Source organism: Bacteroides sp. MSK.20.82 (genome assembly GCF_019052485.1).
GTDB classification, from domain to species: domain Bacteria; phylum Bacteroidota; class Bacteroidia; order Bacteroidales; family Bacteroidaceae; genus Bacteroides; species Bacteroides thetaiotaomicron.
This window is the reverse complement of sequence record NZ_JAHQUN010000010.1, coordinates 1-57,671: the sequence shown is the minus strand read 5'-3', so window position 1 is coordinate 57,671 and position 57,671 is coordinate 1. Positions and strand designations below refer to the sequence as shown.

Here is a 57,671-nt window from a genome sequence, read left to right as displayed (position 1 = left end):
AATCGCAGATAAGAAGAACTTCTCCATACTGACGGATGTTTTCACTTTTGAGATGGACAAAAGAGAGATGAGGGAGTTTGCGGAATCTTACGATAGCGGACGTAACTAAAAAAGAATGAAACCATGAAAAGAATTCTATTTATATTGTTAGTCGTGACTGCCAGTACCACTGTAATGGCGGGAATGAGTACCAGCAAGGTACGTAAGGAGACACGTTTCCTTACTGATAAGATGGCATACGAACTGGACCTGAATAATCCCCAATATAATGACGTGTATGAGATTAACTATGATTTCATTTATTCGCTTCGTAATATTATGGATTATGTAGTACGGGGTGATGAGTGGGCATTGGATGATTACTATGAAGCGCTGGATATTCGCAACGATGATCTTCGTTGGGTGTTGAGCGATGTGCAATACCGCAGATTCCTGGGAGCTGAGTATTTCTATCGTCCGATTTATGTCACCGGAGGAAGATGGAATTTCCGGATTTATATCAATTATCCAAATCGTAGTTTATTCTATTTTGGTGTCCCTTATCATTATCGGACTTACTGTGGTGCACATTATCGTCCGCATATTCATCATGTGAGTTATTATCGGGGAAGATATAATAATCTTGTGCACTATCCTACGCCATATCGGGTAAGAGATCAGCGGGTATTCCATTCTTATCGTCGTTCAGACTTCGGTTCTGTACGTTTCCGTCCGAACACTTCCGTTCGTCCGCATAATGCACCTACCCGACCGGGGACTTCGGGACGTCCGGGCGCAACGTCACGACCTAATACTTCGGGACGTCCGGGAAATACTTCCCGTCCTCGTCCAGAAACGAACCATAGACCGTCCACTTCAGGCAGACCATCTACATCGGGCAGGCCGTCCACTTCCGGAAGACCTTCCAACTCTGAAAGACCTTCGGTCAATGAACGACCGTCTACTCCAAGCAGACCGTCCACTCCGGGCAGACCATCTACTCCGTCCAAAGATGATAAACCGAATAAGGAAGTAACTCCGGGCAGAGACCACAACAGAGGTGAAGGAGATCGTCATTCAGGAAGTCGTCCGGGAACGAGTACAGGGTCTTCGAATTCCAGTCGCCGTCCGACAAGTAGTGGTACGAGCACAAACCGTGGCAGCAGCTCCGGTAGGAAGAGCAATTCCGGCAGTAGTTCCAGCAGAGGGAACGTATCCGGCAGATCAACAGAAAGAAGCTCATCTTCAGAAAGTTCGAGAAGCAACAGCAACCGAGGTTCTTCTTCCCGTTCTTCAGAAAGAGGAAGCAGCTCAAGAAGATAAAACCTATTCCTTTATTAATAAATTATTGCTCCTCAGCGGTAGGAGAACTGGACTCCGGCGTTTCGCCGACTAGACTATTCAGGGCGTCGCCCGTAACTTGGATATCGGGGCGGATACTATCCGCCTCGATTTCACTTATTAACCCTTTCTTGGCGAGGCGTCCGGCAATCAGCTTATAATAGCCTTCCATATTCTCTTTCAACCGTCCGTTTTCCGCAAAGGAACTGCGGAAGTGTTTAGGCTTCGGGATAATAGAAGCTAGAAAAATACTTTCTTCGGTCGTGAGTTGCGAAGGGCGTTTGCCGAAATAATAGGCAGAGGCTTCCTGAATACCATAAACCAGCGGTCCCCATTCGGCTATGTTCAGATAAACTTCATACATACGTTCTTTAGAAGTCAGCCTTTCTGTCTCTATCAGCCATACGATGAGCGCTTCTTCCAATTTGCGGGCAAAGTTCTTGTTCCGGTTGAGAAATACGTTTTTTACCAGCTGCATGGTAATTGTGCTGCCTCCTCTGGCGAAACGTTCGACTTGCAGGTCATAAATCAAAGCTTCACGCATTGCATCAGGCAAAAAGCCCTTGTGGTAGAAAAAAGCTCCGTCCTCACTTTGCATGACAGACATCCGCAGCAATGGAGAAATGCTGTCCAAAGGAGTAAAATGTTCCCATGAAGGTCCGACAGGAAATGTTTTGACCGGTATTCCGTTTTCATAGGCGGTATAGACAAACTCTTCACTCATTTTTGAAAGAGATGTTGCACCATATTCTATTATCCGAAAATCTTTTTCTTTCAATTCGGACTCAAACTTAATGCTGTCTAGTCGGGCAAAATCGATATCTAACAGAAAATGATAAGCCAGCTCACCACTTGTTTTTATACCTTCCAGATTGCTGAATAAGCCTTTGGGCAAAGAACTGAATAGTTCGTCGGCCGGAAACCATGATTTATCTGTGGCAGCAGTGAAGTGCCATTGATTTTCATTCTTTTCTGCCCGCAGATAAGGATGAAATTTTATTTGGTTGAATAATACCGTCGTCGTACTGTCTAGTTCCAGCGTTTGCTTGCCGATATTCATCTGATACGTGAGTTGTCCGCGATCCAGATGGATCACTTCGGGAGAGAGTGCTTTATGAAATACATCAAGTCCGCTTACTTTCGCCGTACCGTCAAGTTGCAGTTGGTTTTCGGTACGATTTTCTTTAGTCATACTATAATATAAGGTATCGAAAGTAACTTCTGCTCCAAAACGGCGGTTGATATACGGTAGTGAAACTTTCTTTTTTTCTGTGGCAAAAAGTTCTGCCTGCAGGGTATGTACCTTTCTGTTCAACTCTCCTGCTGCTTTCCATTGTTGAGTCAGCGTATCTTCTTTTATCTTGATGGTGGACTGAAAGCGATTGTTTTCGATTGTAAAGGTGGGGATATTGACTGTTACGAAATTGCTGTCTTTCCGTTCGGTTATATTAAGTTGAGTCAGTTGACCGTTTTCGGGGAAGAAACCATATATTAAGTTTAATATTCGGTTGATGCGATGGGCGTAATTGGTTTCTATGACCGGCTCTGTAGTTGCTTCCGGGTGGTGTCCGGAGAATAGAAAATCATAGTTGGCTGCACTGTCCCGTTTGATAAAAGCGATTGCCAGTCCATTCATGTGGACGTTGCGGACTTCAATATTTCCTTTCAGCAGTTTCCAAAAATTCAGTCTGACATTGACAGATTGTAGTGTAAGAAGGGTATCCCGTTGGTCGGGAACGATGGAAAGCCCTTGCAGGGTAATTTCGCTACATCCCTTCATCTGTAGATTCTGATAATGAATTTGCAGTCCGTATGTTTGTTCGATATGAGTCGTACGCTTGTTAGTTATGCTTTGCAGAAGCATATTGCGGCTCAAATAGATACTGATAAGGCAGATAAACAAGCCTCCTCCGATTGATAGAAGAAGAATACTTTTTTTGCTGTTCTTTTTCATCTTTTGCCTTTAATAAGTTATTGGCTGCAAAGGTAGATAATATTCTGTTCAACAAGATATAAGCAGTCTTTTTTTATTAGTGTGTCCGCTTATGAGCGTACAACTGTTCATTTTCGTACATCTCAATTTTTCTTCTTTCCGCTGACTATTAAGTATTTATCTTTTTGGCATGCCCATTGCATTTATATATTCGAAGGCGGGCAACAAAAGAAATGAAAAAAAGTTCAGATAGTTGCAACCATTCCATATAGACGTTCCGTCTAATAAACAGAAGAACAAAAAAAGAAAGTTGAACTAATAAAAAATATACAATTATGAAAACTACAGTATTATTCAGAATGATGGTTTTAGTGGCAATGGTAGTTGCCGGTATCGCCAATACAGAGTTGAAAGCACAGGACAATAACTTCATTACTAATGAAGAGAAAGTAGATGATCTTGTTGTTTCGAAGGTGATTTACAGACTGGATGGTTCTCTCTATCGTCACATGAAATATGATTTTACTTATGATGATCAAAAGAGAGTAACAGCTAAAGAAGCTTTCAAGTGGGATTCATCCACTGAAAAATGGATTCCGTATTTCAAGATCGATTATACTTATTCTTCTAATGAAATCACATTGGTATATGCACGTTGGAATAATTCTCACAGAGCTTATGATGATTCTGTAGAAAAGAGTGTTTATGAACTGAATGATGCTAATATGCCGATCGCGTATATGAACTACAAGTGGAATGACTATAAATGGATTGAAGAATCAGCCGGCAACTGGGCTATGAATATACAGATTCCGGTAACAGATGAAGCAGACTTGCTGCTTGCCGGAAGATAACAATACCGGGGATTGTGAAATTCTCTTTCTCTCTTAAGGTTTTAACAAACGAAAACGGTGGATTACCCAAACGAGGGAATCCGCCGTTTTTATTGTATCTGTCTGAAACCGGTGCTGTTTACTAGGTTGTTCTATTTAATGAGCGGCAGATATTCTCCATATCCTTCTTCTTTCATTTTTTCTTTCGGGATAAAACGCAGCGAAGCACTATTGATACAATACCGCAATCCGCCTTTGTCCTTTGGCCCGTCTGTAAATACATGTCCTAAATGCGCATCTCCTGTCTTGCTGCGTACTTCTGTCCGTATCATTCCGTGAGTAGTATCTTTCTTCTCTGCGATCAGCTCTTTCTGAATCGGTTTGGAAAAACTGGGCCATCCACAACCGGAATCAAATTTGTCAGTGGAAACAAACAACGGTTCTCCGGTAGTGATATCTACATAAATGCCGGGGCGGTGTTCATTCCAGAACTCATTATGGAAAGCCGGCTCTGTGGCATTTTTCTGAGTCACTGCATACTGTTCGGCAGATAATTTCTTACGGAGAGTGGCATCATCCGGTTTTTGATAAGTTGCGGTCTTGGGAGCATTCGCTTTTCGTGCCATTTCAAATAAAGCCAGATTGATATGGCAATATCCGCCCGGATTCTTATCCAGATAATCCTGATGATAGACTTCTGCCGGATAAAAGTTTGTCAACGGTTCCACTTCAACGGCAATCGGTTTGTTGTATTGAGTGGCTAATGCCTGGATCGCCTGATTGATGGTGGAGAGATCGGCTTTATTGATATAATATATACCGGTTCTGTACTGTGTACCACGATCGTTCCCCTGTCGGTTGAGGCTGGTCGGATCGATTGTCTGAAAATAGAGGTTGAGCAATAAACTCAGATTTACTTCTTCCGGATCATAAACAACCTTCACTGTTTCGGCAGCATTTGTCTTGCCCGAACACACCTGTTCATAACTGGGATTGGCAACGGTGCTGTTGGCATATCCCACCTGAGTACTTTCTACTCCTCTGATTTGTTTCAGGAAGTGTTCGGTTCCCCAAAAACATCCTCCTGCAAAATAAATTTCCGCTTGACTTTTCATTGGTTTTGCAATTCCTAAAAATACATTACTAATTGTTAGAATCACTGCGATGATTATATGTTTCATAACTGTTGGTTCTTTCTATAGTAACGGATGAACCGGTGGATATGTTTTAGAAATCTCTTACATAAATAACAAGTGCTTTTGGGGAAGTTTGAAAACATGAGTAAATCCTTAAAAATAGAATACGTTTCCGATGTATTCTATTTTTAAGGATTTTGATAAATAGCTGGAAATCTGTTCTATTCTATGATTTCTCCTTTGTAGAAATCCAGTATTTTAGTACGGAATAGATAATCGTATTTAGCTTGCAGTTTATCCGACAGTGCTTTGGTCAGGTTTAGTTTCGCTTCATTGTATTCCACAAAAGTAGCTTTACCGTTATTGAATTTTTCGCTCATCAACCGAAAAGATTCTTCGTTGGCTTTCACTGCAACTTCGCTGGAGGTATATTTACTTTCTGCAGCTACTGCATTATACCAGGCTTGCTGGATTTCTTTATAAAGTACTTTCTTGGCGTTATCCAGCTGCAGACTCATATTAAGATGTCTCAGACGTGCAGTGCGGACACGATTTCGGGTAGTAAATCTGTTAAATATAGGAACACTAAGACTGAGACCTAAGCTCTTGTTACGATTGTCTTTCATTTGCTGTCCGAAAGTGGGGGTTAGAGCCGAAGAATAACTTGTGCCCCAGTTGCCTCCTAAATTGAGTTGTGGGTAAAAACCGCTTTGTGCAATGCGAATACTTTTTTCGCTTCCGGACAATCGGTACTGAGCAGCTTGAATTTCCGGTTTTGAAGTAAGTGCATACTGGTAAATTTCGTCTGGCGGTGTCAATGGATTAAGAATAAATGTCGTATCAGCATTTTGGATGGAGAATAGCCGGGGAGTTTCTAATTCTAGCAACTGGCTTAAATCAAGGAGTGCTATCTGATAATTATTATCAGCTTGGGTTGCATATAACTTGTCTTGGGCAACACGTGCCATACCTTCTGCCACTTCCGCAGGAGATGCTTTCCCTACCTCTTGCAGACGGGCAATCCGATCTGCCTGTTCTTTGCTTAGCTTGGTCTGGTTGATAGCGACTTGTCTCAACTCTTGGTTCAATAGTACTTGCAGATAGGCGGAAGCGACTTGGATAGCGATATCATCTTTGGCTTTATTCAAATCAGCTACGGCTGCCTTGAAATTTAGTTTGGCAAGCGCATATTGATTAGGTAATTCGAAACCTGTAAACAATGGGATGCTGGCGGAGAGTGATACGTTTGTACCGTAATTGTATGTATTTTTATATACCTGAAATTCTTTTCCATCAGCGTCTTTTTCGGTAACTCCACTACGTCCCCATGCCCAATTCTCTCCAGCGGAACCGTTGAGGGACGGTAGCCGTGCCCACTTTGCCGAGCTAACTTCAACAGCGCTTTGTTCTACTTCATTGGCAGATTGTCGTACAGTGATATTATGTTCAATGGCGTAATCGATACATTGGCGTAATGTATAATTTTTTAATAGTACTTCGGATTCCTGTGCAGAAACTATCATAGTTCCGGTCAAAAGTATGAATGCTAATTTTATTCTCATTGTTATAGTCGAAGTTTAGTTATTTATCTTTTTTCTCAGCACCGCGTAACTTGGTCTTAGCGGTTACACCTTTTTTTATCTCAATCTTGATACCGTCACTCATTCCGGTAGTCACCTGTGTACGTTCGAATTTCTGTTGTGGTACGGAGTCCGTCATGATATATACAAACGTAGAGTCACCGCTGAACTCAATCGTACTTTCGGGTACTGCCAGTACTTTGCTGGCACGCTGGAGCACAATCTCTGCATTGGCAGAATAGCCGGAACGAATCTGCACGGTATCCGGAACTGTGATAGCAGCTTTGATTTCAAATTGATTGGCTCCGTTGGTTTCTACTCCTTTCGGTGAAATATATTCGAGAATAGCATCAAAAGTCAGATTCTGTAAAGCTCCGATCGTCAGTTTAATCGGCATTCCCTCATGGATGCGACCCACTTCGGTTTCGTCAATATTTCCCCTGAAAATCAGATCGTTCATGTTTGCTACCGTAGCAATGGTAGTACCGTCGTTGAATGTATTACTCATGATTACGGAGTTACCGGCTTTCACTGGTACGTCCAGAATTAATCCGTCAATAGTAGAGCGGATCATGGTGCTACTGAATGAAGCACTGTTTTTAGTGATTCCTTCTTTTATAATTTCCAGATTATCTTTGGCAGTCTGATTCTCTTCCCGTGCCTGCTTTACCGCTACTTCTCCTTTTTCGTAATCTTCACGACTGATAAGCTGATCTTCATATAACTTCTTGATACGGGTAAAGTCTGTTTCGGCCTGCTTTGCATTGATCTCTGCCAGGCGGACACGACTTTCTGCGGAGTTCAGTTGTCCGAGTTCGGGAATTACTTTGACTTTGGCGATTACTTCCCCCTTTTTTACGCTCTGTCCCGCTTCTTTGAATACCTCGTCTACAATACCGGAGATCTGAGGCTTGATTAAAATTTCATCTCTTGGTTCTACCTTTCCGGTGGCTACTGTAGTCTTTTCAAGGTCTGTGACTTCTGCTGCCAGTGTTTCATATACGATCACTTTAGGCTTGGATTTCTGATAAAGAAATACGAACGTTCCGACAAGGATTATGGCAATAATTACCAATAATGTGATTTTCAGATACTTTTTCATCTTGAATATATATGTTTAATTTTTAATTCTTCATTTAACTCTCAACTCTCCCTTCTCAACTCTCCACTTCTACTCATCTCTGATCGCTTCAATCGGTTTGATAGCCATTGCACGGTAAGCAGGTGCCAGTCCTGCCAACATTCCTAATGCGATCAGCAGGGCGCAGGTTCCGACTGCTAGTCCGAAGCTGACCTGGAAATGGGCATCTCCTCCGTCGGAGTTCGCTCCCATCTCAACCAGTTGCAGCACCATGACAGCAAAAGAAATTCCGAACATACCGGCGATGGTTGTCAAAACCATGCTTTCAGATAAGATTTGCTGCAGGATGTCTTTGGGGCGTGCACCGATGGCACGGCGTATGCCGATTTCTGTAGTGCGTTCTTTCACTGTCACCATCATGATATTCGATACACCGATGGCGCCTGCCAGCAAGGTACCCAAACCTACCATCCAGATCAGAATATGGATACCGGTGAATAAGTTGTCCACCATGGAAAACATTGCTTCAGCATTCAGATACATAAGCGCCTGCTTGTCATTAGGGGCAATGTAGTGTGCTGCCTTGATGATTCCTTCCATCTGGGGTTGTACATCGGATACCTTTACGCCACGTTTGACGGTGAAGCAGATTACATCAATTTGTCCGCCCAGATTATAAGTTTGCTGCATGGTGGTGAATGGAAGGGTGACAGCTTCCGAGGCACGTCCCTGTATGTTCATATCTCCTTCGGAAGAAGACATGCCGATGACTTGATAATAGATGCCGTCTACCCGTACATATTTACCACACGGGTCTTCTCCCGGTTTGAACAGGCTTTCGTAAACACGCTTGCCAATAACGCAGACCTTACGCGCTTCACGGATATCTACGTCGTTGATAAAACGCCCGTATGCCATTTCCTGTGATTCGATATGGAGATAGTCGGGATATAATCCTTTCACACTGCAATCGTATTTCTTGTCTCCATAAATAGCGTTGGATCCCCAACGGGCAACGGAAGGGGTGATGACTTCCACATCCTTTACCTGCGAGCGGAGGCGTTCGATGTCGATGGCTTCCAGATCCCACCAGCGTCCTTTACGAAATCCTTTGTAGGCTTCTCCCGTTTTTTGGGCGGCAAGGAAGCCGGAGTTGGTGGCGAATCCCTCAAAGTTCTTTTGCATCATATCCTGCAATCCCTGTCCGCCGCCGATAAGCGCCACGAGCATGAAGATTCCCCAGAATACACCGAATGCCGTCAGCAGGCTTCTCGTTTTATTTCTTGTGATGGTGATGAGGATTTCCTCACAAGTATCTATGTCTATTCTCATAATCTTTAATCGGCTCTAAGTGCTTCGATCGGTCGGATGCTGACTGCCTTGCGGGCAGGGAACAATCCGGCTAATGTTCCGGCTATTACTAATGTGAGTGTAGCTTGGATGGCAATTCCTATGTCAACCGTTGGATTCAGGAATACCGTTTCGGACCATATACCGTTATCCATAGTCTGGTTTCCGAAGGCATTGTTCATCCATTCGGTGGCTCCGATACCTGCAACCATACCTATATATCCGAATATGGTGGTAATCGTGACGCTCTCTACGATAATCAGCCAAAGGATAGAAAGCGGTTTGGCTCCGAGCGCTTTGCGGATGCCAAATTCTCGGGTACGCTCTTTAACGGTAATCAGCATAATGTTCGAAACTCCGACAATTCCGCTTAATAAGGTGAAAATGCCAATCACCCAAATGGCAATACGAAGCATCGCCGATCCTTGCTGTTGCTGCAGATAATTGGTGAAACGGTTCCATATCCAGATGGCGCTATGGTCGGTCGGGTCAAAACGCTGGTTGGCGCCGATCACTTTACGGTAGTGGGCTTCGAATTCCTCGTTAGACTCTATTGTTTCCAAATTCTTGGTGGTCATGATGAGGTTATTCAGCTTGTCTCCTTTATTATAAATCGTTTGCAGGGTTGTAAACGGAAGATAAGCATCGCTGTCTCCGCTGTCACCTTTGTCATTGTACAGTCCTACTACCTGATAGACAACATTGCCCGCATTCACGAATTGTCCGATGGGATCAGTATGTGTTTTGTCGAACAGGATTTCGGCAGTCTTTTTGTGGAGCACAATTACTTTCCGTCGTTCTTTAATGTCGATTTCGTTAATGAAACGCCCCTTGAAAAGTTTTACTACTTCCACTTCCGTATGGTTGGGATATACTCCGGAAAGATTCAGGTTGACATATTCCGGCCCGAAGCTAAGGTTCACACCTCCCTGATATACGGTTGCTCCGGCCTTGATGACATGATCCGGAAAATTCTTATTGGTCGTATTCAAGTCTTTGTTATCCAGTCGTATCCGCCTTCCTTCCTTCAGACCGTCGTATGATTTACTGGTCCATCCCGGAAAAATTTTGATGGAGTTCATGGCCCGTTCCGAAGCCGACTGTTCGAACGCGTGAATCAGCCCGTTGCCGGCACCCAGCAGGACGATGAGCATAAATATTCCCCATGCGACGGCAAATCCGGTGAGAAAAGTCCTCAACTTATTGCGTTTGATGGTACTATATATTTCTTGCCAAATATCAATCATATTTTAAGTAATAAGTTATAAGTAATAGGTAATAAGTATTAGGTATTAAGTATAAAGTATTAGGCTGCGCTGTGACCGCATGGAATTAATACTTAATACTTATTACCTATTACTTATTTCATAATTCCGTTTTGGCCGAATGGAGAGGCGTCGTGGTCGAGGTTCTCTTCAATCCGTTCGATAATACCATCTTTGATATGGATGATCTTGTCCGTTTGGTTGGCAACACCGCTTTCGTGGGTTACGACGACGATGGTCATTCCCATTCGATGCAAGTCTTTCAATATCTGCATTACTTCTACGGAAGTTTTGCTGTCCAGAGCACCTGTCGGTTCGTCGGCAAGGATGATCTGCGGCTGGGTGATTAATGCGCGGGCGATGGCTACACGTTGTTTCTGACCGCCACTCATTTCATTTGGCATGTGGTGTGCCCACTCCTTTAGTCCCAGCCGGTCGAGATATTCCAGAGCGAGTGCATTTCGCTTTTTGCGGCTTACACCTTGATAAAATAAGGGAAGTGCCACGTTTTCTACGGCATCCTTGAATGATATCAGGTTGAATGACTGGAAAATAAATCCGATCATACGGTTTCGATACTCGGCAGCTTTCGTTTCGCTCAAGTCCTTGATAAGTACGTTGTTCAGATAATAATCCCCGGTATCGTAGTTATCGAGTATTCCTAATATGTTTAGTAAAGTAGATTTGCCCGAACCCGAAGCTCCCATGATGGAAACGAACTCACCTCGCTGAATGTCGAGATTGATGCCCTTGAGTACATGGAGAGGTGCTCCGTTGTTGTAGGTCTTGTTAATGTCTGTTAGTTTTATCACAATTTCCCTTATTAAGTTTCTTTTTTCTTTTTATTTTTCACTATTAGACGCATGAAAGATACGAAAAGTTGCAAACAGAGTGAACTTTTTTGAAAAAACATTTTGTAGACTCAATCTTCTTTACGTAATTTGTGTGCAGTAAACTTTATAATTAACTAACCCTTTTAAATAAAGTATCATGAATTCAAACATGGAGAAACCCTACGTAGTAGGTATTGACATAGGCGGAACAAACACCGTCTTTGGGATTGTAGACGCACGCGGAACTATTATTGCCAGTAGCTCGATTAAAACAGCCGGCTATCCGACTGCTGCAGAATATGCTGACGAAGTATGCAAAAACTTGCTTCCGTTGATCATCGCTAATGGTGGTGTAGATAAGATCAGAGGTATCGGTGTCGGTGCTCCTAATGGTAACTATTATACCGGAACTATTGAATTTGCTCCGAACTTGCCTTGGAAAGGAATTCTTCCGTTGGCTGCTATGTTTGAAGAAAGACTGGGTATTCCTACTGCTTTGACCAATGATGCTAATGCTGCTGCTATCGGTGAAATGACTTACGGCGCTGCCCGTGGTATGAAAGATTTTATTATGATCACTCTGGGTACAGGTGTAGGTAGCGGTATCGTTATCAACGGTCAGATGGTTTATGGTCATGACGGTTTTGCCGGAGAATTGGGCCACGTAATTGCACGTCGTGACGGTCGTGTTTGTGGTTGCGGTCGTAAAGGCTGTCTGGAAACTTACTGTTCGGCTACCGGTGTAGCTCGTACAGCTCGTGAATTCCTGGCTGCTCGTACTGATGCAAGCTTGCTTCGTAATATTCCTGCTGAAAACATCACTTCAAAAGATGTATATGATGCAGCTGTACAAGGTGATAAACTGGCACAGGAAATCTTCGAATTTACAGGTAATATTTTAGGTGAGGCTTTGGCAGACGCTATTGCATTCTCCAGCCCTGAAGCAATTGTATTGTTCGGTGGTTTGGCTAAGTCGGGTGATTATATCATGAAGCCGATTCAGAAAGCAATCGATGATAATATCCTGAATATCTACAAAGGCAAGACTAAATTGCTTGTTTCCGAACTGAAAGATTCTGATGCTGCTGTACTGGGTGCCAGTGCTTTGGCTTGGGAATTGAAAGATCTGAAAGAATAATATCATTTTTTTAATAATAAAGGTAATTGGATCCCCGGGGGCGTTGAGTTTCCGGGGATTTTTGGTTTTACAGGCATGCTGAAAAATAACAAAGAATCTTATACCCCTAATACAATATTGACATCGATATTCAATTTTCTGCTAATTTCACGAGCTACTTTTAAGGTTGGTTCGCTTCTGCCAGTAAAATAAGCACTGATACGGGAAGGACTGACTCCAAGCAATTTTGATAATTTAGCCTGACTGAGTCCCATTTCATACATATGAAGTTTCATGATATCAACCAAAGAAGGAGTTTTTATTGGATAATACTCATCCTTGTATTCCTCTACAAGTGCTGACAATAAATCTAGTTCAATAAGATTTTTGTCAGATAAAGGAGTGTCATCATCAACTAATGGAAGAAGTTCTTCTATTCTTTCCATTGCAGCTTTATAAGCAGTCTCATTCTGAATCTTTGCCATATCTATACGTTTTTAACATCTCAATTATTTTACTTTTGGCTATACTCTCATGATTGCACTCTTTTATTCAAAAAAAATATTATGTATTGAAAAACAAAACAATGTACTATTTTTCAATATATAAAGTGGGGAGGTAGGTGGTGATAGGTACTTATATGGAAAAACGAATCTTTTCTTCGAAATAGACTTTAGAACATTTTATGCGTCTATGGTTGCTAAAAAAACATTAATTCCTGGTCCGCTCTATGAATAACCGATAAATTTTGTATCTATGGTTCTCTTTGTGCTTGTATATATCGTGTATTGCTGTTTATTTGATCTGTTTGCGCCCTTTCTAATAGTGTGTTGTTTGTGAATGTTGTTTTTAGGTAACAAAATGATATTTGTTGGATGTTGGGAACAGGAGTTGAAATAGAATTCAAATCGTCTGAAAGTAGATGAGTTTGTGATATTCGGTGGGTAAAATGAACTTGGTTTTAAAGAAAGATTCCGTTGGTTTAAAACCAACGCCTCGTTCCTTTAAAACCAAAAACTCTTTTTAATCCTTTAAAACTTGCATAATCCATGGATTTTATGCAGAAAAGCAGTTGTGTATTGCATATTTATAAGTCATTTTGTGCAATAATTCGTCTGGAACACAGGTTTCTCTCTGCTTTTTAATAATAGAAATCTTAAAGATGGGACATTGAACTCCACTTTCACTATTGTTGTCAATCGAACAATAGAGATTTTTGCGATGGTGACACTATCCTGATCGCATAGTGTCAGTATCCCGTAGGTATAGTGACACTATACCGGCAGGATGGTGTCACTATGTTCAAATGCTCGCTATGACAAAAGTATGGAAGAGAGATGGCTTGAAATAAAAAAGAGGAAATCCCGTTGCCGGAACTTCCTCTTTTTTATTTCGAATCTCAGAGTTCAGCTTAGTTGTTAACTCTTTTTTCTTTGATTCTAGCTTTCTTACCAGTAAGAGCGCGCAGGTAATACAATTTAGCGCGACGAACTTTACCTACCTTGTTCACTTCGATGCTATCGATAGCCGGTGATTCGATTGGGAAAATTCTTTCTACACCTACAGTACCTGACATTTTACGTACAGTAAAACGTTTCTTGTCTCCGTGACCGGCGATTTTGATAACAACACCACGGTACAACTGTACACGTTCTTTGTTACCCTCGATGATACGATATGCTACTGTTACAGTGTCTCCTGCTTTGAAGCTCGGGTGCTGTTTACCGGTAGCAAATGCTTCTTCTGCAATTTTAATTAAATCCATTGTTGTTATTATTAAATTGTTTTATCGTTACAACGCAACATACCAAGTATCTCTTCTCTTGACAGCGATTGCGCGAAAGCGGTGCAAAGTAACGAATTATTTATCAGATAGCCAAATGTTTTGGAGAAAATGATCGGCTGTGAGCTGGTATCGAATGTTTTTGGGGGTACATCAAACAAATGTGGCAATAGATTTGTATCTTTATGATTGGGAATAGGAAAAAAGGCACTGCCGGGGAATGTGGAGAAGGGTTCACTTCTCTTTTGCAGCAGCCTTTATTGATCATTTTAAACAGTAAAAAATGGGGAATTTAATTTCATTTATGAAGAAGGTAGCCGACGGGCTACGGGAAAGTGGGAATTATGGGACCGCCCATATTTACAGGAGTAGCATGAGTGCAATCCTTGCATTCAATGAAAGCGGGAATCTGCCTTTCCGAAAAGTGACTCCGGAGTTTTTGAAAAGTTTTGAAGCGTATCTGCGTGGAAGAAATTGTAGCTGGAATACGGTTTCTACTTATATGCGTACGCTGAGAGCTGTGTACAATCGAGCAGTAGACCGACGCATTGCACCTTATGTACCGCATCATTTCCGGTATGTCTATACGGGGACACGTGCTGATAAAAAGCGTGCATTGGAAAAAGAGGATATGGAACGTCTTATGAAAGATCTTCCGAAACAGCTGCACTCGGGAAACAGGGAATTGCAGCGTGCTCGTGGTTTTTTCATATTAATGTTTTTGCTGCGTGGTATGCCTTTCGTCGATCTTGCTTATCTGAAAAAACATGATATAGACGGAAATGTCCTTACTTATCGTCGGAGGAAAACAGGCAGAATGCTGACTGTGACTCTTTTGCCGGAAGCGGTGAAATTGATCAAACAGCATATGAATACCGATCCTGCTTCTCCTTATCTCTTTTCGTTGATTTCCAGCAAGGAAGGAACGGAGGAGGCATATAAGGAATACCAGTTGGCATTGCGCAACTTTAATTATCAGCTGATGATTCTGAAACAAGTGCTGGGACTGACTACGGATCTGAGTTCATATGCGGCGAAACATCATACAATCTCTATCTAATTGAAAATTAAACAGTTATTTCTGTTTAATTAATATCAGGTAACGATTTAGAAACGAGCGAATTACAATATTCTGTTTTCTTTTGCCTCTGTCAAAGAACGATTCTTTCAATGCAAATATACACTTTACTTGTGACAAAAGCAATCTTTTTCTACATTTAATCGACTTACAGTCAGCCTTAAAGAGGGTATCTGGTCTCATTCCATCTTCTTCCTCAAAAATAACATAGCAGTCTAAATTGGTTTATGTATGGGATAGGTCTTGTTCATTCGATCCGGTAGACTACTATACATAAAAGTATAAAGGCGAGATACGACAAGGAGATGCCATGCTTTTGTGTAAGGGGAATCTCTCTTAGCTTATCGCAGACCATGTATAGCTAAGTGTTTTGAGAATAAACAGTCTGTAAAAAACGGAAAGACACCGATTATGGGCCGTATCACCATCAATGGAACCCAAGCCGGTTTCAGTTGTAAGAAAGAAGTGTCCCTCGCTTTGTGGGACGTCAAAACCAACCGGGCCAAAGGCAAGTCCGAGGAGGCCCGTACACTCAATCAGGAGCTTGACAATATCAAGGCGCAAATCACCAGGCACTACTAGTACATCTGCGACCACGACAGTTTTGTTACAGCCAAGAAAGTCTATAACCGCTATGTCGGCTTCTCAGAGGAATGCCACACCCTTATGAACCTTTTCAGGGAACAGCTGGAACCGTATAAAAAGAAAATCGGCATAGAGAAAGCCGAAAGCACCTACTGCGGTCTGGTTGCCGATTACAAGAGTCTCCTGCTTTTCATGAAAAGCAAGAAGAATGCAGAGGATATTGTCATCGAAGAACTTGAGAAATCATTCATCGAGGATTACTACAACTGGATGCTCGGTACATGCGCTTTGGCAAACTCCACTGTCTTCGGGCGTGTCAATACCTTGAAGTGGCTGATGTATATCGCGCAGGAAAAAGGCTGGATACGGGTTCATCCGTTCGCATCATTCGAGTGTATGCCCGAATACAAGAGGCGTTCTTTCCTTTCCGAAGAGGAACTGCAAAGGATAATCCATATAGAACCGAGATACAAACGCCAGCGTGCCATGCGCGACATGTTCCTGTTCATGTGCTTCACCGGTCTTTCCTATGTGGACTTGAAAGCCATAACATACGATAATATCCATACCGACTCCGACGGCGGTACATGGCTGATGGGCAACCGTATAAAAACGGGAGTGGCGTATGTCGTAAAATTATTGCCCATTGCTATCGAACTGATTGAAAAATATAGGGGTACGGATGAAAAGAAAGACTCCCCGAATGTGTCTTTCCGGTAGGTGAATACAATGCCATGCGGCTCAGTCTTGGAATCATAGGCAGGAAATGCAACTCCGGGGCGAGGTCACCCCGCACATCGGACGCCACGCATTTGCCGTTCTGGCCATACTCAAGGGGATGCTGCTGGAAACTCTTCAGAAAGTGTTTGGGCATAAGTCCATCACATACGTCCTGCGCATCCATTCACTTGTCCGGCGCAGGCGGGGCAATCTTTTTCTGGAAGTCGCCCATCTGTACGACCAGCGTGCTGACCAGCTTTCTCAACTCCTAATACGCGCTTGTTTCAATAATTGTCAGTTCCATACTAAAATTCTTTTTAAGATTCTGAATATGCGACAAAGTAACGCACATCCTATATCCTTTCCAAACAGATAATATCAGAGTCTTCCGTTGGCGTGCATTGGCGTATCCAACGTTAAAAGAGAAGGTCCTTCACCTGCATCCATGCGGCAACGGAACTTCCATTCCCTTACTTGTTTTCCATAAATTTATAGGATTAATTTCTGGTGCATGATATTAATAGTCATTATTCTGTCTGCTTTTTTTGCTTGCATAATTGCAGCTAACAGTTATCTATTCCAGAACGCATTGTTATGGAAAATGGCAAGCTGTTTTGTTGGTTTATGGATATTGTGTATGATAATTACCGTCTTCGTTTGTCGTAAACTTGAATGCTCTAATTAAAACAGTACGGTTGTCATGCTTTGTGTGTTTTATTATAAATATTATGAATTATTTGGAATTGATATGTAATATAGATAATTTTGCAGTCGGGAAATGGTTTCGGGAGGTTTACGCCTTCCGAATGAAAAGGGAACCCGGTGAAAATCCGGGACAGTACCCGCTGCTGTGAGTCCACAAAAACGGACATCGAACTTTTGCCACTGGTGTAATACCGGGAAGGCACGATGACCGGGACGAGTCAGAAGACCTGCCATGACCGGAATGAGATTTACACCTGCGGGATATACGGGTCGTAATCAAATAAGGAATAGCTCATCGGCCATTCAATATTTGAAGACAGACATATTCCCGTTCGTGTAAGTCCGCACGAACGGGAATTTTTTGTGTTTGTTAATAATATGTTTTACATTAAAATGAGTGACCTATGAAAAGAAAATTACGCTTTCTGGCAGGTGCCTGTCTATTTACCGCAACCGCCTTGTTCTCTGGCTGTAGCTCGGACGATGACTTTTTGATGGACCCGGTTGATTCCGGAACTTCGCAAACCCGTGCTGTGACAAATCCGGACGGTACTTTAACTATCACTTTCGATGATTTCGATCCCGGCATGTTAGCAGGACCTACCTCGGCCGGAGAAAATCTTTATTCGTACCAAGGGTATCCTCAAGTAACCACCATTTACGACAATACTCCGGAAGAATATCTCTTCCTTTCAATGTTTAATACTGTAGGTGGAAGCACAGAGTATTCCAGCGGCGGCATCGCACTTTCCAACTGGAACATCCGCTCCAATCAGTCGGGAAATACCGGAGACTGGTGGTATTCTTATCTAAACCAATGTTCTGTCTATAACACTGCGGTGGAAGCGGAAGGACAGAATAAGGAAGCCGGGCACAGCGGTTCCAATTTCGGTGTCGTTTACGGATATGTGGATGCTTACAATCAGGCATGGATGGCTAAACCAGAATTTTATTTCAATGTTCCCCGGAAATTGGTCGGCCTGTGGATCTGCAACACCTCATACACTTATGGTGTCATTACTTATGGTAATCAGTTCGGTTCTACGGGGGTAGCGACTCCTCTGAAAGAGATGAAAGGGTATTTCCAAGTGAATCTGGAATGTTATGATGCGAATGGCGGTCTGATCCGCACTTACAAACGTCTTTTAGCCGATTATCGTAACGGCCAACAACAGGTTGATCCTATCACGATATGGGATTATTGGGAAATCAATGCCGAAGGGGTGCAAAGTGTGAAATTCAACTTCGAGGGTTCGGATTCGGGAGCATACGGTTTGAATACTCCGGCTTATATCTGTATTGATGATATCACCATACAATAAAAAGAATACAAGGATATCCCTTCTGTCGGGGGTATCCCTGTTATTTTTCTAAAATCCACACATCATGCATCGTTTTCACTATTTTATTATTTCTGCCTGTATGCTGTTCACCTCCTGCAACAAGGATGAAGTCATTACCGAAGAAGTAGGAGGACAACCTATAATAGAACTTGACAGCGAGACCGGTATTTACACTGTCAAGGTCGATCACGAATTGACTATCGCCCCGACATACCAGAATGTTGAAGATGCTCTTTTTGCTTGGACGATAGACGGTACGCTGGTTTCTTCGGGTCCGTCTCTTCAACGTACATGGAATGAATGCGGGGATTTTTATGTCAAACTAAGAGTAGACAATGCGGAAGGCTATGCCGAAGAGGAACTGAAAGTAGAAGTGAAAGAACTCACCCCTCCGGTCATCTCACTGGCACTACCTTCGCAGGGGCTAAAAGTCGTCCGGAATACCGATTACACATTTACTCCCGATATTCAGCATTCGGATGTCGAAGGGTTCAAAATCGAATGGGTACGGGAAGGAAAAATCGTTTCCACCGAGAATACTTATACTTTCAATGAAAAAGAACTCGGTGTTTATACGGTGACAATCAACGCTTCCAATATAGATGGGACAACAACGAAAGACGTAAGCGTAGAGGTCGTGGAAACGATGCCCTACGTTGTCAAATTCCCGACCCCGTCTTACCTGCAAACATCCACGGACAGGTACACTTTTGCCGACCGTCCTGTTTTCCTGCGTCCGTTGTTGGAGTATTTCGACAATCCCCGTTTTGAGTGGAGTGTGGACGGTCAGGTCATGGAAGGAGAAGTGGAACGCATGTTCAAGTTCACGCCGTCCGCACCCGGAGAATACACCGTCTCCTGTACTGTGTCGGAAGACACACCGACGGAAAAAATAAGCAGGAATATCGACAAAGGGAAAACGGCTGTCACTGCCACCGTAAAAGTCGTTTGTGTGGACAAAAAGGAACAAGGCGGCTTCCGGGCTTCGGGAAGTTCCAAGCTCTGGAATAAAGTCTATGAATATACCCCAGCTCCCGGCCAATTTATCAACGAGACGAGCACGATAGGCGGTATGACCGGCAACGAAACATCCCCTGAAGCGGCTGTCGCATGGGCAACACAGCGTTTGAAAGACAAACTGCACGTCTCTTTAGGTTCTTTCGGGGGTTATATCATCGTCGGCTTCGACCACAGTATTCCCAATTCGGGTAACCAATATGATTTCTGTGTTCAGGGGAACGCCTTTGACGGCAGTTCCGAACCGGGTATCGTATGGGTCATGCAAGATATAAACGGAAACGGATTGCCGGATGACGAGTGGTACGAACTGAAAGGATCTGAAGCAGGCAAGGAAGAAACAATACAGAATTTTGAAGTGACCTATTACCGTCCGGAAGGCAAAAAAATGGATGTCCAATGGATCAGTTCCGACGGTAGAAACGGCTGGGTAGACTATCTGTCCGCTTATCATACACAAGACTATTATTATCCGGCTTGGATTTCGGAAAACAGTTATACCCTGACAGGCACTTGTCTGGCCGCCCGCAACACCCAAGATTCTCAAACCGGTTATTGGGATAATCAGAGTTATGACTGGGGGTACGTGGATAATTTCGGAAACGACCAGATAGAAGGCGGCAGTACGGTGGATGGAAGCGGACAAAGGAACGGTTTCAAAATTTCCAATGCCATCCATGCCGATGGAACGGAAGCCAATCTGCAATATATTGACTTTATCAAAATACAATGCGGTGTTCTGGCCAAAAGCGGCTGGCTGGGCGAAGTTTCTACGGAGGTATTTTCTTTTGAGGATCTAACCAAATAATAAAAATTACAAGTATGAAAATTTATTTTCTTCCCATGCTCCTATCCTTGTTCTTTTTGGGAGCGTGTGACAAAAACGATGAAATTATACCTGAAGATGCAGATGAAAATTTCATCACATCGGTCGTGATGACCGTGGACGGGAAATCGTACACGGCCGACATTACGGACAATACAGTAACAATAACCGTTCCCTATACGGTATCGCTGAACAACGCCGAAGTGGAATTCAAGTACACAACTTCTGCAACAATCATACCTGATCCTGAAACGGTAACGGACTGGGATAACGAACGAACCTTCCGGGTGACATCCTATAACGGAGATGCCCGCGAATATACCTATAAGGTCGTGAAAAGCGAGATAGAATCTGACGGAGATGTGGAGTTGAAGACCACCGAGGAGGTAGCTTCTTTTGCCGCAACCAAAACAACCGTTGTCAAAGGGAACCTGATTATCGGCTCTGATGCGGAAGAGGCAGAAAAAATCACTGACATATCTGCATTGGCATCTTTGAAAGAGGTTACTGGCAACATTGTCATTCGTAACAGTTACAACGGTGCAGACTTGACAGGGTTGGATAATATCGTTTCTGCCGGAGGTTTACAGGTAGGTTCGACCGATGTCGCCTCGAAAGCTACGGAACTTCACATGATTTCCATGAAAGCATTGGAAACGCTCTCCGGAGACATATCGGTATATAACGACCAAGTGACGTATGTCCTATTCGAGAAACTGGCAACTATTGAAGGAAGCGTGATGTTCAATGCGTCGTCGTTACAGAGTTTTGAGTTTCCGGTTCTGACTACTGTAGGTCAGGATCTGAATCTTCAAGGACTCAATGAAGAGAACACAGCAGCCGGTTCGATTGCGTCTTTGGAAATACCGGAACTGACAAGTGTCGGAGGGGTCTTGTCCGTAAACAATCTTGCCAAGCTGACTTCCATGAGCTTCCTTAAGCTGAAAGAGACCGGTGGCCTTGATTTCCATACCGTCCCCGTGATGTTGGAAACCATCAACCTTCCGGAAATCGAAACAGTAAACGGAAGTATTATTATGGAAGCCAATATGGAAGCTCCTCCTACCGGTAGTTTTGTTCCCCAACGAAATGACGTGCTTCAGGCTTTCGGTGGAATGGACAAACTGACAACGATAAAGGGACAGATAAAGATAAAGAATTTCACGGCACTCAAACAACTTCCCGACTGGAGCAAGATCACCACACTTGGAAGCATCACGCTGGATTATCTTGAAGATGTGAGCGGAACACTGCTGTTGCCGAACGCCCGATTTGAAACCTTCGGAGAAACAGCGCCCCAGATTGAAATTATAAACAAGGTGCAGCTCTCCAAAATTGAAACAGCCGAAGATTTGTCAAATGTAAATTTTGTCATCACCAGTCTCACGAATAATAAGTTCCCTGAAATCACGTTCAAGAATATCAAAGACTTCACTTGTAAGCCAACCACCAACAATACCGATTATACCATATCGACAATTCAACATGTATATGGAAATCTAAATGTGACAGGCCAAATGCGAAGCAATGCCAAATTTCCCGACTTGGAAATCATAGATGGATATGGATATATCCAAATACCCATGTTTGCTTCAATCACAATGCCAGTCTTGAAAGAAGTGGGAGGACAGTTCTATTTGTCTGGAAATTTTACCAGTTGTAACTTGCCCTTACTATCCAAAGTTTGTTGTTCTGCTTCTCCTGTATATTATAAAGAGGGAGAGGGTTCGTTAGCAATATCTTTACAAAGTAAATCGCTGGATATTCCGGAATTGCTTCACGTAGGAGGTGAAGGGTTGTTCGTTAATAAAGCAACAGGCATTACTTGTGATAAATTACAGACTATAGATGGTACGCTACAGATAAAAAGTGCGACTTCTCTTTCTCAGGAAACACTTTCCATGGAGAAGTTGGAGACCTTGCATGGGGTTGTTTTTGACGGTTTGACGAAATTTACCGACTACACTTTCTTCGGCAAGTTTATAGAAAACGGAATGATTACGGGGGAAAGTTGGAGCGTGACGAAATGTGGGTATAACCCAACCTTCCAAAATATGAAGGACAAACAATATACGCAGCAGGATTAAACCTTATACCTTAACCAGAGTACCCGTAATGATTCGGGTACTCTTTTTTATCCGAATGACAATGAGCAGAACAATACAACGGATTTGCCTTTTTCTTTTCTGCCTGCCAGTTTTCGGCAGTTGCATGAAATGGGATTACGGAGAGATGGAAGATTTCTCTGTATCGGCCTCTGGTCTTTTCATTACCAACGAGGGGAATTTCCAGTACAGCAATGCCACGCTTTCCTACTACGATCCCGCCACGTGCGAAGTGGAGAATGAAGTGTTTTACCGTGCCAACGGGTTCAAGTTGGGCGATGTGGCCCAGTCTATGGTTATCCGGGACGGTATAGGCTGGATCGTGGTGAACAACTCGCATGTGATTTTCGCCATCGACATCAATACTTTCAAGGAAGTGGGCCGTATCACAGGTTTCACCTCACCCCGGTATATCCATTTTCTGTCGGATGAGAAAGCCTATGTGACGCAGATATGGGACTACCGTATCTTCATCATCAACCCCAAGACATACGAGATTACCGGCTATATCGAATGTCCAGACATGGACATGGAATCGGGTTCCACCGAACAAATGGTACAATACGGCAAGTACGTCTATGTGAACTGCTGGTCGTACCAGAACCGCATCCTGAAAATCGACACGGAGACGGACAAGGTCGTGGACGAACTGACCATCGGCATACAACCTACTTCGCTGGTCATGGACAAATACAACAAGATGTGGACCATCACGGATGGCGGTTACGAGGGCAGCCCATACGGTTACGAGGCACCGTCTCTCTATCGTATAGACGCCGAGACTTTCACCGTAGAGAAACAGTTCAAGTTTAAGCTGGGCGACTGGCCTTCGGAAGTCCAGCTCAACGGTACACGGGATACACTTTACTGGATCAACAACGATATTTGGCGAATGCCGGTGGAAGCCGACCGTGTTCCCGTCCGGCCTTTTCTGGAGTTTCGGGACACCAAATACTACGGCCTTACGGTCAATCCCAACAACGGGGAGGTATATGTGGCCGACGCTATTGATTACCAGCAACAAGGTATCGTGTATCGCTATTCGCCGCAAGGCAAGCTGATCGATGAATTTTACGTGGGAATCATTCCGGGAGCTTTCTGCTGGAAATAACGAGGAAGGAGGACAAAAATGAAAAGACATCTTATTCTATTGTTCGTGGGGGTAAGCCTGCCCTTTCTGCTTGCCGCCCAGCAGAAAAATTCCGTCAGCATTACCAAAAGGGTACTACGTATTCCGGAGGTTACGGTGGTGGGCAAACGACCTATGAAGGATATAGGCGTGCAACGAACCCGTTTCGATTCCATCGCCATGAAAGAGAACATCGCCTTGTCTATGGCCGATGTGCTGACATTCAACTCATCCGTTTTTGTCAAGAACTACGGACGCGCCACGTTATCCACCGTGGCTTTCCGGGGTACCTCTCCCTCGCATACCCAAGTGACGTGGAATGGTATGCGCATTAACAACCCGATGCTGGGCATGACGGATTTTTCCACCATCCCTTCTTACTTTATCGATGATGCCTCGCTGCTGCACGGAACGTCATCGGTAAACGAAACGGGCGGCGGCTTGGGTGGTCTGGTCAGGCTCTCCACTTCTCCGGCCAACCATGAAGGGTTCGGGTTGCAGTACGTGCAGGGAGTGGGGTCGTTCAGCACGTTCGACGAGTTTCTCCGCCTGACCTACGGTGACAAACACTGGCAGTCCTCCACCCGTGTGGTGTATTCCTCTTCCCCCAACGACTACAAATACCGAAACCGGGACAAGAAGGAAAACATCTATGACGAGGACAAGAACATCATCGGTTCCTATTACCCGACGGAACGCAACCGCAGCGGGGCTTATAAGGATCTGCACGTCTTGCAGGAAATTTATTATAACACGGGCGAAGGCGACAAGTTCGGGCTAAACGCCTGGTATATCAATTCCAACCGGGAACTGGCGATGCTCAGCACGGATTACGGGAACGACATGGACTTCGAGAACCGCCAAAGGGAGCAGACGTTTCGCGGCGTCCTCTCGTGGGATCGCGTGCGGGAGAAATGGAAGGTCGGTGTAAAAGGCGGCTATATACACACATGGATGGCCTATGATTACAAGCGGGACAAGGGAAACGGCGAAATGGCTTCGATGACCCGCTCACGCAGTAAGATTAACACGTTCTACGGAAGTGCGGACGGGGATTATGCTCCTTCAGAGAAATGGCTGTTCACGGCCGGTGTTTCCGTACACCAGCATTTGGTGGAAAGCGCGGACAAAAATATCATCTCGCAGGAAGGTAACAAGGCTGTTGTCGGGTATGACAAGGGACGTGTCGAGTTTTCCGGTTCTGTTTCTGCGAAATGGCGGCCTGTCGATCGTTTTGCCGCCTCGCTTGTCCTTCGCGAGGATATGTTCGGTACGGAATGGGCCCCGGTTATCCCGGCTTTCTTCATCGACGGGGTACTGTCGAAAAAAGGCAATATCGTGGCGAAAGCATCCATCTCCCGGAACTACCGTTTTCCCACGCTGAACGACCTCTATTTTCTGCCGGGCGGTAATCCCGACCTGAAAAGCGAGCACGGCTTCACATACGACGTGGGGTTGTCGTTCTCGGTGGGGAAAGAAAATGTATATGCTTTGAGCGGTGGTATCAACTGGTTCGATTCGCACATCGACGACTGGATCATCTGGCTACCCACAACCAAGGGATTCTTCTCCCCCAGAAACCTCAAAAAGGTACATGCTTACGGGGCAGAGACCAACGCCCACCTTGATATAATGCTCGGAAAGGACTGGAAACTGGATATGAACGGAACTTTCTCGTGGACTCCCTCGATCAACGAGAGCGAACCGATGAGTCCGGCAGACCAATCCGTCGGCAAACAGTTGCCATACGTGCCGGAGTTTTCCGCAACGGTGACCGGACGTCTGTCATGGCGGACATGGAGCCTGCTTTACAAATGGTGTTATTACAGCCAGCGTTATACCATGTCGAGTAATGACTATACCCTGACGGGCTATCTGCCCCCTTACTTCATGAATAACGTGACACTGGAAAAACAGCTCTCTTTCCGATGGGCCGATCTGTCGCTAAAGGGCAGCATCAACAACCTGTTCGATGAAGAATACCTTTCCGTATTGTCCCGTCCCATGCCGGGCATCAATTTCGAGATATTCATCGGCATAACACCCAAGTTCGGAAAAAACAAAAATAGTAAACGATAATCTGCATCAATATGAACGCATTAAAGAATTTAAGCCTGATTTTGTTGCTTTCTCTGGCATTTACAGGCTGCCACAACAAAAGCTCAAAAATCAATGATTTCAACCTGCTGCTTTATGCTCCCGAATATGCCTCCGGCTTCGACATCAAAGGGGCGGGCGGGAAGGAAAGCGTACTGATAACCGTCAGGAATCCCTGGCAGGGAGCGGACAGTGTAACCACATGGCTGTTTATCGTCCGCAACGGTGAAGAGGTTCCCGAAGGGTTTGCAGGACAGGTACTCAAAGGAGACGCCAAACGCATCGTGGCGATGTCTTCCACTCATATCGCCATGCTTGACGCAATCGGTGAAGTCCGGTGTATAACCGGCGTTTCGGGAATCGACTACATTTCCAACCCAGACATCCAAGCCCGCCGCGACAGTATTGGCGATGTCGGCTATGAAGGGAACATCAACTACGAGTTGCTGCTCTCGCTCGATCCCGACCTCGTTCTGCTCTATGGGGTGAACGGCGCAAGCGCAATGGAAAGCAAACTCGAAGAACTCGACATACCGTTCATGTATGTCGGCGATTATCTTGAAGAGTCGCCTCTCGGCAAGGCCGAATGGATGGTAGTGCTTTCAGAAGTCACAGGAAAACGTGAGAAGGGTGAAAAAGCCTTTGCCGCAATCCCGGTCAGATACAACGCCTTGAAAAAGAAAGTGGCCGACAGTACCCTCGGCACTCCTTCGGTTATGCTTAATGTTCCCTATGGCGACTCGTGGTTCATGCCTTCAACCCAAAGTTATGTAGCCCGCTTGATTACTGATGCGGGAGGCCGCTATATCTACCAGAAGAACACGGGAAACGCTTCTATCCCCATTGACTTAGAAGAAGCATATCTGCTCGCGTCGGATGCGGACATGTGGCTGAACGTGGGAATGGCGAACTCCCTTGACGACTTGAAGGCATCATGTCCGAAATTCACCGATACCCGATGTTTCAAAAATGGAGAGGTGTATAACAACAACGCCCGTACCAACACAGCCGGGGGTAACGACTATTACGAGTCTGCCGTCGTGAATCCTGACATCGTGCTCCGCGACCTCGTGAAGATATTCCATCCTGAACTGGTGCAGGAAGAGTGTGTGTATTACAAGCAACTGAAATAGATGCGTTCCCGTTCGACTATATTATTCTCCATATTGATTACGCTCACGGTCGGTCTTTTTTTACTGGACTTGGCCGTGGGAGCTGTCAACATTCCGATCCGCGATGTATGGGCAGCACTGACCGGGGGAAATTGTTCCCGTGCCACGGAAAAAATCGTACTCAACATACGCCTCATAAAAGCTATAGTGGCACTGTTGGCCGGGGCTGCCTTATCGGTCAGCGGTCTTCAGATGCAGACCCTCTTCCGTAATCCTCTTGCCGGTCCCTATGTCCTTGGCATCAGTTCCGGTGCAAGTCTCGGTGTGGCACTTGTGGTACTTGCCGGGATCGGTTCATCAATAGGCATTGCCGGAGCAGCGTGGGTGGGTGCGGCTGTCGTGTTGCTCGTGATAACTGCCGTCGGACAGCGAATAAAAGACATCATGGTAATCCTGATTCTGGGCATGATGTTCTCATCGGGCGTAGGTGCTGTCGTGCAGATATTGCAGTACCTCAGCAAAGAGGAATCGCTGAAAGCCTTTGTCATTTGGACGATGGGGGCTTTGGGTGACGTCACCTCCGGACAACTTCTGATTCTTGTTCCATCGGTGTTTGCCGGACTGCTGTTGGCGGTACTGACCATCAAACCGCTTAACCTCCTGCTGTTCGGAGAGGAATATGCCGTAACAATGGGACTGAATATTCGGCGTTCACGCAGCCTGTTGTTTCTCTCGACAACGCTGCTCGCCGGAACGATAACCGCTTTTTGCGGTCCGATAGGTTTCATAGGTCTCGCTATGCCTCATGTCACAAGAATGCTTTTCCAAAATAGCGATCATCATGTCCTTCTGCCCGGAACAATTCTTTCGGGAGCATCGATATTGCTTCTTTGCGACATCATTTCTAAAATATTCACCTTGCCGATCAACGCCATTACAGCTCTATTGGGAATCCCAATCGTCGTATGGGTGGTTTTACGCAACAAATCCATCACCGCATGATAGAATTACAGCATTTTTCCATAGGTTACAAAGAAAACTCGTTGCTCCACGAGGTAAATGCCACGATAAAAAAAGGTCAACTGACAGCCCTTATCGGAAGAAACGGGACAGGAAAATCGACGTTGCTCCGCGCCATAGCCGGTCTGAACCGGTGTTATTCCGGAAAAATCATTCTCGACGGGCACGACATCGCCTGCATGAAAACCGAAGATATGGCAAAAACGCTGGCTGTCGTCACGACCGAGCGCACGCGCATCGCCAACCTGCGGTGCAAGGATGTCGTAGCCATAGGCCGTGCTCCTTATACCAACTGGATAGGTAGGATGCAAGAAACAGATAAGGAGATAGTCATGCAATCGCTCATTTCGGTGGGAATGGAGGCTTATGCAAACCGCACGATGGATAAAATGTCGGATGGCGAATGCCAGCGTGTGATGATTGCTCGTGCATTGGCACAGGATACTCCTATCATTCTCCTTGATGAACCGACTTCCTTTCTTGACATGCCTAATCGCTACGAACTTGTGGCGTTGCTTCGTAGGCTTGTCCACGACGAGAAAAAATGTATCATGTTCTCGACACATGAACTTGACATCGCGTTGTCCATGTGCGATTCGATAGCATTGTTAGATACCCCGAATTTAAGTTGCTTGACCGCGTCTGAAATGCAGAAAAGCGGATACATTGACAGACTTTTCCAAAATGAAAACATCCGTTTCGACTCCTTATGCGGTACAATGATTTTGAAACAATGAGTATATACACTGTAGAAAATTTTACTTCAGACATCACTGTTGAAGGATACATCGCCGAATTCCGTGACGAACTACATTTTCTTGAACTTTGCAAACAATGTACCAATTACGGTAAAAGTTGGGGGTGTCCTCCATTTGATTTTGATACGGAATCGTTTCTCCGACAATACAAGTATGCACATCTTATGGCAACGAAGATAATCCCTGAAGACAAAGATATTCCGATTGAATATACACAAAAACTCATTTTACCGGAACGGATACGAATCGAGAGCGAATTATTGGATATGGAACGGAAATATGGAGGGCGTTCATTTGCCTATATAGGTAAATATCTTCACTGCTCAGATAACGAGTGTACGCGTAACTGCGGCACACCATGCCGACACCCGGAAAAAGTGCGTCCGTCACTCGAAGCCTTCGGATTTGACATAGCCAAAACGCTTTCTGAACTTTTTAACATCGAACTTCTTTGGGGAAAGGATGGCAAATTACCTGAATATCTTGTTCTCGTAAGCGGATTTTTTCATAATGAATACGAACTTTGCAACATAGCATACTAATGATTCGGACATGAAATAAACAGACAAACTAACCACATTCGGTTCAATCTGTTTTGTGATTTCAAATGAATTATAGTTAGATATGTAAAAAGCGACGCTGGAGCTTGAAATAAGTAACGGTTTATCGGTGTATTCTCCGTTAAACCGTCCTGTTTTCGTTAAACGAAAACACAACTTGCTGTCCGCAGGAGCGGACCACATTTATCCAATAATTATTGTGTATTAGCCCATTGTATGGCTATTCTCCTGTGATTTACGAGGCATTTCCATCAGGTGTTTGCCGGCTGCTCTCCCCATAAAAGGGTGGATATCTCTCCATAATCATATGACTTACGTCCATAATTCGGGAATAAGGAGGCGAATATACGGGAAATCTGCCCTTTACATGCCCTATTGTCCATTAATGGATTGTTACTTCTACACATCTACAAATGGAGAGCGGCAGTGAGCCGTATATGGTTTATGGTTTTTCTGCATTATCTTCATTAATGGATTACTACTTCTACACTTCTGCAAATGGAGAATGTAGCCGTGTACACCTTATGGTCTTCCTTCATAATTCTCCATTAACGGATTAATACTTTTACACTCCCATAGACCGATAATTTAAGAATCCGTATCCGGACGGATGCGCGCTCTCACGCCTGCCCATAAGGATTAAAAAGGAACGGTGGACAAGGAAACGGAATCCCGCTCGCTTTTCCACACCACTACGGGCCTCTGATGTCGCCTCCGCATAGGAAGAACCGTCCGAACGGAACGGCATCTCCGTCCCCCCCGTCATGTGTATCATGACAATAACTGACTTTGGATGACTATAAGTGACAGGTGGTTTCATCCTGTTCTCTTCTTCCTTTATTTTGTATTCCGAGACAATACCAGTTGTGTAATTTAATAATTTAAGATTTTAAAATATGGATTCAGAAAAGGAAAAGAACCGGCTTTCCGATATCGTTCTCGAGAGGGTCGGACTCACGGGGAACCTTCTGTCAGCTCCCGTTTCCCCATCCCTGGAACCAGTGGTGGAGATACCAAGTCATGGAAGTCAGGTCCGGGCAGGGAAAGTGACAGGTCCGGAGGAATACAAGAGGAGGTTTCTGGTTCCCGCTCCCAGAGCCGCTGAGTGGAAGACCGCCTACATTGATGGGAGACTGCACCGCCGGATCGCCATGCTGGTCAGGGCCGCCGGCTGCGGCAGCATCTCCGGTTTTATCATCCGGTTGTTGGAACTCCATATGGAGGAACACAGGGAGGACATCGCCTCCCTGCTCGGTGAGGTCTACCGTCCCTGGGATGAGGACGGACAGCCGGGAGGAACACCTCGCCGATAAAACGTTGTCATTGTCCAAGAAGGCATATCATGACAGGAAAGAACGTAAAAGAGCGGATTGGTCTTGGCGGGATGGACGCGGACCGCATCCGTGAGATCATGGGGGAAGCGCCTGCCTGTCCCCGGAAGAGACGTGGAACGTCCGGTAACGACATTATACGTCCCGCAAGGAAAAATGGCCCCATGCAACCGTCCGTCTACGGGGAGGAATACCTGCATGGCATTGCGGGCGTGCAGCGTCGGTCGCTGCATATTCCCGCCGCCCTGCACCGGAAACTGTCCATCCTGGCGGGAGCCTCGAGAAACGGAAAGGTCACTCTGGAGGGGTTCATCAACCACCTTGTCTCGCGGCATCTGGAAGAATACAGGGAAACGACGGACATGATTCTGGAGGAGTCCCTGCCCGGCCGGTCATAAAGGCTCGTCCCCCATGACAGGGGATCTCCCCCGATGGGAGCATTATTTTTGTTTCTGAAACAATAGTGTTTAACTTTTAATGAAAAAGAAGTATGATGAAAAAAGAAAAAGAGTTGTTGGTTGCCATCGCCAGCCAGAAGGGTGGCGTGGGAAAATCCGTCTTTACGGTACTGCTGGCCAGTGTCCTGCATTACCGCAAAGACGTGCGTGTGGCGGTTGTGGACTGTGACTCCCCGCAGCACAGCATCGCCCTGATGCGTGAGAGGGACATGGAGAATGTCATGAAAAATGACGACCTGAAGGTGAACCTGTACCGGCAGTACGAAAGAATCCGTAAGCCTGCCTATCCGGTCATCAAAAGCGACCCGGAAAAGGGGGTGGAAGACCTGCGGCGTTATATGGACGAAAAAGGGGAGACTTTCGATATCGTGCTCTTCGACCTTCCCGGAACGCTCCGCAGCGAGGGGGTGGTTCATACCGTTGCCGCGATGGACTATATCTTTGTCCCGCTCAAGGCGGACAATATCGTCATGCAGAGTTCCCTGCAGTTTACCAAGGTGCTGGAAGAGGAGCTGATCGCCAAGGGGAACTGCAACTTGAAAGGAATCCGGCTGTTCTGGAACATGGTGGATAGAAGGGGACGGAAGAATTTGTATGATGCCTGGAACCGGGTCATCCACAGGATGGGGCTGCGGCTGCTGTCCTCACACATTCCGAACACCCTCCGCTACAACAAGGAGGCGGACCCTGTCTGTAAGGGTGTCTTTCGTTCCACGCTGTTTCCACCCGATCCCCGTCAGGAGAAAGACTCCGGCCTTCCTGAACTGGTGGAAGCGGCTTTCTTCGGACGTGATCCGGGTATCACCCTGTTATAAGGATTGTCCTCCAGCATCTTCTCGATGTCGGCTCTGCGGATGAACGCCATACGGTTGCTGATACGCGAGGCCCGTAGCCTGCCTTGTGCCACAAGTTTATAAATGTACTGGCGTGAGCATCCCATGAGGATGGCTGCCTTAGAAAAGGTAAGATACTCCTGACGCTGTATCTCTAAAACTGGCTCTACGGCATTGAGCAAGTCCTGCTGCCGCTTCTTCTTCGCTTTTTTAGCTTCATCAGCACAATGTACGGTGCAATATTTCTGCATACCGCTGTTGGGCGTGAACATTCTGCCGCAAAATGCACATTTCTTGGTTGTTTTCATTTCCCCTTTGTTTGATGTTGAACACTCATTCTTGTATATTCCATCGGGGAGTGAACGGAAGTGAACCGCTGTTGCCTGTTGTCAACGGGGTAAATATCTGTGGCAATCCTCGCATTATATCCTGCTGTTTGTTGCCACTTGTGAACCCTTGTAAACCGATGTCAACAGGCTTCGATTTTGTGGCAATAAAAAAGTCCCGTACATTCACCGCGATAGAAATACGTCACAAAAATATGCGGAAAATGGCGGAACAACAAATAAGGTGTGCTAAGTGTTAAATTTTATACAGTTTTGGTTTCCAGTGATTTAAATGCAGACAATGCTCGTTATTTGCAGGTATTTACACCTATCTAAATACTAAAAGCAGAAACAGATTATAGATGATTATAAATATGAAATTGGTATTGCAAAGGAAAGGGGGATAGAACCTAATATCAAAATAGAAGAATCCGGTATTCAACAAGAGAATGGCCATAAACAAGTTAATACAAGAATCGATTATTCAAACAAACCTCAAGATAAGTATAATATTGAAGCACTCTCCAATAAAGAAGTCATAGGAACCATTTCATATTATGACTTTAATGGCAAAGTATGTGAAGTTATTGAATACAATACTGTTGAGAGCTATTTGAAAAGTATAAAAGATGAATTAAATTCTAATCCAAACGGCTTTAAATATGAAACATTAACCACAGATGCCAACATCAGAAAATCAGTAGATGACATAGTTTACGGTGCTTACGGTGAAGATAACCCACATCCTTTAGAATGGTACTCCTCGAATAATACAAAAGCAGCGATAAGTCCAGAACAATATTTATCAGAAGAACGTAATAAAATAATGCGTGAATATGCTAAAAATCCTTTTGGAGCTCTCAATAAAGAAAATATATCAGCCGAGGGTATGGATAAATGGGCAGCCGTTACCAATAAATATATGGAAATGAAAACAAACATATCAACAAAGCAAATAGAATTGCAATCTTCCGGTTGTAAAACTCTGATCTATGATGTATCTCATTCTTCCGGCCAAGAAGAAATCGGCAATTACCGCATTCTAGATAAATCCACCGGTAAGACAGAATCTATAAATGTGGGGGATATTGACCTGGAAAAGCAGTCTCCGGAAACACTCAAAAAGTTGTTATCCGGACAACAAACAGAAATGACCAATAAGTCCGGCACAAACAGTCTTGTCACTCTGAATAAAACCATAACGGGGTGGGGAATATCCGCAGTAAAACAAGTATTCAACTCAGCTGACAACTCTGCCGGCATTTAAATTATTCTGGCAACAAAAACGAAGATATAAAATGAAAGATCAAAAAGAACTACTGAAGAAATGTCTGGTAAACGATATTCCAGCCATTGTTTTCCAGGGAAGCGACAGCTGTGCTGTAGAAATTCTGCAAGCAGCGGAAAACATTTATAGGAAGAACGGTTGCAGTCCGGAGTTTTTGATAGATTTCCATGAAAATGTAGTGGAAAATTTCAGAGCATACCAACTGGAAAACTCTATAGCAACCAAGCTCCCAGATCTGACAACAAGTGAAAAAGAAGCGTTCTACATTCTTCAGGAGAAAGAAGAGGCCTATTTCCCTATTCATATAAAAGATTTTGAACAACACTTAAAAGATTACGGATTTACCAGAACCTATGAGAATACAACATCTTATGGCAAGTATCTTTTATTAAAGGAAAAAGACTATATAGGTATCACAGGAAATAACGGAAACTATGATTTTGCCATTAATTATAGCAAAGAAAGCAATCAGATAAGCTACTTCGTTTTTTCTGACGATCCGAATTATCCGGAACGAATAGGAGACTACAACAGTCTGAAAACATGCTTTTCTGACATAATGTCCAGACACCCGTTAAAAGAAGAAAAGAACGAACTATTTACAGTAATAGAAAACTACCATCAAATGGGATACGATGATATATCCCAAGCCCTGACACAATATGCATCAGCCATAGACAACTTTTGTAACAATGCCCAATCAAAATACATAATTGAAGGTGTTTCCATATGTAAAACAGACAGCAGGCAACTAAAAGGAAATATAACAATTACCCAAAAAGGAAATATACCGGTCAGTCAGATTACAGATTTCCAGATAAAAGATAAATCCACCGGTAAAACAGAACCTCTAAACATAGGCAGTATTAATCTGGAAAAGCAGTCTCCGGAAACAATCAAGAAACTGCTGTCCGGCCACAAAGTCGAAATGACCAATAAGTCCGGCGGAAATAGTCTTGTATCTCTGAATAAGACGGTGACGGGGTGGGGGTTATCCATTGCAAAACAAATCGCCAACTCTACAGATTCGTCAGCAGAAATATAGAATAAAAAAAGTTTTTCTCCCTTTTTTCCCTATCAGTTCAAAAAAATGTGTAATTTTAAATTTTAAAAGATATGAAAATGGATTACGATGAATGCAGGGCCAAAATATCAATCATAGACATAGCAGAGGATCTCGGATATACACGTATATCGGGCAGACAAGCAACGAACTTGACCTATGTTCTTGGCACCCCCAAAAATCCAGAAGACGAAATAGTCATCTTTCCTAAAAAGAACACCTATTTCTCAAGGAAAGGCAGCTTTGACGATAAGGGAGAGCTGACCAAGTTCGTCCTTAAAAGATTGCATATGTTCTCTTATTGCACTCAGCAGGGATATAGGGGAGTCAATGAAGTTCTTTCAAGATATATGACTGGCGAAAGAATTGTCACCGGAAACGTACAAAGCCGTACAAAAGACCACACCCAGAACTACATTAAGGAATTCAATTTGAATTATTGGAATCCTCGTCCTATCAAAAAGGATAATCCATATTTGACCGTCCAAAGGAAGCTCTCTCCACAGACTGTGGAGGATTTCGCCAATAGACTGTTCATCTACCAGGTAGGAAAAAACAATCATATCGGCTTTCCATTCCGCAAACCCTCCCAGATGGAAATCCTTAACTTTGAAATGAGGAACTATTTTGCAGAGACCAATACCAATTATAAAGCCTTTGCCACGGGTGGTGACAAGGCACAAAGCTGTTGGATGGCCAATTTTGTTCCTTTTGACAAGGTTACAGACATATATCTCTTTGAATCCGCTATTGACGCAATGAGTTTCTACGAAATAAACCATTATACTAAAGAAACCACATGCGCATTCATAAGCACGGGGGGATATGTCACCAAATCCCAAATAGAGAATATAAGCCGTATATTCCCATCTGATAAGGTAAAGTGGAATTGTTGCTATGACAATGATGCCAGCGGTAATGGTTTTGACATCACCACAGCATATTATCTCAAAGGTGAGGAATGTAAAGCTTTTGCAAGGACCAACACTGGAGACACATATAAGACCATCTATTTAAGTTTCCCGGATGGAAACACACAGACCTTCAAAGAAGATGCATTTTCCTCCGGCGAGTATCTTAAACAACATAGTATAGACAATGTAAATATCATCAAACCTTCACGGTACAAAGATTGGAATGAGCTTCTTGTCTATTACAAAAGATTTGATTTGAACCTGGGTCCAGGAATGAAATTCATCCCGGCTATCGAAAAGACCATATCCCAACTGAATCTAAGAGGATATGAACAATTGGCCAATAGTATCAGTTCTTCCACAAAAGAACTGGTGGATTCTCTGCTTGAGCAAGCCAATTACTGCATTTCCGCACCTCTTGCCGAGAGCGGCGCTTATACTCTTATGGTAGACTGTAATATCTTCATGGGGCTGGACACGATGGTACCGGTACCAAGCAACTTATATGTTATAGAAAAGTGCACGCAAAAAAAGATATCGGCACATGCCATAAATGAATTTCTTAAAAAAGAATATATAAACATTTTTAGAGACATGAGTTCATCCGATTTCAAAAATTTTCTAGAGAAAGACATCCTAACTTATACAAAGGGTGCTGTAGAAAAGAATTTTGAGAAAGTGATATTGACTTTCGGATGGAGCCTTAAACCTTCAATTCTAAAAAAAAAGAGTTTTGACTTAGAACATGGTATATAGCATAACAATACAGCATGATACCATAATAGTAGCTGTTTCAAGCAGACATGTTGTCACAATTCCTGCCAGGTTTAATGGAATGATTCTCGGGCTTTGGAACTTGATACAGATTTTCGTTGCCTACTGTAATGAGAATCCGAATTGGGTGAGTAATGTCCGGTCACTGTGGGGTGACCGATTCAAATAGGGACAGGTATGGAACGGATGCCTATTCATGCCCCTATTATAGCTGACACATGGACTTTTATACATTCTTGCACTTTTTAAGTGGGTAAAAAAGTACTATTTGTATTTTATACAAAAAATTGTTTGCTTAATGAAATGGAACATACATTGCCAATGATATTTAATACCTATATATAGGTATTAGATGCGTTTTTATACCAAAAAAATGGTATTTTTATAATCTTTTGTAATATCTAATTTTGCGTCCTAAAATAGATCTTTTATCGAAGAGAGATACAGTTTCCTTATATTTGAACTGGGGCTTCTGTAAAGTGCGATAAATATGAGGCTGGAACGGAGCTATCAGAAGAATTTTGGAGAAAATCCGTTTTTTAACTTAGTTAGATCTATCAATGAAAATATAAGTATTTATCTGCGTTGTATTAAGATATAGCATATCAGAACTACAACCATCCCGTTTTTTATTTAGATTTGCAGTTTGCTTTTAATCACTCAAGATCCGTATTACTATGTATGGAACTTAAATAAAGTACTAATATATATTGGATTTTCCTAAATATAATGCAGTTGCTATATTGTTAGACAACAGACGGTTGAGGTCTGTGAGATTATGCAACGGCACCAACAAAAACAACATGTATTTTTAATAATTTTAGTTTTGTTACACACAATGGTTTGTTTTAATTTAAAATTTACATATAATTTTGCATTATTAATAAATATGATGTTACTTATGAAAAAAGGTATTTTGGGGTGTAATATTATATACTTGTTTATACTTATTTGCATAGGAATTGCCCTCCCTATCAAATCGCAAAACAATTACAAAGTAAAACTTACAGGCACTGTTTATGAGTACGACCACAACAACAAGCGTTTGCCTTTAGAATTTGCAGCTGTGTCTATTCCTGAAATTGCACTAGGGACAACCTCTGATGAAAATGGTAGATACATACTGGAAAACGTACCTACTGGTAAAATTCGTATGCAAATTCAATATTTGGGCAAAGTCTCCATTGACACCTTAATAAATGTAAATAAGGATTTGGTTCTTAATTTTACAATGAGGAATGAGGATTTTAAGTTGAAAGAAGTTACAGTAACTGCAACCAACAGCCGTTCAGGCAAATCCACATCTTCTCACATTTCCCGCTCTGCTATGGACCATATGCAAGCGACCAGTTTATATGATGTAATGTCATTGATGCCAGGTGGAATTTCACAGAATCAAGATATGAGTTCGGCACAACAGATTAACATCCGTCAAGTTTCCAGTTCCAGTGGTCCGGAAGCTCCGATGAATGCTATGGGCACCGCAATAATTCGTGATGGTGCCCCCATCTCAAATAATGCTAATCTATCTGCGATGAGCCCTACGGTATTAAGTGGTACGGAAACACCCGCTTCATTGGCCGGAGGTGCCTCGCCGGCTGGTGGAACCGATGTTCGTAGTATTTCTACTGAAAATATAGAGTCTATACAAATCGTTCGTGGTATCCCTTCTGTTGAATATGGTGATCTGACCTCAGGAGCAGTAATTATTAATACAAAAGCTGGTCGTGAGCCGCTACGTGTCAAAGCAAAAGCCAATCCCAATATCTATCAGGTGTCTATGGGAACCGGTTTTGAACTTGGAAAAAAGAAAGGCGCTTTAAATGTAAGTGCAGATTATGCTTATAATACGAATAATCCAATATCCAGTTACCAGCACTATCAGCGTGCCACAACAAAGTTGCTCTATTCAAATACTTTCTTTAATAATAAGTTACGTACCAATTCCAGCTTTGATTTTATTTATGGTAAGGATCAACGTGAACGTAATCCTGATGATGAACAAACTAAAACAGCTTCGGAAGGCCGCGATATAGGTTTTACTTTGAATACCAATGGTACATGGAATATAAATAAGGGCTGGTTAAAAACACTACGCTATGTATTGTCAGGTACGTATATGGATAAAGACAGTTATTATGAAACCGTATACAGTTCTGCTACATCTCCTTATTCCATGACCACTACAAACGGTGCGGTACTTAGTAACTTTGCAGGTCAGCATATCTATGATGCCAATGGTAATCAAATTACTAATTTTGGACCGGAAGACATAAATCATTATGCTGTTTATCTACCAAGCAGCTATTTGGGACACTATGAGATCGATAGTCGTGAAGTTAATTTGTTTGCTAAAGTGACGAGTTCTCTATTCAAGGCGAGCGGTCATGTAAACAACCGCATCTTGATTGGTGCGGATTTCCGGAGTGACGGTAACGTTGGTAAAGGAAAAACTTATGACCCAAGTACTCCTCCTTATCGTAGTCAATACGGTCATAATTCATCTTTCCGTCCACGTAACTATAAGGATATTCCTTTCATTAACCAATTTGGTGCATATGTGGAAGATAATTTCAAATGGTCCATAAGCGGTACGCATGATTTGAACATTCAGGCTGGTGTGCGTTATGATCATACCTCAGTAGTAGGAGGCATTTTCTCGCCACGTGTAAATGCATCCATTGATTTGATTCCGAATCTATTAAGTCTTCAGGGAGGTTACGGTATTGCTGCAAAGATGCCTTCTCTTCTCTATTTATATCCAGAAAATGCATATTTTGAATATATCAATATAAATGAGCTTACCAATGAAAATATTCCGGAAAGCCAGCGCTTGTTTATGACTACCACAGAAGTTCGGCAAGTAGATAACTCAGATTTGAAGATTGCCCAAAATCATAAAGCAGAAGTCGGTTTTAATTTACGAGTGGGTAAAACCAATCTGAATGTAATAGCTTATAAGGAGCGTCTGAAGGATGGTTATGTAATGAGCCAAACCTTCAACACCTTCAATACATTTATCTACAATGAATACCAGCGCACAGAAAACGGGATAGAGCTTAGTAGTAGCCTACCGGTATTGTCTACTTATGCAAAACCAACTAATAATTTAAATATAGAAACTAAAGGTTTAGAATTTGATTTGAATATCGGACGTATTGATGCTATCCGTACGGCCTTCCAAATAAATGGCTCATGGATGCGTACTAAGAGTTGGCGTCAGGGTTATAGCTTCTATGACAATAGCGAAGATGCTGCTTCAGCCCGTAAACCGGTGGCCATTTATTCTCAAGAAGGCAATGCAAGTTACAAACAACAATTTGTAACGACTTTACGTGCCACTCACAATATCCCGCGTATCGGTTTTGTTGTTACGATGACAGCACAAGCTATTTGGCAGCAGTCTAATTGGAATACATTTGGAAACGATTCTATACCTGTGGGCTATTTAGCATTGGAAGATGCGTCTGTAAATATGTTTCCCAAGGGGAAATATACCACTACCCAGCAAGTAAAGGATGCAGGATATGGATATATGTTGAATAATGTAAGTCATAATAATGCTATAAAAGAATCATACAGTCCTTATTTTTGTTTTAACTTGAATGTAACTAAAGAAATTAGCAATATGCTACGTGTTTCTTTCTTTGCCAACAATATGTTCAGAAGTTATCCGCGCAGAGAATCCAAACGTAATCCGGGTTCATATATTCAATTGAATAACCGATTTTTCTTTGGGCTGGAATTATCACTCACTTTATAATGTTTAGGAAGTTATGAAAAAATATTTAATATATTTGTTTACATTGGCAAGTACCCTTTTGATAGGATGCGATTCGTTCAGGGACATGTCTGGCACAGCAGAAGTGAATCCTATCACAGTGGATGTATATTTGGATATTACCGTTGAAAATATATCCACACTGAAAGATCTGACTGTAAAGTTCGACAATTACGATGAAGATTTACATTATGTAAAAGAAGTAACTGATAATAGTGTGAAAGTTGACGGAATTATCCCCGGAATTTATTCGGTAACAGTATCCGGTACAGCGATCGATACAGAAAACAATGAATACTACATCAATGGCAATTCTGTAAATGCGGCATTATTTAAGCATGGTAGCGCATTGAATATTGAAGTACAAGGGCTTAAAGTGAGCCCATTAATATTCAAGGAGATTTATTATTGCGGTAGCCGTCCGGAAAAAGGAGGAGTCTATTTCCGAGACCAGTTCTATGAGATATACAATAACTCTGCTGACATTTTGTATTTGGACGGTATTTATTTCGCAAATTTAACTCCGGGTACAGCTACCACTAAATTACCTATTTGGCCGGAAGCGGACGGTAATAATTATGCATATGGAGAACGTGTGTGGAAATTTCCAGGAAATGGAACCGAATATCCGTTAGCGCCAGGTGAATCTTGCATCATTTCTCAATTTGCCGCTAACCATCAGTTGGACATCTATAACCCTCAAAGTCCTATAGACGGCAGTAGTTCTGAGTTTGAGTTTAATATGAATAATCCAAACTTCCCTGACCAGGCAGCTTATGATATGCAACATGTTTTCTACCAAGGAAAAGCAGAGATGGGAAGTATACCACAATATTTGACATCCGTATTCGGAGGTGCTTATGTGATTTTTCGTGTTCCTGAAGGAGAAGCTTGGGATCCGGTCAACGATGAAAATATGAAGACAACAGATCTTAGCAAACCGAACAGCAATGTTTATTATGCAAAAATACCTATTAAATATGTATTGGATGCTGTTGAAGCAGTAAACAATGAGTCAAAGATGAATGCAAAACGTGTCCCCGGTGTACTTGATGCAGGTATTACTTGGGTAGGAGCTACTTATTGCGGTTTAGGTATTGCTCGCAAATTGTCCACAGACGAAGAAGGTAATCCTATTATTCGCGAAGAAACAGGTACATATATATATCAGGATACAAACAACAGTACGGATGACTTTGAACGTGGCGTTGTTCCTGTAATGCGTCGTAATGGAGCAAAAATGCCTTCATGGAATCACACATTGTAATAATTAACTAAAAAGACAGAACAATGAAAAAACAATATATGAACTATATGAAAAGCTGCCTGCTGGTAATGATAGCCTGCCTTGTAAGTATGGTGGGAGCGGCACAGGGCTTCTCTCCCGCCGCTATGGAACAATTGAAAACAAGACGACTATGGTCTCATTCACAGAATGCTGCCGGTATGCCATTCGATGATATTCAGAATTATTCGAATGTTATATTGGGATATGACTTACAGGACGGAAACTATTGCCGTCCGCAAGAGGGGCAGAAAGAGGCTATCGTAGGTGTATCCAGTGAAGGCTTTATCAATCTGAAAAATGCATATGTGTGGGGAGCATTTAATTTTGCACAAAAAAATCTGACAGATGCCGGATATAACGCCTCCATTGCCGATCCATTCAGGGGAATGCCTTACTATGTCGCAGACCAGCACTTAAGCAAATGGAGAAATCAATATTACGATCTGAAGTTTCGTGCAGCTACTCCTTTACTTGGTAATCATTGGGCATTGGGGTTGGAAGGTAATTATGTAGCTACATTAGCTGCCAAACAGCGCGACCCGCGTGTGGATACCCGTTTTTATACGCTGGGACTGACGCCGGGGATTACTTACAAGTTGAATAATTCACACAAGTTTGGTGCAAGTTTCAAGTATAGTTCTATCAAGGAAGACTCAAGAATGAGTAATGTCAACTCTTATGTGGATCAGGACTATTATATATTATACGGTTTGGGAACAGCCATAAAAGGAATAGGCAGCGGTGTAACCAGCAATTATATTGGAGACCGTTTCGGTGGAGCTCTCCAGTACAACTTCAGTATGCCCTCTTTCAATTTACTGCTTGAGGGCAGTTACGATGTAAAAGCGGAAACTGTTCAGCAGAACTATACGACTCCTAAAAAAATAGCCGGTGTAAAAGATAAAACTGCTCATGTTTCTTTAACGATGATTCAGGAAGGAAAGGACTATACCAATTATATGAGAACCACATATACAAATCGTAACATCGATGGTATTCAGTATATTTCTCAACGCGATAACTCTGAATCACAAAGTGGCTGGGTGGAATTATATAATAACATCCGTTCTACGTACAAGGCACAAACCGCTTCTCTTAATTATGCATTAAGCAGAAACCGCGGGAATGAATATAGTTGGAAAGCAGAATTAAATGTGAATTATACCAAGCAAGACGATGAATATTTAATGCCTAATTCTGTACAGAATGCAGAAAATTTATCTTTAGGCTTAGGTGGCAAAAAAAATTTTGTTTTAGGCAATAGTTTGAATCGCAGGCTTTTAATAGATGTTCATGTTGCGTATAACAATAATCTGGGAGGTGAATATGTATATGGTGGCAGCCATGCAGACTATCCAACTGTAACCGAATTACAACAAGGGCTGACTAATTATTATACCTGTGATTACTATCGTATTGGCGGGTCGATAACGTATTCGCAACAAGTCAGAGAAAACAGACGTATGAACTTATTTGCAAAAGTTGTATTCGATCGTGTAAATACCTCTGACTATGATTATGATGGGCGTACTCATTTATCGATAAGTTTAGAATGTAATTTTTAATGCTACATAACGAAATCTATATTACAAAACATGCGTAAATTAATAACTGGAAGTTTGATGCTCTGCAGCATATTATCTCTGCGGGCACAGACATTTGTTAAACCGGCTGTGAAAGTAAAGGACACCTCTTTTGCTGTAATTACAGATAAAGGGACATTTCAGGCTTGTGAAGCCGAGCTTAAAGCCTATCAGGAGATTCTAGGAATGGAAGGGTTGCCTACGTTCATCGTATACAATGAATGGAATAAACCGGAAGATGTAAAGAAAGTTATTGTTAAGCTCTACAAAAAGGATAAATTGGAAGGAGTGGTATTTGTCGGTGATATCCCTATTCCAATGCTCCGCAAAGCCCAGCATATGACTTCCGCTTTTAAAATGGATGAGAAAAACAATGACTGGAGAGATTCTTCAGTGCCCAGCGACCGTTTCTACGATGATTTCGACCTACAATTCGATTTTTTGAAACAGGACAGTGTCGAAAATAATTTCTTCTATTATAATTTGGCTATAAAATCTCCACAGCAAATTCGGTGTGACATATATTCTGCACGTGTCAAAGCTGTTGATAACGGCGAAGAACCGCATGCGCAAATCAGCCGCTATTTTAAAAAAGTGGTGGCTGAGCACCAGATAAACAATAAATTAGACCAATTCTTCTCCTATACAGGTGATGGCTCTTACTCTAACTCATTGACTGCATGGACACCGGAAACCTTTACTATTCGCGAACAAATGCCGGGCGTATTCGATAAAGAGGGACGGGCCCGTTTCATCCGTTATAATTTCAGCGATTATCCCAAGGACGATGTCATTAATATGCTGAAACGCACAGATCTGGACTTGTCTATTTTTCATGAGCATGGTATGCCCGAACGTCAATATCTTTCCGGTAGTCCCGCTACTAATAGGTGGAATGCTCATGTAGATGCAATGAAGTACTATTATCGTGGTTTAGCGCGTAGAAAGCAAAACAACAAAAAGTCTTTCGACGAAATGCTGGATATGATGAAAAACACATACGGTTTGGACACTACTTGGATTGCAGGCTATGATGATCCCAAAGTAATTGCAGAAGATTCTTTACTAGACCTGCGCACCGGTATTATCCTGTCGGAAGTTACAGAGTTTAAGCCTAATAGCCGTATGGTAATTTTCGATGCATGCTATAATGGTGATTTCCGGGAAAAAGATTACATTGCCGGACGTTATATCATGTCGGAAGGAAAATGCGTAACTACTTTTGCCAATTCAGTCAATGTACTGCAAGATAAAATGGCAAACGAGATGCTCGGCCTGTTAGGTATGGGAGCACGAGTGGGGCAATGGGCTAAATTGACGAATATTCTCGAATCGCACATTACCGGTGACCCTACTCTACGTTTTCAATCTATCAATGAGGTAGATGCCAATGCTTTGTTCAAAGAACCATATAGCGAGTCCCGCATGTTGGAGTTATTACAGTCGCCCTATGCCGACATACAGAATTTTGCTTTGCACAACCTTTATCGCAATGACTATCCGGGTATTTCTGATTTATTAAGAAAAACTTTTGAAACTTCCTCGTTCATGATGGTACGTTTCACCTGCTTGGCATTGCTTGAGAAGATTAGTGACAAAAACTTCCGGGAAGTCTTACACTTGGCCATTACGGATTCCTATGAATTTATTCGTCGCACCTCTGTTCGTATGATGCAACATGTGGGACTGAACGAGTATGTTTATCCGCAAATCAAAGCCTATGTAGAAGACAACCTATCCGAGCGTGTGGCATTTAATGTGAGTTTGGGGCTTCAAGTCTTTGATCAGGCAGCCGTACAGGCGGCAATTGATAAAGTAATGGCTGAGACCTATGTGTTGCAAGACAAGGAGGAGATGCGTAAGGTTTTGGAGAATGCCAATAATAGTCGTAGCATGCAAAAAGAGTTATTAAGCAAAGAAACTTCCGAACGTTGGCGCATCCTTTATTGCAATTCTCTGAAAAATCATATGGCACATGCCTGTGTAGACGGCCTCTTGGCTTTACTTACCGACTCCAGTGAAAGTGAAAAGCTAAAAACCTGTTTATTGGAGGCTTTTGCTTGGTTCACTCATTCTTATCGGAAGCCTGACATCCTTCGGGTATGCGATCAACTGAGAAAAGATAAGAGCTTATCCGAGAACCTTCGTGAAGAAGCCGACCGTACATATTACAGACTTAAAAATTAATTGGCCATGATTAAAAAAATAATATATCTGGCATTTCTTTTGCCATTGGCAGGAAATGCACAAACAACAGTCATAAAGCCATTGGTCAAACAACCTACCGCTTTTGCTATCATAACAGATAACCAAACTTATGCAAATACCAAAGATGCCATGCATCAGTACAAAACTGCGGTTGAAGATGATGGTTTGGCAACTTATCTGATCAGCGGTGACTGGCAAAATCCAGATCAAGTCAAACAGATAATCATCAAAACATATCAAGAATGCCCTTCATTGGAAGGTCTGGTTTTAATCGGCGATGTGCCTGTCGCATTGGTACGTAATGCGCAACACATGACTACTGCATTCAAAATGAATGAGAAAGCCTTTCCTTGGGATCAGTCTTCCGTACCTACCGACCGCTTTTATGATGATCTGAACTTAAAGTTTGAGTTCATCAGGCAAGACTCAGTAAATCATCAGCATTTCTACTACAAATTGACAGAAGACAGTCCCCAGCGGCTAAATCCTACTTTCTATTCAGCTCGTATCAAGTATCCGGAAAAAAAGGAAGGGGATAAATATGCGGCCATTGCCTCATATCTGAAGAAAGCTGCTGCTGCCAAGGCAGATAAGCATAATCAATTAGATCGGGTATTCTCATTCAATGGTGCTTCTTACAATTCCGATTGCCTGATTGTATGGATGGATGACGAAAAAGCTTATATGGAGAACTTTCCATTAGCTTTTGGTCGTCAAATGGGATTCAAACATTGGAACTTCCGAATGAAACACCCTATGAAATATAAGTTATTCAGCGAATTGCAACGAAAGGACCTTGACTTATTTATGTTTCATGAACATGGAATGCCAACAGGGCAGCTTATTAATGATGAATTGGCATGCACTGATTTCAATAATCGTTATAAAATGTTGAAGAGTACACTTTATAATGCAGTCATGTCCCATGTTGGAAAACGTGACAAAGACACCTTACGTATTCAGATGCAGGAAAAACGACAAGTGAATGAGGTGTTTTTTAAAGACCTGGACAATCCTAAGTTCTGGGAAGCAGACTCTCTTCACTACGCTGATGAACGTATCGTAACGGAAGATTTAATGAAGAGAAATCTTTCCACTAATCCGAAGATGATAATGTTTGATGCGTGCTACAACGGTTCTTTTCACGAAAACGACTATATAGCAGGACAATATATCTTTAATGACGGTCAGACATTAGTAGCACAAGGAAATACCCGTAACGTATTGCAAGACCGCTGGACTATTGAAATGATTGGTTTGTTGTCCCATGGTGTACGAGCCGGGCAATACAATAAGCTAATCGCATCACTTGAAGGTCATTTGTTTGGTGATCCCACTTTCCGTTTTGCTCCTATCGAAGCCAATACTTTAAGTACCGATATAACAATACACAAAGATGACAAAGCCTATTGGAAGAATTTGTTAAACAGCCCATACGCTGATGTACAAAGTTTGGCCATGCGTATGCTGGCTGACGCCGATACCCAAAAGGAATTATCTCCGTTGCTCCTGAAGAAGTACCGGGAAAGTGGCTTCAATACGGTTCGTATGGAAGCTATCAAGTTGTTGAGCCGTTATCAGGACGACAACTTCATCGAAGCATTACGCGAAGGTTTGAACGATACTTATGAAATGGTAGCTCGCCAAAGTGCCATTTATGCTGGATTTGTAGGTGACGATTCCTTATTGCCCGCTATTGTGGAAGCATTGGTCGAACATAATGAACGCTTACGCGTACAAATGAGTGCCAACAAGGCTTTAAGCCTTTATCCGAAAGAGAAAGTAGAAAAGACAATAGAAGACTTTTATGCAAAAGTTGACCGTTTGAATGAAAACGAAGAGAAAAAACGATTACTAAGAAGCCTGGAAAGAATGTTTGTACAAGAGGCAAAAGTCCATCAGACCTTGATGGATGTAGCTGCACCGGAAGCAAAACGTATCAGTGCAATCCGCAATGTGCGTAACTATACATTCCATTTCCACGTGGATGATTATTTGAATGTAATTCGTGATGCCGGTAATCCACAGGAAGTACGTGTAGTAATGGCCGAAGCATTAGGTTGGTTTACTAATTCTGTACAACGGCCACACATTCTTGAAGAAATAAAGAAGATGCAACAAACAGCCAATCTTCCGGAAGATTTAAAAGCAGAGCTTGAACAGACAATCAAAAGATTAAGTTTATAAATATGAATAAATACATCCTTTTGGCAATTACCGCTTTGTGCTTACAGGATATGCAGGCGCAAACAGTTGTACATCCTAGTATAAAAACAAAGACTACTTTTGCAATTGTAGTCGATCAGAAAAGTTATGATGAAGCGAAAAGTGAAATTGATGCTTATCGTACCAGTATAGAAAAAGAAGGTTTAGGTACTTACTTGCTAATTGATGATTGGAAAAGGCCCGAACCTATTCGTGAGCAACTTGTCAAATTGCATGAGAATGAGAAAACGCCTTTGGAGGGTTGCGTATTTATAGGTGACATCCCTATTCCAATGATTCGTGATGCACATCATCTATCTTCGGCTTTCAAAAGGTCTCCCAAAGCCAATTGGCAGAAATCAAGCGTTCCTTCCGACCGTTATTATGATGACTTCGGATTAAAATTTGATTATATTAAACAAGACAGTTTGATACCTGACTATCATTATATGACATTGCGTGCTGATTCTAAACAGTATATTTCACCGGATATTTATTCGGCCCGTATCCGTCCATTACATTTAGAAGGTGAGAACCGTTATCAGATGCTACGCGATTACTTAAAAAAGGCAGTTGCCGAAAAAGCAAAGCAAAATGCATTTGACCAACTGACTATGGCCCGTGGCCATGGTTACAATTCTGAAGATCCTTTGGCATGGAGCGGTGAGCAAATAGCCTTACGTGAGCAATTGCCGCAAATATTCAAATCGGGTAATACAGTGAAGTTCTATGATTTTAACATGCGCTATCCGATGAAACCATTATACTTGAACGAGATTCAGCGCGAAGGATTAGATGTCATGCTATTCCATCACCACGGTGGCCCCACCATGCAGTATATCAATGGCTATGAAAATGGTTCCGGTATTAATTTGAGTATTGAGAATGCCAAAATATTCTTGCGAAGCAAAGTGCCTTCATACGCCAAGAAACATGGGCGTGAAGCTGCTATCAAAGAATATGCCAAGCAGTATGGGGTGCCTGAAAGTTGGTGTGCGGAAGCTTTCGATGAGGAGAAAATAAAATCGGATTCCATTGTAAACCGTAATATGGATATCTATACTGAAGATATTCGTCTTTTGACTCCTAATGCGCGTTTTATATTGTTCGATGCTTGTTTCAACGGTTCTTTCCATTTGGATGACAACATTGTAGGCTCTTATATATTCAATAAGGGTAAGACCATTGCTACTATGGGATGTACGGTTAACACCATTCAAGATAAATGGCCGGATGAATTTCTCGGCTTGTTAGCTGCCGGTATGCGCATCGGGCAGTTCACTCGTTTTACCTGCTTCTTGGAAAATCATCTGATCGGTGACCCGACTTTTCACTTCACCAATAATGCCGGGCTGGATATGGACATCAACCAAGCTTTAGTTGCGCAGGAAGGAAATGTTACATTCTGGAAAAAACAGCTGAATTCCCCTATGGCTGACATGCAGGCAATGGCGCTCCGTCAATTGTCAATGGCAAATTATAGTGGTCTCGTTGAGTTGCTGAAGAAAAGTTACCACGAATCGAACTATTTCGTTGTGCGGTTGGAAGCATTACGCCTATTAGCTTTGAACTATCCGACAGAGGTTGCCGATGTATTGCAGACAGCCATGAACGACAGTTATGAACTGATCCGTCGTTATGCGGTGGAATACGTTGAAAAGAATTGCAATCCGGAATTGTTGCCGGCATGGATAGAAAGCTATTTATTACGCGGACATGAAAACCGCCATCGTTTCAGAATTTTTAGTGCTATCAACACGTTCGACCATGATATGGCTTTGAATGAATTGAAGAAACAGGCTGCCGATTGGTCTTTCTACGATTCTTCCTATGTGAATGAATTGTTAGAATACCTTCCTCGCCAAAAGAAAGGACTTGAAAGAGATTTTGCACTTATTGACAGTCCGGAAAGTACTACCAAACAGATACAAAGCGAAATAAGTAGGTTCCGAAATAAACCTATTGCTAAAGCTATTGAGCCATTACTGAACATTATAAAAAATGAAAGCCAAGAAGAAGAACTTCGCATATTGGCTGCTGAAACATTAGGCTGGTATAATTTATACTATAATAAAGCAGATATAATCAAAGAACTTAACACATTTAGAACTTCCAATCAAAAGCTAATGAACGAAGTTACCAAAACAATTAATAGGCTGAAAAGTCAAAATAGGTAGAATCATCCAAACGATGAGATAGACCGGATCCAAAGGGCGGTTCTGCCATTCCTGAGCAGCCTGGTTGACTTTGTTCGTGATGATGGAAATAGCTGATGTGGACAGTTCTATCTCATAGATTTCACGCATCTCCTCTTCTATGTCTGACACGCTCATTCCTTTGGCATATAGGGAGATAACAAGTTTTTCTTTAATATTATCGACACTATACAGGGACATTCAGTAAATGTCTATAGTATAACTCCTCAACCAGTTCCAGACACCAATCATTAAAACAGGGATATTCCTAAAATAATAAAATTTAAGGCAACTAATTCATTGCGAGTTAGTTGCCTTTTTTGTATCTTTAAGCATTCCCCCCAAAAAAAGGTTTGACGGCCAAAACGGGGGTAATCTAAAATAAAAACACATGGTAAAGATACAAAAAATCTCAGAAATCGAACCTCGTTTAGGTTTTACCGAGTTCGATATGCTAAAAAAATATCGTCAAAGTTTTGCAACGAGTGAATTAGGTCGCCTCCATGCTCTGTTTCCTTTCTCGGAACTGGCCCGACAAATGCATTTGAAGTCCTCTGCTTTGGGTCGTAAAAGTTATTTTTCTCCCGAAGGTAAAATAGCCTTGATGGTCTTGAAGTCCTATACCAACTTTTCCGATGCACAACTGATTGAGCATTTAAACGGTAATATTCATTACCAGTTGTTTTGTGGTGTTCAGATTGATCCGCTTCATCCACTAACCAATCCTAAAATCGTTAGTGCAATTCGTCAGGAACTAGCGCATCGCCTTGACGTTGAGCCCCTCCAGCTCATTCTTGCCGAGCATTGGAAACCTTATCTTGAGAACCTTCATGTCTGTATGACCGATGCCACCTGTTATGAAAGTCATCTGCGTTTTCCTACTGATACCAAACTCTTATGGGAAGGTATTGTATGGCTTCATCGTCATCTGTGCAAACATTGCCAGACCTTGCACATACAACGTCCCCGTAACAAGTATCTTGATGTACGCCGTGCCTATCTTGCTTATAGCAAACTGCGTAAACGCAGGAAATCACAGACTCGTATGATTACACGAAGGTTACTTCAGTTATTGGAAAAGTTCAATACTGCCAACAGATAATCCAAATGATCGCCTGTCATAATATAACAGGCATTGTTCATTACATAATTGTTGGCATCATATGCAAAAGCCATTTGGTTTCCGATTATTTTCCATACAATTTTTGGCTTAGAAAAATCCTCCCAATAACTGATGCTATCTTGTGTTTCAAACCACTCGTTACTAGTTTTCTTTCGGGCTTTTATTTTTTTGCCATTAACAATATGAGTTTCTCCTGTTTGTTCTAAACGCTCTATGCCAATTGACAGAAGATAATTTTTCACCGCAGGATAACTTTCTATATCATAATGCCGCGAAGGAAATGTGGCTATAATCCACAAGTCCGCCCATTCATATTCATATCTCTTGATATCCCTGCCACGAAGAATCGGTCGTATAAGTTCAGCCGTCCGAACACGTTCATCTTCTGTTTGACAATTCGCTAGTATCTCATCACGCTTTTCGGTAGAAATGATAAAAGCATCATTGAAACCAGTTTTTATCCCATAGTTGATTTGGATGTTCCAATCCTTCAAGGGTATTCCCACAGACTCAATCTTCTGCTTGATGCTCTGTTCAATGGGAGACAATATCACCCATGGGATAGAATCTGCAAAGTTACACTTCACGCCTTGTTGCTGCACGAAATCGCTGGAATTGTACCACCCGTATAGAACTATACAACCATATTGACAATATAGTCGAAGCTAATGAACTAATTAACAGTTTGCGACTGTGTGATCCAGCTGTTGGTTCGGGTCACTTTCTTGTGTCTGCTCTCAATGAACTGATACTCTTGAAATACGAATTAGGTATTTTGGTAGATGCTACCGGTAAGCGTATCCGCAAAGCGGACTATCAACTTGCCATTGAAAATGACGAGCTGATTGTTACCGATACCGAAGGTAATTTATTTGCTTACAACCCACTCAATGCGGAAAGTCGCCGCATGCAGGAAACTCTTTTCAAGGAGAAGCGTCAAATCATTGAGAACTGTTTATTTGGCGTTGATATTAACCCCAACTCTGTGAAGATTTGCCGCCTACGACTGTGGATTGAATTGTTGAAGAATGCTTACTATACGGCTGAAAGTAATTACACTTATTTAGAAACCTTACCAAATATCGACATTAACATCAAATGTGGAAATTCTTTGCTTCACCGATTCGCTTTGACAGACAGTATTCAGACCGTACTGCGAGAGTCTAGTATCAGCATCAGCCAATATAAGGAGGCTGTAGCTAAATATAAAAATGCCCAAAGTAAAAGCGAAAAGCAGGATTTGGAAACGTTTATAACAGAAATCAAGTCGAAACTGAAAACAGAGATCAACCGCCGGGATGCACGATTGGTTAGATTGAACAAACGCCGCTCTGAGTTGGCAAACTTACAAGCGCCTCAACTGTTTGAACCGACAAAAAAGGAAAAGAAAGCGTCGGACAAGCGCATTGCCGATTTAAAGAAAGAAATTGCGACTTTAGAAAATATATTTGAGGAAATACGCTCCAACAAAATTTATCTTGGTGCATTCGAATGGCGTATAGAGTTTCCAGAAGTACTCGATGCCGAAGGCAACTTCTTGGGATTTGACTGTATCATTGGCAATCCACCTTACATTCAGTTACAATCTATGGGTAAGAGTGCCGATGTATTAGAATGCATGGGTTACATAACTTATGCACGCACTGGTGATATTTACTGCCTCTTCTATGAGTTGGGTATGAACCTGCTTACTCCCAATGGTTTTCTTTGCTATATCACGTCTAATAAATGGATGCGTGCAGGGTATGGTGAAGCCTTGCGAGGTTATTTCGCAAGCAAGACCAATCCTATTATGTTGGTAGATTTTGCAGGTATAAAAATATTCGATGCAATAACGGTAGAAGCAAATATTCTTTTATCTCAAAAAGCAGCAAATATTTTTAACACACAAGCTTGTTTGGTACAAGATTCGAATGGCTTGAATAATTTGAGCCATAATAACCATTAAACTTTTGCAACACGGTCTTGGTGATTGCTTCACGGCACATGAACATAGTGATAAAGCCTGGAGTGAATACTGAACCATCCTTGTGACCATTTATTTTCTCGAATATAAGCCCTAAAACAGAAGCATTGATGAGTGTTTTAGCCTCTTCTTGCACTTCTTCACTGCCTTCGCTCGCAAAGTTATAAGCGTCGAGAAAAGCAAACAAATATTGCAGGGTGGGTAATGCGTTGACTTGTAGATTGCGTTTTTTATTTCGTAATACGCTACTCGCCAAGACAGGAAGTACCGTACGTTGTGAAAGGCTGTTTATCTTAATTGTTTTACTTTCCAAATCTGTCACCTCGAAAAGAGAACTGTTAAGATAGGGAACGTAAGCAAAATCACGCATAATGGAGTGTGTGCGGCTGCCCATGTCACGTGCAAGCACTTGGAAAAAGAGTGTGTTGAGATCATCATAGTCATGAATCTTAGTTATTGAAAGAAATTTATAGATTGCATCTCCATTGTGGTATTTCAACATCTGAGCCTCCAACAGTTTCAAGAAAAGGATACGATTCATCCAAGTAATACACAATTCCATTGCAACATTGAATAACCGTTCCTCATAATCATTCCCATACAAACTACCATTTATGTGACGCAAACAATCTTCTGCATCCAGTTGGTTAATAGTATTCTCTAGTAATGAAGCCTCGTCACGCCGTTCCACAGCTTTGCGTACAATCACGGTTTTATTATTCTCTTTGCGTTCCTCAATACCAATAATGTGTAGCAGCTCAGTGTAGAATCCACGGTTGAGCGAATTGCTGTCATTTTGGAACGATAGCTTCAAAAGATGTGTATCGCTGAATATCTTATAAAGTTCGATAAGTTTGCGTGAAGCGCTACTGTCTGTTCTATCAAGCAGGTGTTGATAGTCTTGTAAGTTGAAGTAAGTGTATTCAAGGCTATCTTTCACCTCCTCAATATAGGTTGTTGCAATTTCAGTATAGAAGAAATCGGTTTTGTTACTGGTTTTGCGTCCATCCACAAAGTCTTGAAACTCACGACGTAATTGTTTGTTCTGATAGAATTTGCGTTCAAACTCATGGGCATCAAAAATAAAGAATTCATGAATATTAGTAGCGATGAGATATTTAATATCATTGTTCTTCTTATTGACACGTTCTTTAAGATAGTATAGCAATAATTCCTGCAAAGCCTTACGATTAAGATTGTCATTAGAAATCATCTCACCTTTGTTGGTGGTACTCTTTACTTCAATCAATAACCCTATATTGGACTTGATAGTTTTATCCAATCGGATAGCCAAATCAATATCTTCTTCGGGAGCCATGTAGTATGGCTTGTAGAACGTTTCACTCAGAAAATTACGTAAATGTTCTTTTTGCGTGTGTTCTCTTTGCCCATCCACAATATTGTCTCTCAATGTGCGAAGGGCATTTTTGAATAAGTCAAAATCTGTTGTTTCAATCGCAACCTGTCTATATGCTTTGTTCAAAACTTGATTCGGTTTGAGTAGTCCCATAATGTTTGGTAAATGAGTTAATAAAATACAAAGGTAGTCTAAAAACTTGATAATAAAGAATGAACGTATTGGTTTAACGAAAGTTTGTTCTACTGCCAGCCATTATCAACAAACAATAGCAGCAGTAGATTTGACATGATTCTACTTATTATATTGTAATAGCCAGCCAAAGTAATCTTTTCACATCCGGATCTATCACAGGTTGGATAAGTTGTTAACCTGAAGGTAACCGACCTGATGGTATAGGAACAGGAAGAAGTCTGTAATCATGGCATTTACCCGGATAGAGAAGCCACATTTTTTATTGCCGGACTTCCGGCATTGCCTCATCCATGTGTGAAAAGGAGTTTTTTCTTTCACCACAACGTTCCTTTCACATACCCAAAGGGGGTAGTGGATCCAGACCTGCTTCGGCTTTCTTTTTCCTTCCCATATGACAAAAACCGACTATCCATGACTATTCCTGCCAGTGTGCCGGTCGTGCTTGCCTCTCATGGTTTCTTCCCTTATATTCGCACTGATATTTAAACGAGTTGAAAATATGGAAATATGCTACATCGAGGCCGGTGTCCTTGAGAGGATGCTGGCGCGCGCCGAGAACCTGTCCGCACGTGTGGACAGATTGTATGAGAGAAACCGCTGTAAGGAACCCGGAGAGTGACTGGACGGCCAGGATGTCTGCCTGCGCCTTGACATCTCGCCGCGTACCCTGCAGACTCTCCGCGATACCGGACGGCTGGCGTTCACCCGCCTCCAGCGCAAGTTCTATTACAAGCCCGGGGATGTGGAGAAGTTGATGGTCTACGTCGGCATCAGACGCAAGGAGAAGGAGGTGAGAGAAAGAAGGAAGAACGGAAACCTTTAAAGAGCGGAAGAGATGGAAGGCATTATCGACAAGGAGAACGAACGTGTCCGCAGGTTCTTTGCCCTGCTGGACGACATGGAGAAAAAAGTGGAACGTCTTGCCCGTGACAACCGTCCTCCCTTCAACGGGGAACGGTTCCTGACCGACAGGGAGCTTTCCGGGATGTTGAAGATCAGCCGCAGGTGCCTGCAGGATTACAGGGACCAAGGACGGATTCCCTATATCCAGCTTGGCGGGAAGATCCTGTACAGGCAGTCGGACATCGAGAGGCTGCTGGAGGAGAACTATCACCCTGCATTGGTATAATATCGTATTTAAGTTTAAGGATTGTCGCCGGAATTGCATTTACGATTCCGGCGGCAGTTTTTATTTAGCCTGCGGCTTCCTTGCCGGCCGCGGGCTTTCTTCTTTCCATCAGCCGGTTCATGTCCGAGGATATCTTCCGGTCGGTGACCTGGGCGTAGACCTGCGTGCTGTCGATGTTCGTGTGGCCCATCATCCTGGCGATGCTCTCTATCGGAATACCTGCGGTCAGTGTCAGGGTCCCGAACGAATGCCGGGCCATGTGGTAGGACAGGTTCTCTTTCATGCCTAATGCCACGCCCATTCCATGTACCTCATACCAGAGGACGTCGCGGACCGGCAGCGGGAATACCGGCCTGTCGTCATCCGTGGTGTTGTAAAGCTCCAGTATCTGTCCGGCTATGGGATGCAGCGGGATGAACGCCTCCACGTCCGTTTTGGCGCGGCGGATGCGGATATACCTTCTTCCTTCCGAAGTCGTTCCGATGTGACGGGGATGGAGAGCCCTCGTATCCGCGTAGGCCAGACCGGTCAGCGAGGAGAAGATGAACGTCCTGCGTGCCAGCTCCATCATCGGGTCGGGCAGCGGGGTTTCCATCATCCGCTTCAGTTCACTGCGGCTGATATGCCTTAGTTTAGGTGTTTCTTTCCTCTCGTATGCCACGTCCTCTATCGGATTGGCTCTTAGTATTTCCCGGTCCACGGCGATGTAGATGAGCCGGTTGAGCCAGCACAGGCAGTGGTTCACGTGTCCGTTCCTGTGTCCCAGTTCCTTCTTGAGAAAGACCTTGAACGATTCGGCGAACTCCTCGGTGATGTCCGAAAAGGCGATGTCCTTCATCCCGCGGGATTCGATGAACTGCCTGAGGTTGAGCTGGGTGGTCTTCGACTGGCGGTAGGTGGAAGTGGAGTTGATCTCCTTGGAGCGGACCCTGAGCCGTTCGCGTTCCACCTCTCCGGCCTGCAGGAGGTATTCCGGTACGGAATTGGCGCCTGACACGGTGGTCTTGAGCAGTTCGGCCGTGACCACTCCCTGGTTCCTCAGCAGGTTCCCGTACGCCTCTTCCAACCGGCTGCGGAAGGCGGCAAGGCGGTTGTTCTCCCTGGCTGTTTTGATTTCACACTTCTTGCTGTCCCAGTCCCCGGGTTTGCAATAGACGCCTGTCGTGACTGCCGATTTCTTTCCGTCGATGCTGATCCGGCAGAGGACGGCGGTCGTGCCGTCCGATTTCACCTTGTTACGGTTGATGTAGAATAAGAGCTTGAATGTACTGCGCATGATAATGATTGTTTAGGGATTAAAGGATAAGTTTCAAATCGCGGGTTGCCTCGACGAACCTGTCCATGTCCTCGAACAGCTTCTTCGGGGTTACGCGCGCGTATATCTGGGTGGTCTTTATGTTGGAGTGTCCCAGCATTTTGCAGATGGTCTCTATCGGCACTCCCTCCTCGAGCGTGACCAGCGAGGCGAAAGAATGCCGTCCCATGTGGTAGACAAGGTCCTGGCTCAGCCCTGCCATCAGGCGCAGGGATTTCATATTGGCCCTGAGCGTGTGGTAGTCCTGCGGCGGGAAAAGAGTCTCGCGGGTATCGTCCCGGTATTTCTCAATCAACGCGACGGCTTCCGGAAGCAGCTTGACACGTCCGAGGTAGTCGGTTTTCTTTCGCTGGTATTTCAGCCAGAGGCTGCCCTCGTCATCCCGGAAGAGGTTCTTCCGGGTGATGCTTACCGCATCGGCATAGGCGGTGCCGGTGTAACAGGCGAAGAGGAAGAGGTCCCGGGTGATGACATGTGACCTGCGTTTTTCCGGTATCTCCAGATCACGCAGCTTCTCGAAATTCTCACGGCTGAGTGCTTTCGGTGTTGTCTCCTTCTGCTTGGGCAGCTTGAAGTGGCAGAAATGGTATTTCTCCGAGTGGCCCTCCTTGTAGGCGATGCGGCAGATCTTTTTCAAGATGGCCAGGTAGCCGCGAAGCGTGTCCACGGCATATCCCTTTTCCAGAAGGATGAAATCCTGATAGTCGCGGATGAACTGCTCGTTGAGCTGCCCGAAGACAAGGTCCGGAACCTTGAATTTCGCCTTGATGAATTCGGAAAGCGTGCGGTAGGTGAAGAGGTAGGTCGAGAGTGTGGTGGGCGCACGGTCCACACCGACACGGGCCTTCATTTCCCCGTTATGCCGGTCGAGAAGTTTGAGCAGGGTCATCTGCATGCCCGCATTGCCCTGGAACATGTCCCTGACCGCGGCGGCATCGAAATCCCTTTTTCTTTCCATGAGGGAATTGAAGGCCGAGTGTACGGCAAGCAGCAGTCTTTCTATTTTTTCATTGGTCTCCACCGCTTCCCGGCTCTTGCCGTTCAGCCGGCTCT

42 protein-coding genes, 6 pseudogenes and 1 riboswitch (1 of these 49 running past the window's edge) are annotated in these 57,671 nt (G+C 43.2%); of the genes and pseudogenes, 31 read left to right on the top strand and 17 right to left on the bottom strand.

All coding sequences use genetic code 11. The features are described from left to right. Together KTR07_RS11445 and KTR07_RS11440 are read left to right on the top strand one after the other, a co-directional pair. Nucleotides 1-109, top strand: partial view of a DUF4476 domain-containing protein gene (locus KTR07_RS11445; RefSeq protein ID WP_011108320.1) — the end only. Its footprint begins 908 nt before the window's first position; 109 of the gene's 1,017 nt are visible here — the last part of the coding sequence; its start codon lies beyond the left edge, outside the window; the stop codon is at nucleotides 107-109. A gap of 14 nt (nucleotides 110-123) precedes the next feature. Beyond that, nucleotides 124-1,302, top strand: coding sequence for a hypothetical protein (locus KTR07_RS11440; protein ID WP_117981419.1), 1,179 nt, complete (start codon nucleotides 124-126; stop codon nucleotides 1,300-1,302). Between the two features lie 22 nt (nucleotides 1,303-1,324). Here the strand turns inward: KTR07_RS11440 and KTR07_RS11435 are convergent, their stop codons facing one another. Further along, complete coding sequence (locus KTR07_RS11435; RefSeq protein WP_117981420.1) at nucleotides 1,325-3,274, bottom strand: biosynthetic peptidoglycan transglycosylase; 1,950 nt, start codon at nucleotides 3,272-3,274, stop codon at nucleotides 1,325-1,327. 314 nt (nucleotides 3,275-3,588) lie between these two features. Between KTR07_RS11435 and KTR07_RS11430 the strand changes: the two genes are divergently transcribed. Continuing rightward, entirely contained in the window at nucleotides 3,589-4,107 is a 519-nt protein-coding gene (locus KTR07_RS11430) for a DUF3836 domain-containing protein (protein WP_008765153.1), read from the top strand. Nucleotides 4,108-4,238: 131 nt separating this feature from the next. On the opposite strand, the gene msrB is transcribed toward KTR07_RS11430, so the two are convergent. The 6 genes from msrB to KTR07_RS11400 all read right to left on the bottom strand — a co-directional run bounded on the left by msrB (nucleotide 4,239) and on the right by KTR07_RS11400 (nucleotide 11,310). Beyond that, entirely contained in the window at nucleotides 4,239-5,267 is a 1,029-nt protein-coding gene (gene msrB / locus KTR07_RS11425) for a peptide-methionine (R)-S-oxide reductase MsrB (RefSeq protein WP_117981421.1), read from the bottom strand. A gap of 176 nt (nucleotides 5,268-5,443) precedes the next feature. Beyond that, entirely contained in the window at nucleotides 5,444-6,784 is a 1,341-nt protein-coding gene (locus tag KTR07_RS11420; protein ID WP_117981422.1) for a TolC family protein, read from the bottom strand. 19 nt (nucleotides 6,785-6,803) lie between these two features. Then, a complete protein-coding gene (locus tag KTR07_RS11415) occupies nucleotides 6,804-7,904 on the bottom strand; it encodes an efflux RND transporter periplasmic adaptor subunit (protein WP_016269883.1) in 1,101 nt (366 codons plus the stop codon). 69 nt (nucleotides 7,905-7,973) lie between these two features. Further along, complete coding sequence (locus KTR07_RS11410) at nucleotides 7,974-9,215, bottom strand: ABC transporter permease (protein WP_022470783.1); 1,242 nt, start codon at nucleotides 9,213-9,215, stop codon at nucleotides 7,974-7,976. Nucleotides 9,216-9,220: 5 nt separating this feature from the next. Beyond that, on the bottom strand, nucleotides 9,221-10,480 hold the full coding sequence (locus KTR07_RS11405; RefSeq protein WP_008763621.1) for an ABC transporter permease: 1,260 nt from the start codon (nucleotides 10,478-10,480) through the stop codon (nucleotides 9,221-9,223). Nucleotides 10,481-10,593: 113 nt separating this feature from the next. Then, nucleotides 10,594-11,310, bottom strand: a complete 717-nt coding sequence (locus KTR07_RS11400; RefSeq protein WP_008765150.1) for an ABC transporter ATP-binding protein — start codon at nucleotides 11,308-11,310, stop codon at nucleotides 10,594-10,596. A gap of 178 nt (nucleotides 11,311-11,488) precedes the next feature. Here KTR07_RS11400 and KTR07_RS11395 point away from each other — a divergent pair, with 178 nt between their 5' ends. Next, nucleotides 11,489-12,469, top strand: a complete 981-nt coding sequence (locus tag KTR07_RS11395) for an ROK family protein (protein ID WP_008763623.1) — start codon at nucleotides 11,489-11,491, stop codon at nucleotides 12,467-12,469. Between the two features lie 98 nt (nucleotides 12,470-12,567). On the opposite strand, the gene KTR07_RS11390 is transcribed toward KTR07_RS11395, so the two are convergent. Continuing rightward, on the bottom strand, nucleotides 12,568-12,933 hold the full coding sequence (locus KTR07_RS11390) for a type II toxin-antitoxin system HigA family antitoxin (RefSeq protein WP_117981423.1): 366 nt from the start codon (nucleotides 12,931-12,933) through the stop codon (nucleotides 12,568-12,570). 926 nt (nucleotides 12,934-13,859) lie between these two features. Further along, a complete protein-coding gene (gene rplS, locus KTR07_RS11385) occupies nucleotides 13,860-14,213 on the bottom strand; it encodes a 50S ribosomal protein L19 (RefSeq protein WP_005675578.1) in 354 nt (117 codons plus the stop codon). A 301-nt stretch (nucleotides 14,214-14,514) separates the two neighbouring features. On the opposite strand from rplS, the pseudogene KTR07_RS11380 reads away from it, so the two are divergent. The 11 genes and pseudogenes from KTR07_RS11380 to KTR07_RS11330 form a co-directional block, all read left to right on the top strand. Further along, a pseudogene (locus tag KTR07_RS11380) lies at nucleotides 14,515-15,273 on the top strand (tyrosine-type recombinase/integrase); the annotation flags it as partial. 447 nt (nucleotides 15,274-15,720) lie between these two features. After that, a pseudogene (locus tag KTR07_RS11375) lies at nucleotides 15,721-16,777 on the top strand (tyrosine-type recombinase/integrase); the annotation flags it as partial. Nucleotides 16,778-17,376: 599 nt separating this feature from the next. Further along, a riboswitch (cobalamin riboswitch) is annotated at nucleotides 17,377-17,569 on the top strand. A 154-nt stretch (nucleotides 17,570-17,723) separates the two neighbouring features. Continuing rightward, nucleotides 17,724-18,641 (top strand): DUF4465 domain-containing protein, encoded by a 918-nt coding sequence (locus KTR07_RS11370; RefSeq protein ID WP_113748131.1) that lies wholly within the window; start codon nucleotides 17,724-17,726, stop codon nucleotides 18,639-18,641. A gap of 64 nt (nucleotides 18,642-18,705) precedes the next feature. Continuing rightward, nucleotides 18,706-20,487 (top strand): PKD-like domain-containing protein, encoded by a 1,782-nt coding sequence (locus KTR07_RS11365; protein ID WP_117981424.1) that lies wholly within the window; start codon nucleotides 18,706-18,708, stop codon nucleotides 20,485-20,487. A 14-nt stretch (nucleotides 20,488-20,501) separates the two neighbouring features. Then, nucleotides 20,502-22,592, top strand: a complete 2,091-nt coding sequence (locus KTR07_RS11360; protein ID WP_004311297.1) for a lipoprotein — start codon at nucleotides 20,502-20,504, stop codon at nucleotides 22,590-22,592. Between the two features lie 28 nt (nucleotides 22,593-22,620). Next, nucleotides 22,621-23,721: a YncE family protein gene (locus KTR07_RS11355; RefSeq protein ID WP_004293828.1), complete on the top strand. Its 1,101-nt coding sequence runs from the start codon at nucleotides 22,621-22,623 to the stop codon at nucleotides 23,719-23,721. Between the two features lie 18 nt (nucleotides 23,722-23,739). Beyond that, nucleotides 23,740-25,818, top strand: a complete 2,079-nt coding sequence (locus KTR07_RS11350) for a TonB-dependent siderophore receptor (protein ID WP_004311295.1) — start codon at nucleotides 23,740-23,742, stop codon at nucleotides 25,816-25,818. 11 nt (nucleotides 25,819-25,829) lie between these two features. After that, nucleotides 25,830-26,969, top strand: coding sequence for an ABC transporter substrate-binding protein (locus tag KTR07_RS11345; RefSeq protein WP_004289233.1), 1,140 nt, complete (start codon nucleotides 25,830-25,832; stop codon nucleotides 26,967-26,969). After that, the gene (locus tag KTR07_RS11340) at nucleotides 26,970-27,950 is read left to right on the top strand and encodes an iron ABC transporter permease (RefSeq protein ID WP_004311292.1); all 981 of its coding nucleotides are present in this window, start codon (nucleotides 26,970-26,972) and stop codon (nucleotides 27,948-27,950) included. Next, nucleotides 27,947-28,705 (top strand): ABC transporter ATP-binding protein, encoded by a 759-nt coding sequence (locus tag KTR07_RS11335; RefSeq protein ID WP_004289235.1) that lies wholly within the window; start codon nucleotides 27,947-27,949, stop codon nucleotides 28,703-28,705. Before KTR07_RS11340 ends, KTR07_RS11335 begins: the two co-directional genes overlap by 4 nt. Continuing rightward, on the top strand, nucleotides 28,702-29,268 hold the full coding sequence (locus KTR07_RS11330; protein ID WP_113748135.1) for a DUF2284 domain-containing protein: 567 nt from the start codon (nucleotides 28,702-28,704) through the stop codon (nucleotides 29,266-29,268). The genes KTR07_RS11335 and KTR07_RS11330 overlap by 4 nt, the downstream gene beginning before the upstream one ends. Before the next feature lie 583 nt (nucleotides 29,269-29,851). On the opposite strand, the gene KTR07_RS11325 is transcribed toward KTR07_RS11330, so the two are convergent. Then, the gene (locus KTR07_RS11325; RefSeq protein ID WP_005829337.1) at nucleotides 29,852-30,061 is read right to left on the bottom strand and encodes a hypothetical protein; all 210 of its coding nucleotides are present in this window, start codon (nucleotides 30,059-30,061) and stop codon (nucleotides 29,852-29,854) included. Nucleotides 30,062-30,182: 121 nt separating this feature from the next. Here KTR07_RS11325 and KTR07_RS11320 point away from each other — a divergent pair, with 121 nt between their 5' ends. From KTR07_RS11320 to KTR07_RS11310, 3 genes are all read left to right on the top strand, one after another. Continuing rightward, nucleotides 30,183-30,599, top strand: a complete 417-nt coding sequence (locus tag KTR07_RS11320) for a DUF3408 domain-containing protein (protein WP_004327094.1) — start codon at nucleotides 30,183-30,185, stop codon at nucleotides 30,597-30,599. A gap of 29 nt (nucleotides 30,600-30,628) precedes the next feature. After that, on the top strand, nucleotides 30,629-31,015 hold the full coding sequence (locus KTR07_RS11315) for a DUF3408 domain-containing protein (RefSeq protein WP_008766285.1): 387 nt from the start codon (nucleotides 30,629-30,631) through the stop codon (nucleotides 31,013-31,015). A gap of 92 nt (nucleotides 31,016-31,107) precedes the next feature. Further along, the gene (locus tag KTR07_RS11310; RefSeq protein ID WP_008766284.1) at nucleotides 31,108-31,890 is read left to right on the top strand and encodes a ParA family protein; all 783 of its coding nucleotides are present in this window, start codon (nucleotides 31,108-31,110) and stop codon (nucleotides 31,888-31,890) included. Here the strand turns inward: KTR07_RS11310 and KTR07_RS11305 are convergent. After that, nucleotides 31,839-32,216: pseudogene (locus KTR07_RS11305) on the bottom strand (helix-turn-helix domain-containing protein); the annotation flags it as partial. The gene KTR07_RS11310 and the pseudogene KTR07_RS11305 sit on opposite strands and share 52 nt — an antisense overlap. A 631-nt stretch (nucleotides 32,217-32,847) precedes the next feature. On the opposite strand from KTR07_RS11305, the gene KTR07_RS11300 reads away from it, so the two are divergent. The 9 genes from KTR07_RS11300 (at nucleotide 32,848) to KTR07_RS11260 (ending at nucleotide 49,515) form a co-directional block, all read left to right on the top strand. Continuing rightward, nucleotides 32,848-33,501 (top strand): hypothetical protein, encoded by a 654-nt coding sequence (locus KTR07_RS11300; protein ID WP_008766282.1) that lies wholly within the window; start codon nucleotides 32,848-32,850, stop codon nucleotides 33,499-33,501. Between the two features lie 31 nt (nucleotides 33,502-33,532). Beyond that, nucleotides 33,533-34,567: a hypothetical protein gene (locus tag KTR07_RS28400; protein WP_008766281.1), complete on the top strand. Its 1,035-nt coding sequence runs from the start codon at nucleotides 33,533-33,535 to the stop codon at nucleotides 34,565-34,567. Nucleotides 34,568-34,638: 71 nt separating this feature from the next. Continuing rightward, nucleotides 34,639-36,255 carry a toprim domain-containing protein gene (locus KTR07_RS11290; protein WP_008766280.1) on the top strand — a complete coding sequence of 539 codons (1,617 nt, stop codon included), beginning with the start codon at nucleotides 34,639-34,641 and terminating at the stop codon, nucleotides 36,253-36,255. 910 nt (nucleotides 36,256-37,165) lie between these two features. After that, complete coding sequence (locus KTR07_RS11285) at nucleotides 37,166-40,036, top strand: TonB-dependent receptor (RefSeq protein ID WP_004311273.1); 2,871 nt, start codon at nucleotides 37,166-37,168, stop codon at nucleotides 40,034-40,036. A 13-nt stretch (nucleotides 40,037-40,049) separates the two neighbouring features. Next, on the top strand, nucleotides 40,050-41,321 hold the full coding sequence (locus KTR07_RS11280; protein ID WP_004312956.1) for a DUF4876 domain-containing protein: 1,272 nt from the start codon (nucleotides 40,050-40,052) through the stop codon (nucleotides 41,319-41,321). 23 nt (nucleotides 41,322-41,344) lie between these two features. Next, nucleotides 41,345-42,907: a DUF6850 family outer membrane beta-barrel protein gene (locus KTR07_RS11275; RefSeq protein ID WP_117981426.1), complete on the top strand. Its 1,563-nt coding sequence runs from the start codon at nucleotides 41,345-41,347 to the stop codon at nucleotides 42,905-42,907. Between the two features lie 30 nt (nucleotides 42,908-42,937). Next, nucleotides 42,938-45,112 carry a HEAT repeat domain-containing protein gene (locus KTR07_RS11270; protein ID WP_005651733.1) on the top strand — a complete coding sequence of 725 codons (2,175 nt, stop codon included), beginning with the start codon at nucleotides 42,938-42,940 and terminating at the stop codon, nucleotides 45,110-45,112. Between the two features lie 6 nt (nucleotides 45,113-45,118). Then, nucleotides 45,119-47,320: a HEAT repeat domain-containing protein gene (locus KTR07_RS11265; RefSeq protein ID WP_011108060.1), complete on the top strand. Its 2,202-nt coding sequence runs from the start codon at nucleotides 45,119-45,121 to the stop codon at nucleotides 47,318-47,320. 2 nt (nucleotides 47,321-47,322) lie between these two features. After that, complete coding sequence (locus KTR07_RS11260) at nucleotides 47,323-49,515, top strand: hypothetical protein (RefSeq protein WP_004311265.1); 2,193 nt, start codon at nucleotides 47,323-47,325, stop codon at nucleotides 49,513-49,515. A 3-nt stretch (nucleotides 49,516-49,518) separates the two neighbouring features. On the opposite strand, the pseudogene KTR07_RS11255 reads toward KTR07_RS11260, so the two are convergent. Then, nucleotides 49,519-49,692 (bottom strand): annotated as a pseudogene (locus KTR07_RS11255) (transposase); the annotation flags it as partial. A 232-nt stretch (nucleotides 49,693-49,924) separates the two neighbouring features. On the opposite strand from KTR07_RS11255, the pseudogene KTR07_RS11250 reads away from it, so the two are divergent. After that, nucleotides 49,925-50,614, top strand: a pseudogene (locus tag KTR07_RS11250) (transposase); the annotation flags it as partial. Here the strand turns inward: KTR07_RS11250 and KTR07_RS11245 are convergent. Then, the gene (locus KTR07_RS11245; protein ID WP_371737210.1) at nucleotides 50,599-51,162 is read right to left on the bottom strand and encodes a TaqI-like C-terminal specificity domain-containing protein; all 564 of its coding nucleotides are present in this window, start codon (nucleotides 51,160-51,162) and stop codon (nucleotides 50,599-50,601) included. The pseudogene KTR07_RS11250 and the gene KTR07_RS11245 overlap by 16 nt on opposite strands. A gap of 179 nt (nucleotides 51,163-51,341) precedes the next feature. Here KTR07_RS11245 and KTR07_RS11240 point away from each other — a divergent pair, with 179 nt between their 5' ends. After that, entirely contained in the window at nucleotides 51,342-52,604 is a 1,263-nt protein-coding gene (locus KTR07_RS11240; RefSeq protein ID WP_371737208.1) for an Eco57I restriction-modification methylase domain-containing protein, read from the top strand. On the opposite strand, the pseudogene KTR07_RS11235 reads toward KTR07_RS11240, so the two are convergent. Then, nucleotides 52,561-54,132 (bottom strand): annotated as a pseudogene (locus KTR07_RS11235) (class I SAM-dependent DNA methyltransferase); the annotation flags it as partial. The gene KTR07_RS11240 and the pseudogene KTR07_RS11235 overlap by 44 nt on opposite strands. Nucleotides 54,133-54,327: 195 nt before the next feature. Continuing rightward, nucleotides 54,328-54,495 carry a hypothetical protein gene (locus KTR07_RS11230; protein ID WP_004311262.1) on the bottom strand — a complete coding sequence of 56 codons (168 nt, stop codon included), beginning with the start codon at nucleotides 54,493-54,495 and terminating at the stop codon, nucleotides 54,328-54,330. A gap of 298 nt (nucleotides 54,496-54,793) precedes the next feature. Here KTR07_RS11230 and KTR07_RS11225 point away from each other — a divergent pair, with 298 nt between their 5' ends. Both KTR07_RS11225 and KTR07_RS11220 read left to right on the top strand, forming a co-directional pair. Continuing rightward, complete coding sequence (locus tag KTR07_RS11225) at nucleotides 54,794-54,997, top strand: helix-turn-helix domain-containing protein (RefSeq protein WP_032849094.1); 204 nt, start codon at nucleotides 54,794-54,796, stop codon at nucleotides 54,995-54,997. A 12-nt stretch (nucleotides 54,998-55,009) separates the two neighbouring features. Continuing rightward, a complete protein-coding gene (locus tag KTR07_RS11220; protein ID WP_004311261.1) occupies nucleotides 55,010-55,303 on the top strand; it encodes a helix-turn-helix domain-containing protein in 294 nt (97 codons plus the stop codon). Between the two features lie 64 nt (nucleotides 55,304-55,367). On the opposite strand, the gene KTR07_RS11215 is transcribed toward KTR07_RS11220, so the two are convergent. Beyond that, nucleotides 55,368-56,579, bottom strand: coding sequence for a site-specific integrase (locus KTR07_RS11215; RefSeq protein WP_004311260.1), 1,212 nt, complete (start codon nucleotides 56,577-56,579; stop codon nucleotides 55,368-55,370). Between the two features lie 19 nt (nucleotides 56,580-56,598). Continuing rightward, on the bottom strand, nucleotides 56,599-57,671 hold a 1,073-nt coding region (locus tag KTR07_RS11210; RefSeq protein WP_217315409.1), incomplete at its 5' end, for a site-specific integrase.

What these genes read in the sequence shown, in the direction of transcription:
- KTR07_RS11440 (WP_117981419.1), top strand. Translation starts at nt 124, where the DNA reads ATGAAAAGAATTCTATTTATATTGTTAGTCGTGACTGCCAGTACCACT.
- KTR07_RS11435 (WP_117981420.1), bottom strand. Translation starts at nt 3,274, where the DNA reads ATGAAAAAGAACAGCAAAAAAAGTATTCTTCTTCTATCAATCGGAGGA.
- KTR07_RS11430 (WP_008765153.1), top strand. Translation starts at nt 3,589, where the DNA reads ATGAAAACTACAGTATTATTCAGAATGATGGTTTTAGTGGCAATGGTA.
- msrB (WP_117981421.1), bottom strand. Translation starts at nt 5,267, where the DNA reads ATGAAACATATAATCATCGCAGTGATTCTAACAATTAGTAATGTATTT.
- KTR07_RS11420 (WP_117981422.1), bottom strand. Translation starts at nt 6,784, where the DNA reads ATGAGAATAAAATTAGCATTCATACTTTTGACCGGAACTATGATAGTT.
- KTR07_RS11415 (WP_016269883.1), bottom strand. Translation starts at nt 7,904, where the DNA reads ATGAAAAAGTATCTGAAAATCACATTATTGGTAATTATTGCCATAATC.
- KTR07_RS11410 (WP_022470783.1), bottom strand. Translation starts at nt 9,215, where the DNA reads ATGAGAATAGACATAGATACTTGTGAGGAAATCCTCATCACCATCACA.
- KTR07_RS11405 (WP_008763621.1), bottom strand. Translation starts at nt 10,480, where the DNA reads ATGATTGATATTTGGCAAGAAATATATAGTACCATCAAACGCAATAAG.
- KTR07_RS11395 (WP_008763623.1), top strand. Translation starts at nt 11,489, where the DNA reads ATGAATTCAAACATGGAGAAACCCTACGTAGTAGGTATTGACATAGGC.
- KTR07_RS11390 (WP_117981423.1), bottom strand. Translation starts at nt 12,933, where the DNA reads ATGGCAAAGATTCAGAATGAGACTGCTTATAAAGCTGCAATGGAAAGA.
- rplS (WP_005675578.1), bottom strand. Translation starts at nt 14,213, where the DNA reads ATGGATTTAATTAAAATTGCAGAAGAAGCATTTGCTACCGGTAAACAG.
- KTR07_RS11370 (WP_113748131.1), top strand. Translation starts at nt 17,724, where the DNA reads ATGAAAAGAAAATTACGCTTTCTGGCAGGTGCCTGTCTATTTACCGCA.
- KTR07_RS11365 (WP_117981424.1), top strand. Translation starts at nt 18,706, where the DNA reads ATGCATCGTTTTCACTATTTTATTATTTCTGCCTGTATGCTGTTCACC.
- KTR07_RS11360 (WP_004311297.1), top strand. Translation starts at nt 20,502, where the DNA reads ATGAAAATTTATTTTCTTCCCATGCTCCTATCCTTGTTCTTTTTGGGA.
- KTR07_RS11355 (WP_004293828.1), top strand. Translation starts at nt 22,621, where the DNA reads ATGATTCGGGTACTCTTTTTTATCCGAATGACAATGAGCAGAACAATA.
- KTR07_RS11350 (WP_004311295.1), top strand. Translation starts at nt 23,740, where the DNA reads ATGAAAAGACATCTTATTCTATTGTTCGTGGGGGTAAGCCTGCCCTTT.
- KTR07_RS11345 (WP_004289233.1), top strand. Translation starts at nt 25,830, where the DNA reads ATGAACGCATTAAAGAATTTAAGCCTGATTTTGTTGCTTTCTCTGGCA.
- KTR07_RS11340 (WP_004311292.1), top strand. Translation starts at nt 26,970, where the DNA reads ATGCGTTCCCGTTCGACTATATTATTCTCCATATTGATTACGCTCACG.
- KTR07_RS11335 (WP_004289235.1), top strand. Translation starts at nt 27,947, where the DNA reads ATGATAGAATTACAGCATTTTTCCATAGGTTACAAAGAAAACTCGTTG.
- KTR07_RS11330 (WP_113748135.1), top strand. Translation starts at nt 28,702, where the DNA reads ATGAGTATATACACTGTAGAAAATTTTACTTCAGACATCACTGTTGAA.
- KTR07_RS11325 (WP_005829337.1), bottom strand. Translation starts at nt 30,061, where the DNA reads ATGATACACATGACGGGGGGGACGGAGATGCCGTTCCGTTCGGACGGT.
- KTR07_RS11320 (WP_004327094.1), top strand. Translation starts at nt 30,183, where the DNA reads ATGGATTCAGAAAAGGAAAAGAACCGGCTTTCCGATATCGTTCTCGAG.
- KTR07_RS11315 (WP_008766285.1), top strand. Translation starts at nt 30,629, where the DNA reads ATGACAGGAAAGAACGTAAAAGAGCGGATTGGTCTTGGCGGGATGGAC.
- KTR07_RS11310 (WP_008766284.1), top strand. Translation starts at nt 31,108, where the DNA reads ATGATGAAAAAAGAAAAAGAGTTGTTGGTTGCCATCGCCAGCCAGAAG.
- KTR07_RS28400 (WP_008766281.1), top strand. Translation starts at nt 33,533, where the DNA reads ATGAAAGATCAAAAAGAACTACTGAAGAAATGTCTGGTAAACGATATT.
- KTR07_RS11290 (WP_008766280.1), top strand. Translation starts at nt 34,639, where the DNA reads ATGAAAATGGATTACGATGAATGCAGGGCCAAAATATCAATCATAGAC.
- KTR07_RS11285 (WP_004311273.1), top strand. Translation starts at nt 37,166, where the DNA reads ATGTTACTTATGAAAAAAGGTATTTTGGGGTGTAATATTATATACTTG.
- KTR07_RS11280 (WP_004312956.1), top strand. Translation starts at nt 40,050, where the DNA reads ATGAAAAAATATTTAATATATTTGTTTACATTGGCAAGTACCCTTTTG.
- KTR07_RS11275 (WP_117981426.1), top strand. Translation starts at nt 41,345, where the DNA reads ATGAAAAAACAATATATGAACTATATGAAAAGCTGCCTGCTGGTAATG.
- KTR07_RS11270 (WP_005651733.1), top strand. Translation starts at nt 42,938, where the DNA reads ATGCGTAAATTAATAACTGGAAGTTTGATGCTCTGCAGCATATTATCT.
- KTR07_RS11265 (WP_011108060.1), top strand. Translation starts at nt 45,119, where the DNA reads ATGATTAAAAAAATAATATATCTGGCATTTCTTTTGCCATTGGCAGGA.
- KTR07_RS11260 (WP_004311265.1), top strand. Translation starts at nt 47,323, where the DNA reads ATGAATAAATACATCCTTTTGGCAATTACCGCTTTGTGCTTACAGGAT.
- KTR07_RS11220 (WP_004311261.1), top strand. Translation starts at nt 55,010, where the DNA reads ATGGAAGGCATTATCGACAAGGAGAACGAACGTGTCCGCAGGTTCTTT.
- KTR07_RS11215 (WP_004311260.1), bottom strand. Translation starts at nt 56,579, where the DNA reads ATGCGCAGTACATTCAAGCTCTTATTCTACATCAACCGTAACAAGGTG.